This is a genomic window from Pseudactinotalea terrae (genome assembly GCF_009733845.1).
GTDB lineage: Bacteria > Actinomycetota > Actinomycetes > Actinomycetales > Beutenbergiaceae > Pseudactinotalea > Pseudactinotalea terrae.
In genome coordinates this window covers 114,054-171,724 of sequence record NZ_WNXZ01000004.1, presented here as the reverse complement: position 1 = coordinate 171,724, position 57,671 = coordinate 114,054, and the positions used below count along the sequence as shown (strand labels likewise).

At 71.8% G+C, this 57,671-nt stretch carries 49 protein-coding genes (1 of these 49 only partly in view); 34 read left to right on the top strand and 15 right to left on the bottom strand.

Annotated features, from left to right (window positions below; translation table 11 throughout):
* Window positions 1-43: 43 nt before the first annotated feature.
* From GPA03_RS14640 to GPA03_RS14625, 4 genes are read left to right on the top strand one after another with little or no spacing between them, the layout of a single operon-like run.
* Window positions 44-1,186 carry a CE1758 family FMN-dependent luciferase-like monooxygenase gene (locus GPA03_RS14640; protein WP_156252927.1) on the top strand — a complete coding sequence of 381 codons (1,143 nt, stop codon included), beginning with the start codon at window positions 44-46 and terminating at the stop codon, window positions 1,184-1,186.
* Complete coding sequence (locus tag GPA03_RS14635; protein ID WP_206673579.1) at window positions 1,186-1,791, top strand: FMN reductase; 606 nt, start codon at window positions 1,186-1,188, stop codon at window positions 1,789-1,791. The genes GPA03_RS14640 and GPA03_RS14635 overlap by 1 nt, the downstream gene beginning before the upstream one ends.
* On the top strand, window positions 1,788-2,255 hold the full coding sequence (locus GPA03_RS14630) for a MarR family winged helix-turn-helix transcriptional regulator (RefSeq protein WP_156252772.1): 468 nt from the start codon (window positions 1,788-1,790) through the stop codon (window positions 2,253-2,255). The genes GPA03_RS14635 and GPA03_RS14630 overlap by 4 nt, the downstream gene beginning before the upstream one ends.
* Window positions 2,256-2,301: 46 nt before the next feature.
* A complete protein-coding gene (locus GPA03_RS14625; RefSeq protein ID WP_156252771.1) occupies window positions 2,302-3,168 on the top strand; it encodes a 3-methyladenine DNA glycosylase in 867 nt (288 codons plus the stop codon).
* Between the two features lie 76 nt (window positions 3,169-3,244).
* Here the strand turns inward: GPA03_RS14625 and GPA03_RS14620 are convergent, their stop codons facing one another.
* Complete coding sequence (locus GPA03_RS14620) at window positions 3,245-3,811, bottom strand: ArsR/SmtB family transcription factor (RefSeq protein WP_162458384.1); 567 nt, start codon at window positions 3,809-3,811, stop codon at window positions 3,245-3,247.
* Between the two features lie 25 nt (window positions 3,812-3,836).
* Between GPA03_RS14620 and GPA03_RS14615 the strand changes: the two genes are divergently transcribed.
* On the top strand, window positions 3,837-5,093 hold the full coding sequence (locus GPA03_RS14615) for an MFS transporter (protein WP_156252769.1): 1,257 nt from the start codon (window positions 3,837-3,839) through the stop codon (window positions 5,091-5,093).
* 28 nt (window positions 5,094-5,121) lie between these two features.
* On the opposite strand, the gene GPA03_RS14610 is transcribed toward GPA03_RS14615, so the two are convergent.
* A complete protein-coding gene (locus tag GPA03_RS14610) occupies window positions 5,122-5,676 on the bottom strand; it encodes a nitroreductase family protein (protein ID WP_156252768.1) in 555 nt (184 codons plus the stop codon).
* Window positions 5,677-5,734: 58 nt separating this feature from the next.
* On the opposite strand from GPA03_RS14610, the gene GPA03_RS14605 reads away from it, so the two are divergent.
* From GPA03_RS14605 to GPA03_RS14570, 8 genes are all read left to right on the top strand, one after another.
* Entirely contained in the window at window positions 5,735-6,295 is a 561-nt protein-coding gene (locus tag GPA03_RS14605; RefSeq protein WP_156252767.1) for a DNA-3-methyladenine glycosylase I, read from the top strand.
* A gap of 92 nt (window positions 6,296-6,387) precedes the next feature.
* Window positions 6,388-6,858 (top strand): hypothetical protein, encoded by a 471-nt coding sequence (locus tag GPA03_RS14600; RefSeq protein WP_156252766.1) that lies wholly within the window; start codon window positions 6,388-6,390, stop codon window positions 6,856-6,858.
* 80 nt (window positions 6,859-6,938) lie between these two features.
* A complete protein-coding gene (locus GPA03_RS14595) occupies window positions 6,939-7,844 on the top strand; it encodes a hypothetical protein (protein WP_156252765.1) in 906 nt (301 codons plus the stop codon).
* A gap of 206 nt (window positions 7,845-8,050) precedes the next feature.
* Complete coding sequence (locus GPA03_RS14590; protein WP_156252926.1) at window positions 8,051-8,512, top strand: HNH endonuclease; 462 nt, start codon at window positions 8,051-8,053, stop codon at window positions 8,510-8,512.
* A gap of 119 nt (window positions 8,513-8,631) precedes the next feature.
* Entirely contained in the window at window positions 8,632-9,468 is an 837-nt protein-coding gene (locus GPA03_RS14585; protein ID WP_241681314.1) for a hypothetical protein, read from the top strand.
* Window positions 9,469-9,560: 92 nt separating this feature from the next.
* Complete coding sequence (locus tag GPA03_RS14580) at window positions 9,561-9,842, top strand: hypothetical protein (protein ID WP_156225165.1); 282 nt, start codon at window positions 9,561-9,563, stop codon at window positions 9,840-9,842.
* A 110-nt stretch (window positions 9,843-9,952) separates the two neighbouring features.
* On the top strand, window positions 9,953-11,032 hold the full coding sequence (locus tag GPA03_RS14575; protein WP_156252764.1) for a hypothetical protein: 1,080 nt from the start codon (window positions 9,953-9,955) through the stop codon (window positions 11,030-11,032).
* A 96-nt stretch (window positions 11,033-11,128) separates the two neighbouring features.
* The gene (locus tag GPA03_RS14570; protein ID WP_156252763.1) at window positions 11,129-11,401 is read left to right on the top strand and encodes a hypothetical protein; all 273 of its coding nucleotides are present in this window, start codon (window positions 11,129-11,131) and stop codon (window positions 11,399-11,401) included.
* Window positions 11,402-11,506: 105 nt separating this feature from the next.
* On the opposite strand, the gene GPA03_RS14565 is transcribed toward GPA03_RS14570, so the two are convergent.
* Window positions 11,507-11,797: a hypothetical protein gene (locus tag GPA03_RS14565; RefSeq protein ID WP_156252762.1), complete on the bottom strand. Its 291-nt coding sequence runs from the start codon at window positions 11,795-11,797 to the stop codon at window positions 11,507-11,509.
* A gap of 87 nt (window positions 11,798-11,884) precedes the next feature.
* On the opposite strand from GPA03_RS14565, the gene GPA03_RS14560 reads away from it, so the two are divergent.
* From GPA03_RS14560 to GPA03_RS14535, 6 genes are all read left to right on the top strand, one after another.
* A complete protein-coding gene (locus tag GPA03_RS14560; RefSeq protein WP_206673578.1) occupies window positions 11,885-12,883 on the top strand; it encodes a helix-turn-helix transcriptional regulator in 999 nt (332 codons plus the stop codon).
* A 137-nt stretch (window positions 12,884-13,020) separates the two neighbouring features.
* Window positions 13,021-17,421: an FtsK/SpoIIIE domain-containing protein gene (locus GPA03_RS14555; RefSeq protein WP_156252761.1), complete on the top strand. Its 4,401-nt coding sequence runs from the start codon at window positions 13,021-13,023 to the stop codon at window positions 17,419-17,421.
* Window positions 17,418-20,762: a hypothetical protein gene (locus GPA03_RS14550; RefSeq protein ID WP_156252760.1), complete on the top strand. Its 3,345-nt coding sequence runs from the start codon at window positions 17,418-17,420 to the stop codon at window positions 20,760-20,762. The genes GPA03_RS14555 and GPA03_RS14550 overlap by 4 nt, the downstream gene beginning before the upstream one ends.
* Entirely contained in the window at window positions 20,759-21,730 is a 972-nt protein-coding gene (locus GPA03_RS14545) for an AAA family ATPase (protein ID WP_156252759.1), read from the top strand. The genes GPA03_RS14550 and GPA03_RS14545 overlap by 4 nt, the downstream gene beginning before the upstream one ends.
* A 110-nt stretch (window positions 21,731-21,840) precedes the next feature.
* Complete coding sequence (locus GPA03_RS14540) at window positions 21,841-23,046, top strand: DUF58 domain-containing protein (protein ID WP_156252758.1); 1,206 nt, start codon at window positions 21,841-21,843, stop codon at window positions 23,044-23,046.
* 94 nt (window positions 23,047-23,140) lie between these two features.
* The gene (locus GPA03_RS14535; RefSeq protein WP_156252757.1) at window positions 23,141-25,312 is read left to right on the top strand and encodes a transglutaminase TgpA family protein; all 2,172 of its coding nucleotides are present in this window, start codon (window positions 23,141-23,143) and stop codon (window positions 25,310-25,312) included.
* A 31-nt stretch (window positions 25,313-25,343) separates the two neighbouring features.
* Here GPA03_RS14535 and GPA03_RS14530 read toward each other — a convergent pair whose 3' ends face one another.
* Window positions 25,344-27,002, bottom strand: coding sequence for a serine/threonine-protein kinase (locus tag GPA03_RS14530; protein ID WP_162458383.1), 1,659 nt, complete (start codon window positions 27,000-27,002; stop codon window positions 25,344-25,346).
* 173 nt (window positions 27,003-27,175) lie between these two features.
* On the opposite strand from GPA03_RS14530, the gene GPA03_RS14525 reads away from it, so the two are divergent.
* Genes GPA03_RS14525 through GPA03_RS14480 form a run of 10 tightly spaced genes read left to right on the top strand, consistent with a single transcriptional unit; the run spans window position 27,176 to window position 38,359 of the window.
* A complete protein-coding gene (locus tag GPA03_RS14525; RefSeq protein ID WP_162458382.1) occupies window positions 27,176-28,321 on the top strand; it encodes an ROK family protein in 1,146 nt (381 codons plus the stop codon).
* A 27-nt stretch (window positions 28,322-28,348) separates the two neighbouring features.
* Window positions 28,349-29,827 (top strand): sulfatase family protein, encoded by a 1,479-nt coding sequence (locus GPA03_RS14520; RefSeq protein ID WP_156252754.1) that lies wholly within the window; start codon window positions 28,349-28,351, stop codon window positions 29,825-29,827.
* On the top strand, window positions 29,824-31,143 hold the full coding sequence (locus tag GPA03_RS14515; protein ID WP_156252753.1) for an extracellular solute-binding protein: 1,320 nt from the start codon (window positions 29,824-29,826) through the stop codon (window positions 31,141-31,143). Before GPA03_RS14520 ends, GPA03_RS14515 begins: the two co-directional genes overlap by 4 nt.
* Before the next feature lie 28 nt (window positions 31,144-31,171).
* The gene (locus GPA03_RS14510; RefSeq protein WP_156252752.1) at window positions 31,172-32,107 is read left to right on the top strand and encodes a carbohydrate ABC transporter permease; all 936 of its coding nucleotides are present in this window, start codon (window positions 31,172-31,174) and stop codon (window positions 32,105-32,107) included.
* Window positions 32,104-32,985, top strand: a complete 882-nt coding sequence (locus tag GPA03_RS14505; protein WP_156252751.1) for a carbohydrate ABC transporter permease — start codon at window positions 32,104-32,106, stop codon at window positions 32,983-32,985. The genes GPA03_RS14510 and GPA03_RS14505 overlap by 4 nt, the downstream gene beginning before the upstream one ends.
* A 23-nt stretch (window positions 32,986-33,008) precedes the next feature.
* Window positions 33,009-34,649, top strand: coding sequence for an alpha-L-arabinofuranosidase C-terminal domain-containing protein (locus GPA03_RS14500; protein WP_241681313.1), 1,641 nt, complete (start codon window positions 33,009-33,011; stop codon window positions 34,647-34,649).
* 56 nt (window positions 34,650-34,705) lie between these two features.
* On the top strand, window positions 34,706-35,683 hold the full coding sequence (locus tag GPA03_RS14495; protein WP_156252750.1) for a ribose-phosphate diphosphokinase: 978 nt from the start codon (window positions 34,706-34,708) through the stop codon (window positions 35,681-35,683).
* 42 nt (window positions 35,684-35,725) lie between these two features.
* Entirely contained in the window at window positions 35,726-36,691 is a 966-nt protein-coding gene (locus GPA03_RS14490) for an ABC transporter ATP-binding protein (protein ID WP_156252749.1), read from the top strand.
* Window positions 36,691-37,506, top strand: coding sequence for an ABC transporter permease (locus tag GPA03_RS14485; RefSeq protein WP_156252748.1), 816 nt, complete (start codon window positions 36,691-36,693; stop codon window positions 37,504-37,506). The genes GPA03_RS14490 and GPA03_RS14485 overlap by 1 nt, the downstream gene beginning before the upstream one ends.
* Window positions 37,499-38,359, top strand: a complete 861-nt coding sequence (locus tag GPA03_RS14480; RefSeq protein ID WP_156252747.1) for an ABC transporter permease — start codon at window positions 37,499-37,501, stop codon at window positions 38,357-38,359. Before GPA03_RS14485 ends, GPA03_RS14480 begins: the two co-directional genes overlap by 8 nt.
* Before the next feature lie 300 nt (window positions 38,360-38,659).
* Here GPA03_RS14480 and GPA03_RS14475 read toward each other — a convergent pair whose 3' ends face one another.
* Both GPA03_RS14475 and GPA03_RS14470 read right to left on the bottom strand, forming a co-directional pair.
* A complete protein-coding gene (locus tag GPA03_RS14475; protein ID WP_156252746.1) occupies window positions 38,660-39,259 on the bottom strand; it encodes a GNAT family N-acetyltransferase in 600 nt (199 codons plus the stop codon).
* Window positions 39,256-39,849, bottom strand: coding sequence for a TetR/AcrR family transcriptional regulator (locus GPA03_RS14470; RefSeq protein WP_241681312.1), 594 nt, complete (start codon window positions 39,847-39,849; stop codon window positions 39,256-39,258). Before GPA03_RS14470 ends, GPA03_RS14475 begins: the two co-directional genes overlap by 4 nt.
* Before the next feature lie 71 nt (window positions 39,850-39,920).
* Here GPA03_RS14470 and GPA03_RS14465 point away from each other — a divergent pair, with 71 nt between their 5' ends.
* From GPA03_RS14465 to GPA03_RS14455, 3 genes are all read left to right on the top strand, one after another.
* Entirely contained in the window at window positions 39,921-40,841 is a 921-nt protein-coding gene (locus tag GPA03_RS14465; RefSeq protein WP_156252745.1) for an LLM class F420-dependent oxidoreductase, read from the top strand.
* 55 nt (window positions 40,842-40,896) lie between these two features.
* Entirely contained in the window at window positions 40,897-41,919 is a 1,023-nt protein-coding gene (locus tag GPA03_RS14460; RefSeq protein ID WP_156252744.1) for an LLM class F420-dependent oxidoreductase, read from the top strand.
* Window positions 41,920-42,060: 141 nt separating this feature from the next.
* Window positions 42,061-43,455: an MFS transporter gene (locus tag GPA03_RS14455; RefSeq protein ID WP_156252743.1), complete on the top strand. Its 1,395-nt coding sequence runs from the start codon at window positions 42,061-42,063 to the stop codon at window positions 43,453-43,455.
* Here the strand turns inward: GPA03_RS14455 and GPA03_RS14450 are convergent.
* Window positions 43,436-44,815 (bottom strand): Gfo/Idh/MocA family protein, encoded by a 1,380-nt coding sequence (locus tag GPA03_RS14450; RefSeq protein WP_156252742.1) that lies wholly within the window; start codon window positions 44,813-44,815, stop codon window positions 43,436-43,438. The genes GPA03_RS14455 and GPA03_RS14450 overlap by 20 nt on opposite strands.
* A gap of 92 nt (window positions 44,816-44,907) precedes the next feature.
* On the opposite strand from GPA03_RS14450, the gene GPA03_RS14445 reads away from it, so the two are divergent.
* On the top strand, window positions 44,908-46,857 hold the full coding sequence (locus GPA03_RS14445; protein ID WP_156252741.1) for an alpha/beta hydrolase family protein: 1,950 nt from the start codon (window positions 44,908-44,910) through the stop codon (window positions 46,855-46,857).
* Between the two features lie 13 nt (window positions 46,858-46,870).
* On the opposite strand, the gene GPA03_RS14440 is transcribed toward GPA03_RS14445, so the two are convergent.
* The 5 genes from GPA03_RS14440 to GPA03_RS14420 form a co-directional block, all read right to left on the bottom strand.
* Window positions 46,871-48,742, bottom strand: coding sequence for an ABC transporter ATP-binding protein (locus tag GPA03_RS14440; protein ID WP_241681311.1), 1,872 nt, complete (start codon window positions 48,740-48,742; stop codon window positions 46,871-46,873).
* On the bottom strand, window positions 48,742-49,911 hold the full coding sequence (locus GPA03_RS14435; protein WP_156252740.1) for an ABC transporter permease: 1,170 nt from the start codon (window positions 49,909-49,911) through the stop codon (window positions 48,742-48,744). Before GPA03_RS14435 ends, GPA03_RS14440 begins: the two co-directional genes overlap by 1 nt.
* Before the next feature lie 3 nt (window positions 49,912-49,914).
* Window positions 49,915-50,907 carry an ABC transporter permease gene (locus GPA03_RS14430; RefSeq protein ID WP_156252739.1) on the bottom strand — a complete coding sequence of 331 codons (993 nt, stop codon included), beginning with the start codon at window positions 50,905-50,907 and terminating at the stop codon, window positions 49,915-49,917.
* Window positions 50,908-50,950: 43 nt separating this feature from the next.
* Entirely contained in the window at window positions 50,951-52,891 is a 1,941-nt protein-coding gene (locus tag GPA03_RS14425) for an ABC transporter substrate-binding protein (protein ID WP_156252738.1), read from the bottom strand.
* A gap of 95 nt (window positions 52,892-52,986) precedes the next feature.
* Window positions 52,987-54,213: a Gfo/Idh/MocA family protein gene (locus GPA03_RS14420; protein ID WP_241681310.1), complete on the bottom strand. Its 1,227-nt coding sequence runs from the start codon at window positions 54,211-54,213 to the stop codon at window positions 52,987-52,989.
* A gap of 170 nt (window positions 54,214-54,383) precedes the next feature.
* On the opposite strand from GPA03_RS14420, the gene GPA03_RS14415 reads away from it, so the two are divergent.
* Window positions 54,384-55,376 (top strand): LacI family DNA-binding transcriptional regulator, encoded by a 993-nt coding sequence (locus tag GPA03_RS14415; RefSeq protein ID WP_156252737.1) that lies wholly within the window; start codon window positions 54,384-54,386, stop codon window positions 55,374-55,376.
* A gap of 159 nt (window positions 55,377-55,535) precedes the next feature.
* On the opposite strand, the gene GPA03_RS14410 is transcribed toward GPA03_RS14415, so the two are convergent.
* The 3 genes from GPA03_RS14410 to arcA form a co-directional block, all read right to left on the bottom strand.
* On the bottom strand, window positions 55,536-56,744 hold the full coding sequence (locus tag GPA03_RS14410; RefSeq protein WP_156252736.1) for an N-acetylglucosamine-6-phosphate deacetylase: 1,209 nt from the start codon (window positions 56,742-56,744) through the stop codon (window positions 55,536-55,538).
* 20 nt (window positions 56,745-56,764) lie between these two features.
* Window positions 56,765-57,544, bottom strand: a complete 780-nt coding sequence (locus tag GPA03_RS14405) for a 6-phosphogluconolactonase (RefSeq protein ID WP_156252735.1) — start codon at window positions 57,542-57,544, stop codon at window positions 56,765-56,767.
* A gap of 104 nt (window positions 57,545-57,648) precedes the next feature.
* Window positions 57,649-57,671: the 3' portion of an arginine deiminase gene (arcA, locus tag GPA03_RS14400; protein ID WP_156252734.1), read on the bottom strand. Its footprint extends 1,222 nt past the window's final position; only the last 23 of its 1,245 coding nucleotides appear in the window; its start codon lies beyond the right edge, outside the window; its stop codon occupies window positions 57,649-57,651.

The window sequence follows — 57,671 nt, the reverse complement described above, 5'->3', positions numbered from 1 at the left end:
TTCAGATTTGAACCACTTGTGAGAGGATGAGCCCATGACCAGCATGCAGTTCGGGATCTTCACCGTCGGTGATGTCACGCCCGACCCGACGACCGGCACGACTCCCACCGAGGGCGAGCGCATCCAGGCGATGCTCTCGTATGCGCTCAAGGCGGAGGAGGTCGGCCTCGACGTCTTCGCCACCGGCGAGCACCACAACCCGCCGTTCGTGCCCTCGAGCCCCACCACGATGCTCGGCTGGATCGCCGCCAAGACCAAGCGGCTGCTGCTGACCACGACCACCACCCTGATCACTACGAACGACCCGGTGAAGATCGCCGAGGACTTCGCGATGCTGCAGCACGTCTCCGGCGGTCGCGTGGATCTGACGCTCGGGCGCGGCAACACCGGCCCGGTCTACCCCTGGTTCGGCAAGGACATCCGCGACGGCATCGAGCTCGCCGTCGAGAACTACGCGCTGCTGCGCCAGCTGTGGCGCGAGCCGGTCGTCAACTGGTCGGGCAAGCACCGCACCCCGTTGCAGGGCTACACCTCGACCCCGGCACCGCTCGACGGCGTACCCCCCTTCGTCTGGCACGGCTCCATCCGCTCGCCCCAGATCGCGGAGCAGGCCGCCTACTACGGCGACGGCTTCTTCCACAACAACATCTTCTGGAACAAGGAGCACACCGAGCAGATGGTGAAGCTCTACCGCCAGCGATTCGCCCACTACGGGCACGGCACCCCGGAGCAGGCGATCGTCGGGCTCGGCGGACAGGTGTACATGGCTGAGACGAAGGCGCAGGCGATGAAGGAGTTCCGCCCGTACTTCGACGTCGCCCCGGTGTACGGGCACGGCCCCAGCCTCGAGGACTTCTCGGAGATGACGCCACTGACCGTGGGCACCCCGGAGGAAGTCATCGAGCGCACCCTCGGCTTCCGCGACTACGCCGGTGACTATCAGCGCCAGCTGTTCCTCATCGACCACGCCGGGCTGCCGCAGGAGGCGGTGCTCGAGCAGATCGAGATCCTCGGCACCGAGGTGGTCCCGGTGCTCCGCCAGGAGTTCGACCGCCTGCGCGCGCCGGGCGTCCCCGACGCGCCCACGCACGCCGCGCTGCTCGCAGCCGCTGGTGCCACGCACGCCGAGACTCACGTCGAGCGAGATGATGTGGATACCGCAGCCGCCATCGCGAAGGACTTCTGATGAGGATCGCCGTCATCACCGCCGGGCTCAGCGAGCCGTCGTCGACCCGGCTGCTGGCCGACCGGCTCGAGAAGGCGACCACCGAGGCGCTGCACGAACGCGGCGCCGCGGTGGAGACCACCACGATCGAGGTGCGCACGCTCGCGCACGATGTCGTGGACCTGCTGCTCACCCGGGTCGCCAGCCCCGAGCTCTCGCTCGCGCGCACGAACGTGCAGGATGCGGACGCGCTGATCATCGTCACACCCACGTTCTCGATGTCCTACTCGGGGCTGTTCAAGTCCTTCATCGACGTGCTCGAGGAGGGCTCACTCGCCGGCATGCCGGTGCTGCTCGCCGCCACCGGCGGGACAGCCCGTCACTCGATGGTGCTCGACACCTCGCTGCGGCCGTTGCTGTCGTACCTGAAGGCGCTGACCCTGCCCACCGCGGTCTACGCCTCGGCCGAGGACTGGGGCAGCCCTGGCCTCGATGTCCGGATCGAGCGCGCGGGCCGTGAGCTCGCCGACCTGTTGATCGCCCTGCCCAGCCGGCACCGCAGCGACCCCTTCGACACCACCAGCTCGGGCTTCGTCGACTTCGAGTCGCTGCTCGGGGAATCATGACGACGACGGCGGAGCACGCCTCACGCGCATCCGGCACCCACGCACGTGCCTGGCGGGCCTACTTCGAGACCACGGCGCTGCTCACCGCTGAGCTCGAGCGGCGCATGAAGGCCGACTCGGGCATCGACTTCGGTGACTTCAACCTGCTGCTGGTGCTGAGCGAGGCTCCGGCTGGCCGGCTGCGGCTCGGGGAGCTCGCCAAGGCCGTGGCCTTCGGGCCTGGCCGGCTGACGTACCGGATCGACCAGCTGGTGAAGCGGGGTCTGGTGCAGCGCGCCCCGTGTCCCGAGGACAGGCGCGGCTACGAGGCGGTGCTCACCGCCGAGGGGCGCCGCACGCTGCGTGCGGCCCGACCGGCGCACGCCCGTCATGTCAACGAGCTGTTCCTCGATGAGCTGACCGAGGAGCAGGCGCACACGCTGCTCGAGGTGTTCACGCCGCTGCGAGCGCGCCTGACCGACTGATGCTCCGAGGGCCAGCGTGAGCCTGAGGCGGGCTACCGTGCTCTGCGTGGAGGTTCTCGAGGAGCAGGTCTGGCGTGAGCGTGCCCGCGCACACGCCCAGCGCGTGGACGCGCTGGTCGCCGACCACCTCGCCCGCAAGCGCGACGGGGCCCCGCACCCGGTCCACGACTTCCTCTTCTCCTACTACTCCTACCGACCGAGCCAGCTCCGGCGCTGGCACCCGGGCTACGGCGTCGGGCTGGAGAACGCGCATGAGTACGCCGACCGGCGCGGCTACGAGATCGTCGATGACGTCGCTCGTGTCTCGCCGACGATGCTCGCCGAGCGGCACGACCTGATCGCGGGGACGCACGCACTGCTGGCCGCGACCGCGTCACGTCCCGCGAACACCGGCTGCTTCGGGATGCACGAGTGGGCGATGGTGTACCGGAGCGAGGGCACGCGGCACCCGCACCCGCTGCGGCTCGGCGCCGAGGGCACCGACAAGGTCGTCGAGTCGCATCGCATCACGTGCAGCCACTTCGACGCCTACCGCTTCTTCACCCCCGCCGCACGTGACCGCAACACGCTGCGCCCGCGCTCCGAGGACCGCCCCGCGTTCGAGCAGCCCGGCTGCCTGCACGCGGGGATGGACCTGTACAAGCACGCCTTCCGGCTCGCGCCGCTGATCGGTTCGGAGCTGATCGCCGACTGCTTCGCACTCGCGCGGGACATCCGCGTCCTCGACATGCGCGCAGCGCCCTACGACCTCGCCGACCTCGGCTTCCAGCCGGTACGGGTCGAGACCGCCGAGGGAAAGCGGACGTACGCGGCGGCTCAGGCCGGGTTCGCCGAGCGCGGCGCTCCGTTGCGTGCCCGCCTCATCGAGGCGTGCGAGATGCTGCTCGCGTGCAACGAAGTCGTGGCCAGATGAGCGATTCCGACGATCTCGGTGCGGATCGCGGCATCTGGCCACGAGTTTGTGTCATCGCCGGCAGCGACGGTCCGCCCTAGCGCGGCTCGCGCACCCGCGGCAGGTGGGCCCAGTACGTCTCCCACTCACCGATGTCCGGGTCGTTGGCCTCCGACACCTCGTCGTACTCCTCGAACAGGGCGTTCATCCGCTCCACCAGCTCAGCGCTCTGCTCGGCCGTGAGCCGCAGCACCTGGGTCTGGATCGCCCCTGTGCCCTGTGCGCCGGCTCCGAGCCAGCGCTCGATCGCGCGCGTCTGCGTGTCGATCCAGATCCCGATCGTCGACCGCAGCTGCACGCCTGCGCCGCCGCCTCGGTCACCGCCGCGCACCTGGAACGAGCGGGCGGCGCGCCTGTAGCGGCGCTCCCGACCGTCGCTGCCCTCTGCCACGAGCAGCACTCCGGCCCTCTCGAGCATCCGCAGGTGGTAGCTCATGGCCGAGGGCGTGAGCCCGCACAGCTCCGCAGCCTCGGTCGCGGTCAGCTCGTTCCCCTCGTAGACCACGGAGATCACGTGCTGCCGAGCCTCGTGCGCGAGCAGCTTCAGACCCTGCGCACCCTCGACCACGAACGTCTTCGGAAGCCCTGCCTCTTGACTCGCCATGTTATGAAGCATACCTTTCAGGTTTATGAAGCGTTCCTTTCAGATCGACACCGGCGTGTGGTCGCACCGTGACGTCCGGCTGATCCTCCCCGCGCGCACCCTCTCGCTCGCCGGGCACTCGACGGCACTGGTCACGTTGCTGCTCCAGGCCCACGACCGCGGCGTCGGCACGATGGGCGTCGCTGCGCTCCTCATCGCGCTCGCGCTGCCGGCGATCGCCACCATGGGCATCGCCGGCCGCCTCGCCGACACCCTCGACTCCCGCCACCTGCTCACCGCAGGGATCACGCTCCAGGTCCTCGCCCTCGCCTTCCTCGCCTGGAGCCCGACGGCGGCGCTCACCCTGGTCGGCGTCGTGCTGCTCGAGCTCGGGCAGGCGGTGATCGGCCCGGTCTGGAGCGGGCTGCTCCCCCGCGTCGTGGGCCAGGACGGCATCGGCAGCGTCATCGCGTGGCAGCAGGGACTCGGTGCGGTCGCGGCACCTCTCGGCGCGGCGCTCGGCGGCGTCCTCTACGGGAGCGTCGGCGCGGGGCCGGCGCTCCTGGTCGCCGCCGCGGCGTTCGCCGTGCTCCTGCTGGCGGTCCAGCTCATCCGCACCCGCCGCCACCTCAGCGCTGAGGCGCGTTCGACCGCGGGCTCGACGGCGGTGCCCACCTCGTCCGGCATCCTCGCCGGGGTCGCGGTGCTCCGGGCGGACAAGGTCGTGTGGCCGGTGTTCCTCGCCCTGCTCCCGATGGTGGTCATGGTCGAGGGCGTCAACGCCGTGGAGGTGTTCCTCGCCCGCGACACGCTCGGCGCCAGCCCGGAGCAGTACGGCCTGGGCGAGCTCGCGGCGGGCGTGGGCGGCGTGCTCGGCGCCGCGCTGGCGGCGCGGCGGCTGGCTGGCGATCGGGCGTGGGTGAGAGCCGTCATCGCGGGCTTCGCCGCCGCCTGCGCGGGCCTGGCCGTGGCGGGCGGTGCGCCGTCGTTCTGGGTCTATCTCGGCCTCATGGTGGTGGTGGCCGCTGCCGCCGGGATCGGGAACGCCGCCAACGGCGCACTCGTGATGACGCGGACGCCCGATGCCCAGCGCGGCACGGTCGGTGCCGCGCTCAACGGCATCGCGCGAACCGGCTCGGTGCTCGCCCTCGGGCTCGGCGGCCTGGTGGGCGCGCTCGCCTCACCGCGCGCGGTCTTCATCGGGGGCGGGCTGCTCGGCATGGCCGCGGTGCTCCTCTGCGGCTGGCCGAGCCTGCGCGCATCCAGGCGGGAGGTTCGCGCCGCGAGTGCCGCGGCGGCGTGAGTGCCGCCACGCGGCGTGGCTGCGGCGGTCAGGCCGAGGGCTGGGCCCCGTAACGGCCCCAGCTGACGATCTCCGCCAGCGGCTTGCGACCCGACAGCTGCGGCGATGCCTGCTCCTGGGACGTGTCGGTGTAGCCGAGCCCGATCGCTGACCACGGCTCGAGGTCGGCGGGCATACCGAGCAGGTCACGTACCTGCTGTCGGTTCTCGGCGGTGCTGAACCAGGCGGTCCCGCTGCCGATCCCGAGGTGGCTCGCCGCGAGCATGACGCGTTCTTGGAGCCGGCCGTCGTCGTAGGCCACCGAGCGGCCGTCACCGCGCACGGCCACCACGATCGAAGCCGCGACCCCGGCCAGGAACCCGGCGAACGCACCCATGCCGGCGAGCGCACCGTTGGTCTCCTGATCTGTGACGACCACGAGGTGCCAGGGCTGGGTGTTCTTGGCGCTGCCGGTCCATCGCGCCACCTCGAGCAGCTTCTCGAGATCGTCACGCGCGATCGGGTCGGGCAGGAACCGCCGCGACTGCCGGAGGCTGCGCAGGGATGCGAGGGCGGTCTCGGACGGCGACGATGGGGTGCTCATGCCTCATTCTCCCCTCTGCGGCCCGGCGGTGTCGGCCCACGCGCCTACCATCGCGCTCATGGAGACGTTCCGCTGCTTCGGGTCCGGTGATCCGCTCTACGAGGCGTACCACGACACCGAGTGGGGAGTGCCGCCGTCGAGCAGCCCGGATGAGCGCGAGCTGTTCGAGCGGATGAGCCTCGAGGCGTTCCAGTCGGGGCTGGCGTGGATCACGATCCTGCGCAAGCGCGAGGGGTTCCGCGCCGCCTTCGCCGGCTTCGACCCCGCGGCCGTCGCGGCGTTCGACGACGGCGATGTCGCTCGGCTCATGTCCGATGCCGGCATCGTGCGGAACCGGGCGAAGGTCGACGCCACGATCGCCAACGCACGGGCACTGCTGGCGCTGCACGAGAACGGTGAGCGGCTGGCCGATGTCTTCGAGGCGCACCGCCCGCCGGCGCGGGCCGCCCGCCTCTCGCGTCTCGACCAGATCCCGGCGAGCACACCGGAGTCGGCTGCACTCGCGACGATGCTGAAGAAGCGAGGTTTCCGCTTCGTGGGAGCCACCACGGCCTACGCCGCGATGCAGGCCCTCGGGTATGTCGACGACCACGTGCAGGGGTGCATCAGCGCGCGCTAGCGGACACCTCTACCCCTGCGCACCGCGGGTCGGTGCCGGGCGAGCGTGCTACTACTGACGCGGCCACGCCGTACCCGAGATCAGGAGCATCGATGAACACCCCGGTTCGTGTGACCGCCCAGACGATGGGCGCGACCGTCTTCAACACCAAGAACGCCACCCTCGAGTGGACCCCGGATGGTCGTATCCGCATCGTCGAGGTCGAGCCCGGGCAGCAGCCGGCGGTGCTGCTCGACACACCCCCGCCGGGGCTGCGGCAGGTCTCGAACCACACCGTCAACCAGTCGATGCTCGTGTTCAAGCCGCAGGCGGGACCAACGATCAAGCTGTCGCTGCTGGGCAGCATGATCGCCCCGGAGCCGAACGAGTCGGCCGACTCCTATGCGCGCCGCACCGCCATGAGCGGGGTGCCCCCGCAGTCGTGGTGGGTGCAGACGTTGCGCGCCAGCGGCGTCAAGGTCGTCGACTGGGGTTGGGGCAAGAGCTTCGCGATCGCCGGCGGGATCGTCGGCGCCGTTATCGTGATCTCGCTCCTCGTCGCGGCCCTGTCCGGGGCGTTCTGACCGGAACCTTCCACCCCGTCACGGCTGTCCCTTCCCGCCGGTGTCGTCGACGATGACGGCATCGGACCACGAGGAGACCCATGACCGCGGTGACGCACGGCGCCGACCCCGAAGCCCTGCAGCGACTCGCTGAAGACATGCTCAACCACGCCGAGCACACGCTCGGCGTGGGCATCCGCACCCAGAACGAGCTCGCGACGCTGCGGTGGTCCGGGCCGGACGCCGAGCGCGCCCGGCGGCACTGGGAGAGCGTGGAGCTGCCGCGGATCCGGAACGTCTCGAAGGCGCTCGCCGAGGCAGCGGGGGTCGTGCTCGAGGAGGCGCGGCAGCAGCGGCAGGTGAGCGAGCAGGCCAACGGCGCCGCTGCGCCGTCGGGCACGCCTGTCTCGGGCGTGCCCGACCCCAGCGGGACCGGAACCACCGCAGGTACGAGCACCACGTTGCTGGAACGCGCTCGCACCCTCGCTGACGCCCTCACCACCGGGCCGGAGCTGGCGCAGGTCGCCGCGGTCGTGGCGGCTGGCGGGCGCGGCGCGCTGGCGATGACGAGGGACCAGTACGCCCTGATCAGCTCGCTGATCGGCGCGAGCAAGCCCGCGGTCGGGGCCACGCTGCGCGCCGCGGGTCACGTGGGCAACGTCCTCAACGTGTACGACGCGGGCGCCGGGCTGGTCAGGGGCGACGCCGTCCAAGCCACGAGCGGCATCGGTGGCCTCGCAGCCGGTGCGGCCGGCGGGCCGGCGGTCGGCGCGGCCTGGGGAGCGGGCTGGTTCGTCGGCACGCAGATCAACGAGGGGATCCAGGGCACCAGCTACGGCGACGCCTTCGAGCGCCGCAACGAGGCCGCCTTCGACACCCTGGGCGCCGGGGGGATGTTCATCGTGCCCGGCAACCTCGCCGTGGCGGCCTGGGACGTGCTCACCGACGGCGGCGGTACCTCGAGCGAAGCCGACGACGAGGCAGGCGGCAGCTCGGGCGGCCGCTGACGCTTCCGCGGAAGCACCTGTCGACCAGTCGTGGGCGGGAGCGCCGCCGTTCGCGCTCGGCGTGGGGTGCTCACCGGAAATCCGGTGGCGAAGAGGCGGTTCGTGGTCGACGATCACGAAGGCGCTCGGGCGCGGCGGATGGCCGTGCGCAAGCGGGAGTGCTGTCATACCGTTAGCGAGCGTGAAGGAGGTGCAGCGTGGCTGCGATGGTCCTGATCTACAACGCCGGTGGCGTCGAGGTGCACGACGTCAAGCCGCTGCGCCACGTCGTCACGATGCTGCACCGCGGGGTCGCACGGGTGCTCGATGCCTCTGACGGTGAGGCGTTCGGGCCGTACGAGCGGCCGGTCTCGGTCGAGCTGGTCCGCTACGTCTACGCGCGCTGGCGCTACGAGCGCACGGTGCCGGCCACCTACTCGTTCAAGGCCGTGCTGCAGCGCGACCGCCACACCTGCGCGTACTGCGGGCGGTCGGCCACCACGGTCGACCACGTGGTGCCCCGCTGCCAGGACGGCCCCTCGACGTGGCAGAACTCGGTGGCTGCGTGCCGCACCTGCAACGAGCGCAAGGGTGGCCGCACGCCGCAGCAGGCGGGCATGACGCTGATGTGGGAGCCGGTGCAGCCCGGCGCCAACGCGGTGGCCCGCAAGCGCCACGCGATGATCTGACGCACGCGCGCCACCGGCGCACGCCCCGTGGGCAGGTCTGCACTGGTGGCGCGCGTGCGCACCTCGATAGCCTGCTGAGGGTTCAGGACGCGATCGAGGGGGAACCACACGTGCTCAGGGTGACGCTGCGAGGCCGTGGTGTCCCGAACGTGGTGCTCGGCAGCGGGGAGTCCTTGATGTTCGGCCGCGCGCCGGATGTCGCCCTCCCCGAGGGTGACGTCGACGCCCAGCTCCGGACCACCGCGCTCGCGCTGCCGCGGGCGGCCGCCCACGTCTCGCGCGTCGTCGGCGAGCTTGCGGTCGGTGAGGAGGTGGCGCGGCTGCGCTGGCACGGGTCGACCGGCGCTCAGCTCTCCAGCCTGTTCGACGCCCCGGGCGGCGCTCGCCGCGTCGCGCTCGGTACCGGCATGGCCGCCCTCCTCGACGAGGGCGAGAACCACGTGCTGCTGCTCCGTGGCCGCGAGGACTCGAAGGGCTTCACCGACCTCGTGCTGGTCGTCGACGTCGCCGAGGTACGTGAAGGGTCCGAGCCGGAGGCCTCGCCGTTCGTGCCCGAGCACGATCCCGACGGCGCAGCCACCGCCGATGCGCCGCACCTCGAGCGGTGGTCACGTGAGTGGTACGTCGCCCTCGCCCTCGCCGAACCCTGGCTCACCGGCGCCGACGACTATCCCCGGCCACCGTCGAACCGCGAGATCTACGAGCGTGTCCTGTCCTGGCGTGGCCACGCCTGGAACCTGGAGCGCGCTCAGCGTGTCGACGACGCCATCCGCTCGATCGCCCGCCTCGCCTTCGGCCCCGCGGACGACCCCTTCACCGTGACGCTGGGCCGCGTGCAGAACGTGCGCTTTGCCGTCGGCCGTCGAGCGGCCGAGACCGCCCTCGTGACGACGGACGACCTCGAAGCCGTCCTCGACGCCCAGTCCCGCGGCGCCGGCCTCAACCCCACCGCCTGACCCCACGGCGGAAGTTTCCACCCCCGCGGCGCTGGTGCCGGGTGCTGCGTGCTGCCTAGCGTCGCTGCCATCGCACCGACGAGGGAGACACGATGACCAGCTACGACCGCAGCACCTTCTACGGCCTCGACACCACCGAGACCCGCAGCCAGGCCCAGCAGATGGATGCCAACGCCGAGAACCTCGGTGCCATGGTCAACGACATCGGCGCGCTGATGGAGTCGGTGCTGTGGCTGGGGCCGGGCGCGCAACGCTTCAAGTCGGACTGGGACGGCTCGATGAAGCCGCAGATGCAGGAAGCTGCCGAGACGCTTCGCGGCAACGCAGCCGAGATGAAGCGGCGCGCCGACCTGCAGGACCAGGCCTCCGCGTAGCAGCCCCGGGGCGGAAGCTTCCACCCCACCGACGCTGGATCGCACACACCGATCTGCCTAGCGTCGAGCACACGACATCACCACGAACGAACCAGAAGGAGGTGGAGCAGGTGTCATTCCAAGGAGCAGACGTCGACGGCCTCGACCGTACTGCGAACCGCTGCATGGAGGGTGCGGACTTCGCTGACACCGTTGCGAGGGCCCTCGAGATCCTGGTCGCGGCTCTCGAGGCCATGAGCTGGACTGGCTTTGCTGCGGCGCTCGCGGCCTACTTGAAGGCTGTCGTGATCCCGTGGGTGAAGTACATCGCCAGGTGCCTGCGGGTCTTCGGCGGACTCCTTCAGCTCGCCTCGAGCAAGCAGAAGGACGCCTCGGAGGACGCCCCGCCGGTAAGCATCCCCGCCACCGCGTGGAACCCGCCGCCGGCCCCGGTCACCCCCGGTGTGAACCCGCCCGTGCTGGCCAGCCCGGAGCCCGCCATCCAGCAGACCGCCCCCGGCACCGGCGCCCAGACCGGCGGCGGGACCTCCGTCACGCCGACCACCCCGATCGGGAGCACGGACGCCGGCGCCACGACCGGCAACGTCAGGGGCGGCGGGACGATCACGACAACCACCGGGATCACCTCCGATGGCGAGCTCTGGACCCGCACGACCGTCAGCGGCAGCGTCACCCCCGCCACCCTGACCGCCCCGGCGACGATCGCTGCGGCCGGTTCGACCGGTGGGCTGGGTGCGGGGCCTGGCGGACACGCCACCCCCGCACCTGTCACATCCGGCGCCGACCTCGGCATCGGCGGCGGCACCACGATCGGTGGCAGCGGGCCAGCAGGCTCCGGTGCCACCGGCGGCCCGCCGACCGGTGCGATCGGCAGCGGCTCGAGCGGGAACGGCGGATCCAGTGGTGCCGGCGACGGCACGACCGGCGCGCCGGCATCCGATCCGCCGGTGCAGAGCTCGCCGCTCGCCTCGCGCGCGGTCCTTGGGAGCACACCTGCAGGGGCCACGGCCACCGGGACCGGCGCCGGCTCCCTCGACGTGGCTGCCCCGGTGGCCGGCGGTGGCGCGTCTGCGGCTCTCGCGGCGGCCCCGCTCGGCCTCGCGGGCGTCGGCGGTGCTGCTCTCGCAGCGCTGCGCGCCAAGGGCCTTCATGACGGCGCTGACGACGACGGGGAGGACGAGGCCCTCTGAACCCACCGATCACCATCGGGTGATCACCCGCACCACACCTTCAGGACACCACCCTCGCGCTGCACCTGAGCAGCGCTCATTCGAAAGGAACACACCATGACCACTGCCAACGTGTACGGGATGGACATCCAGGCCGGCCGCGACCTCGCGACCCGGATGGACGCGGACGCCACGGAGATCGAGACGCTGACCACGCGCCTGACGGGGATGCTGGAGAGCACTCCCTGGTACGGCCCCGATGCCACCCGCTTCAAGGGTGACTGGTCCGGCCAGTACGTGCCGGCCCTGAGCTCGGTCGTGCAGGCGCTGCGCGAGAACAGCCAGCAGATCTACGCCCAGGCGCAGTCGCAGGAGGACGCCTCCAGCTGACGCCCGGCCCCACGGTGGCCCGGTCCCTCTGCCCAGGGGCCGGGCCATCGCCGTGCCACCGCCGCTCCCGCTGTCACGCCGACCGCGAGCACGAGCACGAGCTGCTCATGGTCGGGCGTCGGGGTCGACCAGAAGCCGCGTCGTCGGCGTGCCCGCCAACGCGGGGGCACGGCCCGTCCCCCAGACCCGCTCGTGGAGGAATGTCGCGAAGGCCGACGCCGGTTCGCGCCCCTCGAAGTCCAGGTCGATGACGATGTGATGCGGGTCGTCGTCGGCGAGCCGCACCCGCGCGGCCGTGACGCCGCCCTGCGTGCGGGCATCGGAGAAGCGATCGAAGGCAGCCCGCCACGTCGGGTAGTCGGTGATGTCGTGCTCGATGTGCAGTGTTGTGCTCATGTGGTCGATGGTGCGCGGCCCCGCTGCCCGGCGGAATCCCAGGTTTGTGGGGTTCTGAACCGGCGGCACGGTCCCTAGGCTGGTGGGGTGTCCGCTGACACCTTCCTGGCGGGTGTACGAGGTTCACTCGCAGCTGTCGACGATGACCGCACGTTGCGCCGCGCGATCATCGAGCAGGTGCGCCGCAGCATCCCGTTCGACGCCTTCGCGTGGCTGCTCACCGATCCGGACACGACGGTGGGAACGGCGCCCCTCGCCGAGGTGCCCTGCCTCGATCAGCTGCCTCGCCTGATCGCGCTCAGGTACACCGCGGCTCGGCGCTGGACCTCGGCCGATGACGGCGTCCCGTACCGTCCCGTCCCTGCCGGGTCCGAGCTGGAGAGGTTCCTCGCGGGCTACGGCGTCAGCGACGTCGTCTCGGTCGTGTTCAAGGACCGGTTCGGCTGGTGGGGATTCCTCGACCTCTGGCGGATCGGAGCTCGATTCACGGCCGAGGAGATCAGCCTTCTCGGCCTCCTCACGGACCCGGTCACGGCCGCCCTCCGGCGTTGCCGGTCAGTCATGTTCGGCCCGGTCGCTGGGGCTGACCGAACATCGGGCCATGCCGTGCTGCTGCTCGCACCGGATCTGACGGTGCGGACCCAGACAGCTGAGGCCGAGGCCGAGCTCCGGGCCTTGCTACCGACCGCAGCCACCCGCCGCCCGGTGCCGGCGGCGGCGTACAACGTCGCCGCCCAGCTCCTCGCGCTGGAGGCAGGCGTCGACACCCACCGGCCCGTCGCGCTGACCGCCGTGGCGCCCGGTGAGTGGATCTGCGTCCAGGCAGAACGGCTCGGCGAGGACATCGCGGTCACCATCGGACCGGTCGAGCAACGGCAGCGCTGGGACCTGTTCTGCCGCACCAACGGCCTGACCGCCCGCGAGCGCGACGTCCTCGTCTACCTGGCAGAGGGTGACGACACCCGCACCCTGGCTTCTCGGCTCTACCTGTCCGAGCACACCATCCAGGACCACCTGAAGTCCATCTTCACCAAGACGCACGTGCGAAGCCGCCGCGAGCTGCTCGCACTCGCGAGAGGCGGCTGACGGACCCGGCCCGCCCTGGGCGAGGAGCCGGGACCAGGCGCCGCACGGCGGAAGTTTCCACCCCAGCCGCACTGGCCCCCGCGGGTATGTCTCCCTAGCGTCGTCAGCACCGACGAGCGAGCAGGAGAACGAACCGCATGTGGCGACTGAGCGTGCTGCCGACACCGGAGAGCAAGCTGGCTCCGGTGGACGTCGTCGTCGACGCCGGCGAGGGGTCGACCGTCGCTGATCTCGCAGCCGGCCTGGGCGAGCACCTCGGCGGCCGGGGCATGCTGCTGGCTCCCACCAGCGAGGGGCGCACGTGGCCGGCCGACACCCCTCTCGCCGAGGCCGGGCTGCGCGATGGCGACGTCCTCGAGGTCAGCTCGGTGCCGACCGACTGGCGCACCCGCCCGGGCCCTCGCCGCGCCCCCCGTGCCACGGTCCACGTCGTCGCAGGCCCGGACGTCGGCCTGGTCGCGGACATCACGGGCGACACCCTCGTCGTGGGTCGCGCCGCCACCGCCGGCCTGCGGCTGCGAGACCCGCTGGTGAGCCGGGTGCACGCCCGGATCCTGCTCGCCGAGACCCCGGTGGTGCTCGACCAGGGGTCGGCGCACGGCACCATCGTCGGCGGCCGCACCATCACCCGCTCGACCCCGGTCGGCTACGGGGAACGCATCACGTTCGGCGACACCGTCGTCGTCATCCACCCCGGCGACGGCGAGGCCGCCCGCGAGCGCGGTGTGCTCCGCTCTCCCCGGTTCGGTGACTCCGTGGCCGAGGCCGAGCTCGACACCCCAGCGCCGCCTTCCTCGGTGCGCAAGACCCCGCTGTCCTGGCCGATGATGCTGATGCCGGTGCTCATGGGTGGCGTGATGTTCAGCGTCAGCCGCAGCCCGCTGTCGCTGGTGTTCATGTTCGGGTTCCCGAGCATGATGCTGCTGACCTGGCTCATGCAGCGCCGGGCGGCTCGGCGGGAGTTCGCGGCCGAGTCCGCGATCTGGCGCGAGGACATGCGCGGGGTGCTCGGGGCGCTCGACGCCGCTGCCACCACCCAGCGCGAGAACGCCGACGACGACGAGCCCGAGCTCGAGGTCGTGCTCGCCCGCGCGGTGGCCCGCGACCACCGGCTCTGGGTGCGCCGGCCCGACAGCGACGACTTCCTCGCGGTCCGCGCCGGCCGCGGTCCACGCCCCGCGCTGCTGACCGCCAAGAAGATCACCAACGGCGACCGTGGCCTGCGCGCCGAGGGCAGCCGCGCGATCGCCGAGCGGGCCACGCTCGCCGACCTGCCGGTGCCGCTGGAGCTGGCCGAGGCCGGGCTGGCCGCCGTGACCGGTACCGCGGCCGAGGTCGACGCCTGGGTGCGCGCCAGCGTGCTCCGCCTCGCCGTCACCCACTCCCCCACCGATCTGCAGGTCGCTGCGGCACTCGGCCCGAACCGGGCACACATCGAGTCCTGGCTGCGGTGGCTGCCGCACGCGGCGCCCCGCAACGGCGGCATGGCGTGCGTGGGCATCGGCGCCACCGAGGGGCAGGCGCTGCTCGAGGAGCTCGCGAGCGCCGACGGCGGTACCGCTCACACGCTGGTGCTCGTCGACGAGGCAGCGGGCCTGCCCCGTCGCCTGGTCGAGGCGGTGGCCGCGGACGCCGTCGAGCGCCGCCTGCACCTGCTGTGGCTCGGCTCCAGCAAGGAGAGCGTCCCGGCCACCACGGCCACGGTGGTGGATCTGGGAGCTGCGGAGCAGGCGGGCCGCGTGCTGTACCGGGACCGGGGCGGCGTGGAGCCGCTGACCCGCGTGGAGGCGCTGGGGCTCACCGAGGTGTGGCGCGCTGCGCGAGCGCTGTCGGGCTACCGCGACGAGGCCGCGGTGCTCGCGGCCGAGTCGATGCTCCCCCCGCAGGTACGGCTGCCGGGGCTCTCGGGCGATCTCCAGAACCCCGACGACGTCGAGCGGCTCATCGAGCGGTGGGCCACCTCGACCGGGCTGCGGGCACAGCTGGGCACCGGCGGCGAGGGAGTCGTCACGATCGACCTGCGCGAGGACGGCCCGCACGGCCTCGTGGCCGGCACCACCGGCGCCGGCAAGTCCGAGCTGCTGCAGTCGCTGCTGTGCTCGCTGGCGATGAACAACCCGCCCTCGCGCATCACGTTCCTGCTGGTCGACTACAAGGGTGGCGCCGCCTTCCGGGAGGTCGCCGAGCTCCCCCACAGCGTCGGCTACATCACCGACCTCACCCCTGCGCTGGTGCAGCGCTGCCTGACCTCGCTGCACGCCGAGCTCACCTCCCGCGAGCACCTGCTGGCGCAGTACGGCGCCAAGGACCTGCAGGCCCTCGAGCGCAGCAACCCCGAGGCCGCTCCCCCGAGCATGCTCATCTGCGTCGACGAGTTCGCGGCGCTGCTGGCCGAGGTGCCCGAGTTCGTCGAGGGCATGGTCTCGATCGCGCAGCGGGGCCGCTCCCTCGGCATGCACATGCTGCTCGCGACCCAGCGCCCGGCCGGGGTCGTGACGCCCCAGATCAAGGCCAACACCGACCTGCGGATCGCGCTGCGCGTGGCCGCCCCGGATGACTCGATGGACGTCATCGACGCGCCCGACGCCGCCCACATCTCCCGCCGCACCCCCGGCCGGGCGTGGCTGCGGCGCACCGGCCACGGCACCCGCGAGCTCGTGCAGGTCGCCTGGGTCGGCGCCCACGAGGAGATCCACACCGACGGCGGCAAGGTCCGCATCAGCCCGTTCACCGCTCGCGAGCTCACCGGCCGCGCCGGTGGCCGCACCACCGTGCACCCGAGGTCGGATCTCGACCGGATCGTCACCGCCACCGGCACCGCGTTCCTGCGCACCGGCCGCCCCACCCCGAAGAAGCCGTGGCTGCCGCCGCTGCCCGAGGAGGTCCCGCTCGTGTGCACCGCCCCGGGTCGGCTCGTGCTCGGCGAGGGCGCGCACGACGAAGCGCTCGTGGCCGGCACCCACGCCGAGACCCACACGCTCGTGCAGGGTCCGGGCCAAGCGGTCCTCGGCCTCATCGACCGCCCTGCCGAGCAGACCCAGCTGCCGTTCGTGATCGACTACGCCCGCGCCGGTCACCTGCTGGTGTTCGGCGCCTCGGGCGCCGGCAAGTCCGAGCTGCTGCGCACCGTCGCCGCCGCCGTCACCGCGGGCTCGGCCGCCGAGACCCCCGCCTGCGTCTACGGCATCGATGCCGGCGGCGGCGCGCTCACGGTGCTCGAGCGGATGGCCTCGGTCGGCTCGATCGTGCTCGAGCAGCAGCAGGAGCGGATGCTGCGGCTCGTCCGCATGCTGGCGAAGTCGATCGAGGAGCGGAACGCGCTGCTCGCCGCGCACGGCGCAGCCGATGTCGCCGCGCTCGCCGCCCTCGGCATCCCGCTGCAGCGGATCCATCTGCTGATCGACAACCTGCCGGCCGTGCTCGACTCGCTCGACGGCGGTGGTCCGGTCCGCCGTCAGCACGCCGAGCACCTCATCACCATCCTTCAGGAAGGTCGCCGCTGCGGCGTGCACGTGACCGCCACGACCCCGCAGCGCACCGGCCTCACCTCGCCCGTGCAGGCCACCTTCGGTCAGCGCATGGTGCTGCGGATGACCGTGGCCGACGACTACGCGATGCTCGGTGTCCCCGGCAACGTCCTCGACGGCGACTCCGCCCCCGGCCGCGGGCTCGTGGGCAAGGACGAGGTGCAGATCGCCACTGTCGGCGGCGCCGGCACCCCGCTGCAGGCCGAGCGCCTCGACGAGCTGTGCGCGATCGTCGCCGATCGCTATGCCGAGCCGCTGGGGGCACCCGCGACCGCGGTGCCGGCGATGCCCAGTCGCGTCCCGGCCCACCTCGCCCCGGCACCTGCTCGCGACGACGTCTGCCTCGGCGTCGAGGACGGCTACGTCAGCGCCGTCACGCTCTCGCTGCTGGAGGCGCCGCTGCTGATCGCTGGTCGCAGCCGCAGCGGTCGCACCTCGGCCCTGCTCGGCCTCGGCCAGGTCGCACGCCGGTCCGCGGAACCACCTGCTCGTGTCACGCTGATCGGCCCGCGCGCTGCGGGCGGGGTCCTCACGCCCGACGGCGTGGTCGAGTCGGCCGAGCTCGCCGACGAGGTCCTCACCGATCCCGCGGCTGTCACCGCCTGGGCCGCCGAGCTCGCCAGCCCCGCCGACGGCGACTGGCACCTGGTGCTGATCGACGACCTGCACGAGTGGGAACGAGCGTGGGAGAAGAACGGCACCGAGCGGGCCGCCGTCGAAGCGCTCGTGGAGAGCCTGCCGAGCCGGTCGGGCATCGCCGTCGTCGCTGTCTCCGACTCCGACGACGCCCGGTCGCGCCAGCACGTCCCCGGCCTGACCCAGGCGCTGCGCCGGCACCGCCGGATCGCGCTGATCTCGCCCGAGATGTCCGACGGGTCGCTCGCCTCGGTGACGATCCCGATGCACTCCGCCGAGCCGCTGTCCGGCATGGGCAGAGCTCTCCTCGTCGCCGGAGGCGGCACGCACGTGGTCCAACTACTATCGGCGAGTCACAGTGGGGGTGTCCGATGAGCGCGCAGAAGATGTCGTGGTGGCGCCGCCGGCTCAGCAGCGCGGGCCGCGAGCGCGGCATGGTCGAGGCGGGGATCGCCGCGGCCGGTGGCCTGCTCGTGGTGGGCGCGGTCGTCGGGAACGGTGTGGCCGCCGCGGCGATGGACATGTCCGACGGGCAGACCTGGCTCGGCAGCGACGACGGCTCCGTCGTGCAGATCAACCCTGCGACCGGGCAGCCCGAGTACCGGATCGTGATCGGCGGCGACGGCGAGCGCATGGAGGTCACGCAGGACGACGGCCTGCTCGTGGTCACCAATCTCGAGACCGGGGTGGTCACCTCGATCGACCTCGCCGGTCTGGTCGCCGGCCAGGGCCGCCAGACCGACGGCGAGACCACCGTGCTCATCGGCGGCGGCGTGGTGATGCTGGCCGAGATGGAGCCGGGGTTCGTGCAGGTCGTGGACCCGGTGTCCATGCAGAGCGTCGGCGCGCCCTACCGCGCAGGTGCGGACCTGAGCGACGTCGTGATCGACGACGAGGGCACGGTCTGGATGATGACGACCTCCGGTGAGCTCCGGGAGCTCGACTGGATCGCGGAGTCGGGCGAGTTCTCCGTCTCGCTGGAGCGCCCGGTCGCCGGTGCGGGGCCCGGCACCCGGCTCGTGCCGCACTCCTCCGGGGTCACGGTGTTCGCGCCCGACGGCGGTGCGGTGCTGCAGATCGGTGTGGGCGCGGACTACGTGCAGCAGGTCCCCGCGCTGCAGGGCGAGGTCCAGGCGGCCAGCACGTCGCCGGCGGATCTCTCGCCGGCGTCGGCGACGGACGAGAGCCTCGTGTTCATGATCAGCGGCCGGCAGCTGCTCACGGTCGACATGGCCAGCATCGAGTGCGAGTCCCCGCTGCGGCCCGCGGTGTTCGAGCGGCGCGTGTACGTGCCGTGCGGCGGTGCGGGGCGGGTCGTCGTGCTCGACGCGGCCGGCCTCAGCGCCGGGCCGGACATCGTGGTACCGGGCGGCGGCGACCCGGCGTTGATCGTCGACGACGGCCGGCTCGTGGTCCACGACCCTGACGACGGGCGCATCGTCGTCGTGCAGCAGGACGGCAGCACCACCGTGACCGACCTCAACGGTGCCGAGGTGCCGATCGCCGAGGCGGAGGAGACCGAGCCGCTGCCGCCGGTCACGACGGGCACCACGACCCCGCCCGAGGGCGGGTCAACGACACCGCCGGTCCACATCGAGCCCCCGAGCACGACCAGCCCCACCGGCGAGCCGCCGTCGGGCGGGGACGACGCCACCGATCAGAGCACGGGCGATCCCGCCGACGGCTCGACCGACGCACCGACCAGCGGTGGTGGTGGGGACGGCCCGACCACCGACGGGGGCAGCGACGTCGATCCGGACCTGGCACCGACAGGGGTGAGCGCCGCCGTCGAGCCCGACGACTCGGTCGTGGTGACCTGGACGCCCGCGGTGACCGAGCCCGACGCCTACCTGATCGTGAGCTCCGACGGGGCGGTCACGCAGACCGTGGCAGCCGACCGGACGAGCGCGACGCTCACGACACTCACCTGTGGCACCACGGTGCGGCTGACCGTCTACGCCCAGCACGGTGAGCAGATGGTCGGGGCGGCCACCGACGTCGACACCTCCGCGTGCGTGGACCCGCCCGCGCCCTCGCAGCTCACGCCCGACGGGGTGGTGGCCGAGCGCGCCGGTGAGGACATCGTGGTGGGCTGGACGGCGCCGGAGATCGCGCCCGAGCGGTACGTCGTGACCGGGATGGGCGAGTCGGTGACGGTCGACGGCGCCGAGACGAGCGTCGTGATCCCCGGCGTCGCGTGCGGTGACCCGATCGAGTTCGAGGTCACGGCGGTGCACCCGGACGCCGGTGAGTACTCGGCCGGCTCCGCCAGCACCACCGAGACCTGTGCCGTGGACCCCGCCGACCAGCGGCCCCGCGACGTCACGCTGACCCGGATCTCCGGCAACGACTACCGGCTGACGTGGACCGCCCCGGTGATCGCACCGACCGGCTTCACCGTGACCGGCAACGGGGTCGACGAGACGCTCGGCGCGGGCGCCACCAGCCTCGACGTCGCGATCCCGTGCGTGGCCACCGTCCGGTTGACCGTGACCGCGAACCACGCCGACGGCACCGCGAGCCCGGTGCAGTCCAACCAGCTGAGCAACACCTGCACGACCACCACGACGCCGCCGACGCTGACCGCCCCCACCGGCGTCACCGCCACCCATCTCGGTGGCGACCAGGTGGAGGTCGAGTGGAGCGGCTCCAGCCCTGCCGCCGCCGAGTACGTGGTGTTCCCCAGCAGCGGCGGATCGGTCTCGGCCGGCACCGCGACCTCGGCGACGCTGACCGTGGCGCGGGGTGCGACGTACACGTTCACGGTGGAGGCGCGCTGGCAGGGCCAGACCGCCACCTCGGCCGCGAGCAACAGCGTCACCGTGCCCGCACCGGCCACCGCGCCGGGGGCACCGACGAACGTGCAGGCGTCCACGAACCAGTCGCCGCCGTTCGTCACCAACACGGTGACCTGGACCGCACCGAGCGACGGCGGATCACCGCTGACCGGCTACACGCTCGTGTGGGACGGCCGCACGATCGATCTCGGCCCGGGGCAGACGTCGTGGTCGGAGCAGGTCAGCTGCGACCCCTGCTCGGAGGTCATCGAGGCTCCCGACTTCGAGGTGAGGCTCAGCGCCTCGAACGCCATCGGCGCCGGTCCCGCCGCGGTGGCCTCGGTCACCGCGGGCGGCACACCCGCCCCGCCCACACCGAAGGACGGGGACGGGGTGCTCGACGCCGTCGAGGACCGCAGCGATGCGGAGCAGGGCCAGTTCCACGGCTCGATCAGCTACGTCCCGATCCCGAGCTGGGCGAGCTCCGGCGGTTCCTGCACGGCGTCGGTGAACGGCGGACCGCCTGAGGCGTTCAGCTGTGGCCAGTCGGCCGTGCTGTGGTCGGGCACGGGCCAGCGGCACATCGGCCTCGACGGCTGGGTCAGCGTGACCATCACCTGGCCGGGTGGTAGCGCGACGTCCTCGACGGGCGTGACCATGCCAGGCGAGGCGTGGTGCGAATACATCAGCGGCGAGGGCGAGCGGTGCCACCAGGTGGCCTCGCTCGATCCCGACGACCCCGATGTCGAGATCGACCCCCTCCCCTGGACACCACCGGAGCCGCCGAACCCGCCGGTCCTGATCGCCGGCGTCGGCCTGCTCTTCGGAGCGGGGACGATGCGCACCCTGCGTGCGCTGCGCCGTCGGGGCCTTCTCGAGACGCCGGCCGAGGCGATGGCGACCACCGAGACCACACGAGACAAGGACGCCCACAGATGAGCACCCCCTCCGCGCAGCAGGTCGCCGACTTCCGGCTGCTGCACACCGACATCGTCGACGCGGTGAGCGGGGCGATCCAGGGCAAGCGCGCCGTCGTCGAGCTGGCCGTGACGTGCTTGTTCGCCGGCGGGCACGTGCTGCTCGAGGACGTGCCCGGCACCGGGAAGACCACGCTGGCGCGGTCGATCGCGGCGGCCCTCGGCGGCAGCTCGCGGCGCATCCAGTTCACCCCGGACCTGCTGCCCGCCGACATCACCGGCACCGCGGTGTTCGAGCCTGGCAGCGGCGAGATCAGCTTCCGACCCGGGCCGGTCTTCACCAACGTGCTGCTCGCGGACGAGATCAACCGAGCCGCCGCGAAGACCCAGTCGGCGCTGCTCGAGGTGATGGCGGAGCGCACGGTCACGGTCGACGGCGTGGGTCACCTCGTTCCCGACCCGTTCGTGGTCATCGCGACCCAGAACCCCGTGGACCTCGACGGCACCTACCGGCTCCCCGAGGCCCAGCTCGACCGGTTCCTCATGCGGATCACGCTCGGCTACCCCGACCCCGAGCACGAGATCGAGGTGCTGCGACCGGGCAGCGGTGCGGGCGTCGTCGAGGCGGTCACGGAGGTCACGGACCCGGATCGCGTGGCCGCCGTGGCCGCGTCGCTGCGCGGCATCCACGTGGCCGACCCGTTGCTCGGGTACGTCCGCGCGATCGGCGCCGCGACCCGCTCCGACGACCGCCTTCGCCTCGGCGCCAGCACCCGGGCGCTGCGCGGCCTCATCTCCGCGTGCCAGGCGTTCGCGGCCTCGCAAGGGCGCCACTACGTGGTCCCGAGCGATGTGCAACGCCTCGCCGAGCCGGTGCTCGCCCACCGCCTCATCCCCACGCGGGACGCGCTGCTCGCGGGCGAGGACCCGGCTGCCATCGTGGCCGACCTCGTCGCCGGCGTCGAGGCACCTCGCCCGGTTCCCGCCTGAGCGGGGACGCCACCCATGTCCCCGCACCCGCATTCGGCGCGCCGCCGTCTCCCGCTGAGTGCGCACATCCACGGTGAGACCGCACCGTGCGGTGTGCGCTCTCACCGTGGATGTGCGCACTCACGGCCGACGGCGAGCCGGAGGGCTGGGCGATGGGCGCGCTGACCGGGCTGCGGCTGACCCGCCGGGGGGCGGCGGTGCTGGCGTGCGCCTCGGTGCTGCTGGGGTTCGGGCTGTGGGCCTCCTACCCCGGGCTCGTCGGTCTGGGGCTGGCGCTGGGCGTCGCCCTGCTCGCCGCCCTGGTCGGGGTGGCGGTCCCGGTACCGGTGCGGATCTCGCGCACCGTCAAGCCCGCCCGGGTGCCGCGGCTGGCGGACTGCGCCGCCACCGTGGTGGTCCGCAACGCCTCGACGTGGCTGCCGATCACCGCCTCCGGTCACGACCGCGTGGGCGGCCTGGACCTCCCCTTCGACCTCCCCCGGCTGGCCCCCGGGGCCCAGGAGCACACCGACCTCCCCATCCCCACCAGCAGGCGCGGCGAGATCAGCTTCGGCCCGCTGATCCTGCACCGCTACGCCCTCGCCGACCTCGCCGAGGTCAAGCAGACCTACGGCGACCGCACCACCGTGCTCGTCGAACCCCGCGTCCTCGACGCCCTGTCGCTGCCGGCCGGCACCCGCCGCGGCCACATCGGCGCCGACGAGCGCATCGCCCACGGCGGCACCGACCTCACCGGGCTGCGCGAGTACCTTCCCGGCGACGACCTGCGCCGACTCCACTGGGCCACCTCCGCCCGGCGCGGCTCGCTCATGATCCGCGAGGACGCCGACCCCTCCGCACCGCACCTGACGGTGCTCCTCGACGACCGCGCCACCAGCTACGACGGCGAGGGCTTCGAGGAGGCGGTCGACGTCGCCGCCTCGCTGCTCGCCACCGCGGCCGCCTCGCGCAGCCCCAGCCGCGTGGTGACCTTCAGCGGCAGCATCGACGTCACCACGACGAGCCCGCCGACCGCCGTCGCCACCGGTCTCGAGCCCGAGCTGCTGGGCCGGCTCGCGACCGTGCAGGCCACGGCCGAGGGCGGCACCGGCGCCCACCAGCTCAGCGGGTCGCCCGACATCTTCGTGATCGTCACCGGCGCCCAGGCCGCCCTCGCGCCGCTGCTCTCCGACGCAGCCGCCGCCCCGGTGGGCATCATCGCGATCGTCGACCACGAGCCGGAGCACCTCGTCAGCGCCAGCCGCGGCATCACCGTGCTGCGCGGCCCCCGCGCCGAGGAGCTCGTGCACGCCTGGCGATCGGCGGTCGCGCGGTGATCGGCCCGCGCGAGTGCGCACATCCACCGCGAGATCGCACCGTGCAGAGTGCGAGTTCACCGTGGATGTGCGCACTCGGCGATGGGGGGCCGCGATGAAGAAACTCGCCCCCGTCATCTGGGCGGCGGTCGTGCTGCTGACCGCGCTGCCACCGCTCGCCGCCGGCTACGCGGCCGGCTGGGCGTTCGCCGTGCTCGCCGCCTGCGCGGTGCTGCCGTTCGGGCTCGCCGCCCTCGGGCGTCTCGCGCGGGTGCCGCGATGGACGTCGGCGACGGCGGGGCTGATCGTCGGCGTGGTGGTCGCGCTGGTCTTCGCCGACCGCGTGGACCCCTCGAGCGGGATGCTGCCCGCCTGGCGCGGCAGTCCCGGCCTCAGTGCGCTCGGCCCGCTGATCGACGCGGTGCCACGGCTGCTGACCGCACCCCGGCCCGCACCGCCCGACCCCTCGCTGCTGGTGCCGGCGGCGCTGCTGGTCTGGATCGTCGGGCTCGGGGTCGCGCTCGCGGCGGTCGGGGGCAGGCGCGCCGGGGTGGCGCCGCTGATCGGTGCCGCGACCCTGCACATCGCCGGCGCTCTGCTCACGGCGGGGCGCGGTGACGTGATCGGCACCTCCGCGCTCGCGACCGCGCTGGCGCTGCTGGTGGGCTGGGTGCTGCTGCCCGCGACCGAACGACCGACCGTCGGCAGCTCCACGCGCGCCAGGTCGACCGAGCTGCGCCGCCGCCGCGGGGTGCTGCTGCCGGCGCTCGTGGCGACCGTGGTGGCGACGTTCGCGCTGACCGCCGTCGCGGTCCCGACCGCCTCCTCGTTCGAGCCGCGCACCCTCGTCCCACCACCCCAGCTGCCCACCGACGCCGCGAACCCGGTCCCGCAGGCAGCGGTGTGGGCCCAGTCGCCCGACACCGAGCTGTTCTCGGTCACCCAGGTCGAGGGCGCGCTGCCCACGCTGCTGTCCGCGGTCGTGCTGCCCGACTACACCGGCGTCGCGTGGACCCTCGATGCCCGGCTCCGCCCGGTCGGCGTCGTCGCCGAGCCCGACACCGCGCCAGCGGCACGGACCCGCACCGCGACCTACACGATCATGGCCGGCCAGTACGCCGAGGCGTGGCTCCCGGCGGCCGGGACCGCGACCGACGTCACCGGCGTCTCGACCCTCCTCGACCTCGACACCGGCACGCTGGTCATCCCCGGCGGCTGGCCGAGCGCGGACACCGCCGCCACGATCACCAGCACGATCGGCGCCTCCACCCCGGCAGAGATCGGCACCGCCAGCGTCCCGCAGGCCGCCGACATCGAGCGGTACCTCGAGCTCCCGCGTGTACCGCCGGTCTTCGGTGAGGTCGCCCGCCAGATCACCGGTGGTGTCTCGAGCCGCTGGGAGCAGGTGTCGCTGCTGGCCGACGCCGTGCGGAACGACACGCTGCGCACCGATGCCACCGGCCAGGAGCGCGTGCTCGACCACGGCGCCCGGTCGGGATCCTCCTACGCGCGGCTGTGGCAGTTCCTGTCCGCAAGCCCGGAGGAGGGCGGCCAGGTCGGCACCAGCGAGCAGTTCGCCGCGTCGTTCGCGATGCTCGCCCGCACCCTCGGGATCCCCACCCGGCTGGTCGTCGGGTTCCAGGTCCCGCCCGCCGACGCCGCCGGGACCGCCGTGGTGCACGGCGAGGATGCTCGGGTCTGGGCCGAGGTGTACCTCTCGCGGGTCGGATGGGTCGCCGTCGACCCCAGCCCGGACTCGGCGATCTCGACGGAGCTGCCCACGCCCGAGGCCGAGGGTGAGGGCGGTGACGACCCTGAGCCCGACCCCACCGAGGCCGGCACCGACCACCAGGTCATCGACGGCGAGGAGGGCGAGGAGCGGAGCTCGCTGCCGCTCGTGCTCGCCGTGATCCCGCTCGTCCTCGCACTGCTCGGCGTGCTCGGGCTGGCGATCGCGCGCACGGTCCGTACCTCCCGCTGGCGTCGCGCGGGCGAGCCCGGTGCCTGGGCGCACGTCGAGGACGCGATGCGGCTGGCCGGTGCGCCACCCCCACGCGGTGCGACGGCGCCGGATCTCGCCGCGTCGCTCCCTGCCCCGGTGGCACCGGCCGCGCTCGCGCTCGCGGAGCGCGCCGAGGCCCAGGCGTTCGCGCCGGCGCAGGCCCAGCCCGCTGATCAGTCCGCCGCGTGGGCGCTCAGCCGTGAGGTCGTCTCAGGTCTGCGACGTCGCTCGGCCTGGTGGCGGCGCGCCCTCTGGTGGTTCTCGCCGCGGGTCTGGCGCCGCTGAGGAACGCGGCGCCTGTCCGCCGTCGAACCCGTCAGCGGCACACGATCTCGGACATCCCCGCCTCCTGGGTCGCGCTGATCAGCCCGACGACGGCGAAGCACTCGGTGCCGTCGGGGTCGCGCCCCTCGATCGTGGTCTGGAACAGCGGCGGCGCCAGCGAGTCCAGCGCGATCGGGTCCTCGAGGTCGTCACGGTCCGCCATCTCGATCACCGTGTAGAGATCCACGGGCTGCTCGGGAGCCGTCCAGCTCAGCTGGACCGAGGTGCCGTTGTCCTGGTCGATCGTCAGCTGCCGTGGCGAGAGCGCCGGGTCGAGCACCTGGATGTTGACGGTGCCGCCCGACTGCCCCTCGGTCGGTACCGGGTCGCTGCTGGTCACGTCGTCCGTGGGCTGCTCGCCGGCCGCCCGCATGTTCTGGATGATCGCCGAGCCCACGCCGATCGCCGCCCCGACGAGCAGCGCCCCGCCGATGAAGGCCGCGACCCGCCGCCACGTCCCGCCGCCGGCGTCACTGCTCTCGGGGTCCTCCTCGGGAGGCTGCGGCGCGAGGCCGGTGTGCTCGGCGTCGGGTTCCGCAGCAGGCCGGGAGGGTTGCTGCACCACGTGCGCGAGCACCGAGGGTGCCACCGGGGAGGGTTCGTCACCCTCGGACCGCTCGGCTCCCCCGGTCGCGGGAGCCCACGCGACGGACTCCGGCTCGGCAGCGACCTGCTCGAGCTCGCCATCGTGCTCGTGCTCGGTCCGGGGGCTGGTGGCGACGTCCGCCTCCTCCAGCCCCGCAGGCGCCGGGTTCCAGGAGCGGTCCTCGGTGCGTATGCGGCGGAGGCGGCGCAGTGCCTGGGCGGCGGTGCCGAGCCGCTGGTCGCGGTCCGCCACGAGGCAGTCGTCGATGAAGGAGACGAGCTCGGGCGGGACGTCGTCGCGGGAGAGCGTGCGGCGCTCGCCCGTGCGGACGCGGCGAAGATAGGACAGCGCGGTGTCCTCGCCGGGCTCGAGGGAGGCGAACGGGGCGCGGCCGTCGAGGAGCGTGAACAGCGTGGAGCCGAGGGACCAGACGTCGTCGGCCTCCGTCGGCGGCAGACCGTCGAGGACCTGCGGGCTCGCGTGCCGGTAGCTGAAGCGTTCGAGGGTCGCGGTGTGACCGGCGTCGGCCATGCGGGCAATACCGAAGTCCGAGAGCACGTACGAGGTGGGCAGCACGAGGATGTTCTGTGGCTTCACGTCGCGGTGCAGCACCCCGTGCGCATGCGCGAACGCGAGCGCGTCAGCCACCGCGGTGCCGGCGGTCACCACGTCCGAGGTGGGCAGCGGACCGGTGTCGCGAAGCCGGTCGTGCAACGAGCCGAGGTCGTGGAACTCCATGATCAGGCAGGGCTCGCCGCCGGCGGCGGTGGTGGTGTCGAGGACCGTGACGATGTGGGGGTGCTGCCGGCCGAGCCGCAGCGTGATCGCGAGCTCGCGCTCGAAACGGGTCGCGGCCCCGGGGTCGGTCACCTGGATGACCTTGATCGCGACGTCGCGGTCGACGCTGAGCTGCCGTGCCCGATAGACGATCGAGTCGCCGCCGCGGGCGACCTCGCGAAGGTCGGTGTAGCCGGGGACCTCGATGCTCCGACTCGGCTCCGAGCCGGTCCCGGCGACCTCCTCGAGCGCGCTGCCGGCGGCAGGTGCCCAGTCGTCGTCTGCCACGTGCGCCCTCCCTCGCCGTCCACCCTTGCCCCGAGGGTATTCCGTTCCCGCCACGCAGGGGTCCTCGGGCACCGACAAGCGCAGTCGGGCCTGTTCTGTCGACCTGACGGCTCACCCCGACAGAAGTTCTGTCACATGTTGACGCATTAGCGCCGGGCATCCGACCATGCGGTGTGCATCAACGACGCGAGCACCCGAGCCGAGGCCGCCGCGAGGCCCACGAGGCCCAGCTGCTGGACCACCTGCGGGCCCACGGAGCGACCGATCGCGCCGCGCTCGCGCAGGCGCTCGGGCTGTCCAGGGCCACGGTCTCCACGCTCACCCGTGACCTGCTCGCCTCCGGCGCCCTGGGCGTGACCACCGGCAGCGCACCGCGTCGACGCACCGGGCGCCGGCCCGAGCTGGTCACCCTGAACCCGAACGTCGGGCTGATCGTCGGCGTCGATCTGGGGCACACGCACGTCACGGTGGCCGCCGCCGATGCCGCCCACGTGGTGGTCGGCACGAGGACGATGCGGTGCGACGCCGCCACCCCCTGGCCCGACCGCACCCGCACCGCTGCCGCGATGGTCCGATCGCTGCTCGCCACCCGCGGCACGCCGCGGCTGCTCGGGATCGGGGTCGGGGTCGCCGGGTCGATCGCCCACCGCGAGACGGTCGTGGCCGACACCCGTGACGAGCTGCAGCGCAGCTTCGGGGTGCCGATCCACCTCGAGAACAACACCCGGCTCGCCGGGCTCGCCGAGCACGTCTGGGGTGTCGCACGGGGCCTGCGCGACGTCGTCTACCTGCGCTTGGCCGCCGGGGTCGGCGGAGCCGTGATCCTCGACGGCGTGATGCGCCTGGGAGCGCGGAACCTCGCCGGCGAGCTGGGCCACGTGAACGTCACCGACGAGCAGCTCCCCTGCCGCTGCGGCAAGGTCGGCTGCCTGGAGGCGGTCGCGGGGCGACAGGCTCTGCTCGACGCCGCCGGCGTGACCGACCTCGATCTGCTGGTCGCAGCCCTGGCCGCCGGCGACCGGCGCGCCGAGACGGCCGTGGTCCGCGCCGCGGAGGCGGCGGGCCGGGTGCTGGCGGGCGCCTGCACCACTCTCGACGTCGCCGACACCGTGATCGCCGGCGAGCTGACGACGCTCGGCGAGCAGCTACTCGCACCGCTGCGGTCCTCGCTCGCCCGCCACACGCTGCCCAGCGGCGCCGAACCACCGCGGCTGCACCTGGCTCAGCTCGGCCAGCCGGCAGGTGCGCTGGGCGGCATCGGCGCCCTGCTGCGCGACCCGAACCTCCCGCTACCACTGACCACCACAGCCGCGTCCTGACCGCGACGCACCCACCCGAGAGGCCTCATGGCACGCAACGTCCTGTTCTTCCTCACCGACCAGCACCGGACCGACACCCTCGGCTGCTACGGCAACGCCGCGGTTCGGACGCCGAACCTCGACGCGCTCGCTGCCGGCGGGACGAGGTTCGACCGCTGCTACACGCCGTCAGCGATCTGCACCCCGGCGCGCGCGAGCCTGCTGACCGGCGAGGCACCGTTCCGGCACAAGCTGCTGGCCAACTACGAGCGCAATGTCGGCTACCTCGAGGACCTGCCCGATGACCAGTACACGTTCAGCGAGGACCTCGCGGCCGCCGGGTACCAGCTGGGGCTGATCGGGAAGTGGCACGTCGGGACGCACCGCAAGGCCTCCGACTTCGGCTTCGACGGGCCGGACCTGCCGGGCTGGCACAACCCTGTCGATCACCCCGACTACCTGCGCTATCTCGACGAGCGCGGGCTGCCGCCCTACCGGATCAGCGACGAGGTCCGCGGCACCTTCCCCAACGGCGAGCCGGGCAACCTGCTCGCGGCGACGCTGCACCAGCCGCTGGAGGCCACGTTCGAGCACTACCTCGCCGACCGGAGCATCGAGCTGCTGCGCTCCTACGCCGAGGATCGCTCTCGGCCGTTCTTCCTCGCCACCCACTTCTTCGGCCCGCACCTGCCGTACGTGCTGCCGCAGGAGTACCGGGAGATGTACGACCCGGACGACATCGAGCTGCCGGCCTCGATCGCGGAGACCTTCGAGGGCAAGCCGCCGGTGCAGCGCAACTACAGCGCGCACTGGACGTTCGACACCCTCTCGGAGCAGACCTCCCGCGAGCTGATCGCCGCGTACTGGGGGTACGTCACCCTGGTCGACTCCCAGATCGGCCGCGTGCTCGACGCCGCTCGCGAGCTCGAGCTCCTCGACGACGCCGCCGTGTTCTTCTCCGCCGACCACGGCGAGTTCACCGGTGCGCACCGGCTGCACGACAAGGGGCCGGCCATGTACGAGGACATCTATCGCATCCCCGGCATCGTCAGCATCCCGGACTGCGTCGCGGGGCAGTCCTCGGACGCGCTGGTCCACCTGATCGACATGACCGCCACGGTGCTCGAGCTGGCCGACCTCGACCCGGCCCGCGCCGTCGACGGAACCTCGCTGATGCCCCTGCTGCGCGGTGAGGACACCCGCTGGCGAGAGGACCTGCTGGCCGAGTTCCACGGCCACCACTTCCCCTACCCGCAGCGCATGCTCGTGACCGACCGGTACAAGGTCGTGGTCAACCCGGACTCCGTCAACGAGCTCTACGACCTGCAGGCCGACCCCCACGAGCTCCGCAACGCCTACGACGACCCGGCGCTGCGCGACATCCGTGACGACCTCCTCGGGCGCCTGTACCGGCAGCTCCGCGATCGCGGCGACAACTTCTACCACTGGATGACCTCGATGTACCCGGTCGGTGACAAGAGCTACGACACCTCGCTCAGCTCGTTCGAGGGCGGGACCCAGCTGTGAGTGCCCGACGGCGGCCGGCCACCCCGGCCTCGCGACGCACCTTCCTCGGCCTGCTCGGCAGCTCAGCCCTGCTCGCAGCGTGCGCACCGTCGATCGGTGCGGGCACCGCCCAGGAGCCCGCCCGGTACCGGGAGGGCGAGTACACCGGGCCACGGCAGCGCCTGCAGTTCTGGAACCCCTTCACCGGTGGTGACGGCCCGGCGATGGCGGCGATGGTCGACGCGTTCAACGCCGCCCACCCGGACATCGAGGTCGTGATGACCTCCCTGGTCGCCGACGACATGTACACCAAGGTGATGCCCGCGGTGGGTGCCGGTGTCGGGCCCGACATCGCGATCATGCACCTGGACCAGCTCGCCACCTTCGCGGCACGCAACACCCTGGTGCCGCTCGATGAGGTGGTCGAGGGCCTGGGCGTCGACGGCGAGGACTTCGTCCCGGCGGCCTGGGACAACGGCGTCTACCGCGGCGCGCGGTACGGGATCCCCCTGGACCTGTTCACGATGGCGCAGTACTGGAGCACCGACGCCCTCGCCTCCGCCGGCACCCCCGGGCCGGTCCTGGACGCACGTGGATACACCGAGACGGTGGCCGCGCTGCAGTCGAACGGTCTCGCGCAACCGTTCTGGGTGCCGCCCTCGTGGCAGCTGTTCGTGACGTTGCTCGCCCAGTTCGGCGGTCGTCTGTACAACCCCGAGGGCACCGTCGCGGAGATGGGCTCCGAGGCCGGGGTGCAGGCGCTCAGCTGGATGGTCGAGCAGATCGACCGGGGTGTCAGCCCCGGCGGGGTGACGGATCCACGAACCCCGTTCAAGAACGGCACGGCCGCGTTGCTGGCCGACCTGCCCGCCGCGATCCCGGACCTGCAGCTGACCGCGCCCGACCTGGAGTGGAGGGTCGCGCCGTTCCCGCAGATCGGACCGCAGCCGGGGGTGTTCGCGAACTCGCACAACTTCGTGCTCACCGGGCAGTCGCAGCGGGACGCCGACGCCGCGCACGCCTCGCAGACGTTCGTCGACTGGGTCAGTCGCAACTCCGCCCCCTGGATCGCCGGCGGCAACACCCCGGCGCGCGCCTCTGTGCGCGAGACCGAGGAGTTCCGGTCCTCGCCGCAGGCCGCGCTCGCCACCGAGGGCGTGTTCGAGGTCGCGGCCTTCCTGCCGCAGATCCCCGGGTCGCGAGAGATCGCCGGCAACAGCTTCCAGCGGGCGGTCGGCGAGGCGGTGCTCGGTGGGGTCGATCCGGCCGCAGCGCTCGCCTTCGCGCAGGAGACCGCCCAGGCCGAGCTCGACGACGTGAACGAGCTGCTCGGATGAACCCGACCCGACGAACGAGGAGTTTCCTATGACCGCCGTCAGCTCCACCGAGCTCTCGAGGTCCCGACGAGACTCGAAGCCGCGGCTGCGCCGGAGCTCGCCGTGGACCGCGCTGGCGTTCCTCGCACCGTTCCTCGTGATCTTCACGGTCTTCGTGATCGTGCCGGTCGCCTCGGCGGTGTGGGCGAGCCTGCACCGCTGGTCGTTGGGTCTGCCCGGCACCCCGTGGGTAGGCGGAGCCAACTACGCCGAGCTGTTCGCCGGCAGCACCGTGATGAGCGTCGAGTTCTGGAAGGGCATGAAGGCCACCGGCATCTTCACGGCGCTGAGCGCGCCGCTGCTGATCACGCTGCCGCTGGGACTGGCCATGCTGCTGCACCGGCGCTTTCCCGGGCGCACGTTCTTCCGGGCCCTCTACTTCGCCCCGTACGTGCTGGGGGTGGCGGTCATCGGGCTGCTCTGGCGCTACCTGCTGGACCGCCAGCTCGGACCGGTGAACCAGATCCTCGGGATCGACGTCGCCTGGACCACCACGCTGCCGGCCGGGTGGGTCTCGCTGGTCGTGGCGACGCTGTGGTGGACGATCGGCTTCAACTCGGTGATCTACCTCGCAGCGCTGCAGGACGTGCCGAAGGAGCTCTACGAGGCCGCCACGGTCGACGGCGCAGGCCCGCTGCGGCGCTTCACCGCCATCACCGTGCCCGGCATCACCCGGGTGCTGCAGTTCGTCGTCGCCATCACGATCATCGCCTCGGCGAACATGTACGGCCAGTCCGCACTCATCACCCAGGAGCAGCCGGGCAGCGACACCCGGACCGCGATCGGCTACATCGCGGAGACCGGCATCCAGGGCTTCGACATCGGGGCCTCGTCCGCGATGAGCATGATCTTGGCGGTCACGCTGATGCTCCTCAGCGGGATCGTCGTGCTCGGGTTCCGCAAGCTCGGAGGAAACGACCGATGACCGCGACCACGCTCGATCGTCCCGCTGCGCCGGTGGCAGAGAAGCCGGCCACCCGGCGCCCTCCTCGGCGGATCGCGCTGGGGATCACCCTCGTGCTGCTCTCCGTGGTGTTCGTGCTGCCGCTGGTCCTCATGGTCTCGACGTCGTTCAAGTCCGTGCAGGAGGCCAACTCCCTCACCTTCACCCTGCTGCCGCAGCAGCCGACCACGGCCGCCTACACCGAGATCCTCGGCAACGACCGCCTGCCGGTGCTGCGCTGGCTGGGCAACAGCCTGCTGACCGCGGTGCTGCACAGCGCGCTCGTGGTCGTGGTGGCGACCACCGCGGCCTACGCCCTCGCCCGGCTGCACCTGCCGTTCCGCAACGCTCTGCTCGGCGTCGTGCTCGCGACGATGTTCGTACCCGGCGTGATCTTCCTGATCCCGCACTTCCTCATCGTCAACCAGCTCGGCTGGCTGAACAGCTACGCCTCGCTCGTGGTGCCATCCGCTGCCGGCGCGTTCGGGGTGGTGCTGGTGCGGCAGTTCTTCGCCGGCATCGACCCCGCGTTCGAGGAGGCGGCCCGCATCGACGGCGCCAACGCCTGGCAGGTGTTCCGCCGGATCATGGTGCCGCTCGCGATGCCCGCGATCGCCACCCTCGCCGTCCTTGCCTTCCTGTCCAGCTGGAACGACTTCCTGTGGCCGGTGTTCGTGCTGTTCAGCACCGACATGCTGACGCTGCCGGCCGGGCTCGCGCAGCTGCAGGGCGAGTACGCCTCCCGCTACGACCTGCTGATGGCGGGCGCGGTGATCGCCAGCGTCCCCGTGCTCGCCGTGTTCGTGTTCGCCCAGCGATACGTCATCGAAGGCGTGTCGCAGGGCGGCGTCAAGGGCTGACCCCACCTACCCAAGGAGCCACGTTGCCCAGCACCACCACCGCCCATCCCACCGCCACGATCACGATCGACGGGACTCCGTCGAGCACGATCGACCCCCAGATCTACGGCCACTTCCTGGAGTCGGCGTTCTTCGGCAACATCGAGGGCGGCGTGTTCGACGAGGGCTCGCCGCTCTCGATCACCGACCCGGGTCCGCTGCAGGGCTGCCGCACCGACGTCATCGAGGCGTGCCGCGAGCTGGGCCTGCCGATCGTGAGGTGGCCGGGCGGCAACTTCACCTCCCCGTACCGCTGGGAGGACGGCACCGGTCCGCGCGACCGACGCCCCCGCACGCTCGAGCTCGCCTGGGGCTCGGAGGAGAGCAACCGGTTCGGGACCCCGGAGTTCCTGGCCTGGTGCCGCGAGGTCGGCACCACCCCGTACCTGGCCCACAGCGCCCGCTCGGTCGACGACGCCGTCCGCTGGGTCGAGTACACCAACTACGGCGGTGACACCACGATGACCCGGCGCCGCGCCGCCGACGGCCTGGCCGACCCGCAGGACGTGCGCATCTGGGGCATCGGCAACGAGGTCTACGGACGCTGGCAGATGGGGCACCGCCCGGTCGAGGCGTACATCTACGACGCCCGCGAGCACGCGCGGTTCATGCGCGCGGTGGACCCGGCGCTGCGGTTCGTGGCGGTCGGCGACGAGCACCGCGAGTGGACCCGCGAGGTGGTGGCCGAGCTCGGCGACGTCGTCGACTGGGTATCGCTGCACCTGTACGGCGCGAGCCGGCACCTCGTGGACCCGAGCGTGGCCGAGTACGAGGCGGTGGTCGCCCAGGCCCGGTACTTCGAGCAGGCCATCGCGGATCAGGCCGAGCTGATCGCGGCCACGGCCACCCGCCGCGGCGAGCGCCGACCGCTGGGGATCGCCATGGACGAGTGGAACATCCGGCACATGGAGCCCGGGACCTGGCCGCAGCCCCAGCCGGGTGCCCGCGGCGGGATCGCACCGCGCGAGCTGCCCGAGCCCGAGTCGCTCGAGGGACCCGCGCTGCGACGCGTCAACCGCTCCTCCCCCCGCACGCTCGCCGACGCCCTGTTCTACGCCGGCGTCTTCCACGCCATGCACCGCGCGAGCGTCCTCGAGGTGCCGGTGACGATGGCGAACACCGTCAACCTGGTCAACGCCAACGGCTTGCTGGAGGTCCGCCCGGAGGGCGTGGTGCGCGCCGCCACCTTCCACGTCTGGGACCTCTACCAGAGCCACACCGGCCCGGTGCACGTGCCGGCCCGCGTCGACGGGCCCTCGTGGACCCAGCCCGTGCGCCAGGGTGACGACCGCCGCGCCGGCGGTGACTTCCGCACCACCCCCGCCGTCATCGGTCACCTCGACGCCTCCGCGTCGCACTCGGCCGACGGCTCGACGGCGTATCTCGCCGTGATCAACCGGTCCGCGTCCGAGGACGTCCGGGCCAGGCTCGTGGTGCCCGGTGGCCTGCCCAGCCGGGTGAGCGCCCGCACGCTCGGGGTCGGCGAGAGCGACCTGTTCGCCGTCAACACCCTCGACCAGCCGGACCGGCTGTCGCTGAGCGGACCCACCGCCGTCGAGCTCGAGGATGGCTGCCACACCTTCCCGGCGCACTCGATCACGGTGCTGAGCTGGAGGAGCATGTGAGGCACTCGAGCGCCGGTTAGTGTGAGCACGACCCAGCCCACCCACCACGGAGCAACGTGCGCGAGATCGTCGTCTTCTCCGGAAGCGCCCACCGACCACTCGCCACCTCGATCTGTGCGCACCTCGGGGTGCGGCTCGCCGGCGTCGAGATCACGCGGTTCGCGAACGACTGCCTGCAGGCGCAGCTCCAGGTGAACTGCCGGCAGCGTGACGTCTACATCGTGCAGCCGCTGGTGCCGCCCACGCAGGAGCACCTCATGGAGCTGCTGCTCATGATCGACGCCGCCCGGGGCGCCTCGGCGTCGTCGGTCACCGCCGTCATCCCTCACTACGCCTACGCGCGCTCGGACAAGAAGGATGCGTCGCGGATCTCGATCGGGGGCCGGCTGGTCGCGGACATGCTGCAGACGGCGGGCGTGGACCGGGTGCTCACGATGACGCTGCACGCCCCCCAGGTCCACGGCTTCTTCAAGGTCCCGCTCGACCACCTGACCGCGCTCGGTGTGCTCTCGGAGCACTTCCTGGAGCAGGACCGCAGCAACAGCGTCGTCGTGTCTCCCGACCTCGGCAACGCGAAGACCGCCACGCAGTTCGCGCGGCTTCTCGGGCTGCCGGTCGCGGCGGGCAACAAGCAGCGGCTCGCGGACGACCGGGTGGTGATCGACTCGATCGTCGGCGACGTCTCCGGCAAGCGGGCGATCGTGCTCGACGACGAGATCGCCACCGGTGGCTCGATCGTCGAGCTGCTGGAGCGCCTGGCCGAGCAGGGCTGCACCGAGGCTGCGGTCGCCTGCACGCACGGGCTCTTCGCCGGCAAGGCGGTCGACCGGCTGCGCGGCCACCCGATGATCACCGAGGTCGTCACCACCGACACCGTGCCCGCGCCGCGCGGCTGGCCCGAGCTGACCATCCGATCTGTCGCCGGGCTGTTCGCCGAGGCGATCGGACGCATCCACGCCGGCGAGTCGGTCGCGAGCCTCTTCGACGGCGTGGACCCCACGCTCGGGCCGCCGCAACCCAAGCTCTTTGCCTGACCGTGTTTCTTTGATGACCTGACCGTGCAGTAACGTCAGCACGTGGGATCCGCTGTCGCAGTGACTGGGCTGCGTCGCGAGTTCGGGGGCCGCAGGGGGCAACGACTCGTGACGGCGCTCCGTGACGTCGACCTCGAGATCCCCGAGGGCGAGATCCACGGGCTTCTCGGACCCAATGGCGCCGGCAAGACCACCCTGTGCAAGATCCTGTCCACGGTGCTGCTGCCCACCAGCGGCCGGGCCGAGATCTGCGGGTACGACGTCGTGGCCGACACCGCCGCGGTGCGGCGCCTCATCGGCATCGTGTTCGGAGGCGAGCGAGGCCTGTACACGCGGCTCACCGCGCGCGGGAACCTCCAGTTCTGGGCCTCGCTCTACGGCCTGTCCGGCGCACAGGCCCAGCTGCGCGTGACCACGTTGCTCGAGCGCCTCGGCCTCGAGCAGCGTGCCGACGTGCGCGTCGAGACCTTCAGCCGCGGCATGAAGCAGCGCCTGCACCTCGCCCGCGGGCTCATCGGCGACCCGCAGGTGCTCATCCTCGACGAGCCCACCACCGGCATGGACCCGGTGGCCGCCCAGGAGTTCCGCCACCTCGTCCGCGGCCTGCGAGCGGAGGGCCGCACGGTCCTCATCACCACCCACGACATGGCCGAGGCGGAGGCGATCTGCGACCGCGTCACGCTGATCGACAACGGCTCGATCCTGGCGACCGAGCGCCCCAGCACCCTGGGCACGTGGATCACCCGGTACGCGCGGGTGCGCGCCGACGGCGTGCCTCCCGAGCGGGTCTCGTCGGTCACCGCCGCCCTCGAGGCGCTCTCCGGTGTCGCCGCGGTCCGCGAGTCCGCACCCGGCACGCTGGTGGTCGACACCGCCGCCGACGGCGCCGCCCCGGAGGTGCTGCGCCTGCTGCTCGAGCTGGGCATCACCGACGTCGCGACCACTCGGCCCGACCTCGCCGAGGTGTACCTGCAGGTCATCGGCAAGCGCGGGATGCGGGTCGACTGATGACCGCGGCGACCGTCGAGAGCCACGGCTACGGGGCGCTCGCGTACCTCAACGGCTTCCTCGCTGGTCTGGAGCGCGAGCTCCGGGAGCTGCGGCGCTCCCCCGACCGGCTGATGGCGCTGGTGACAGCACCGATGCTGACGCTGGTGTTCCTGGCGATCATGCTCCATGCCGGGCGTGACGACCTGGCCTCGTTCGCGGTGCTCGCCCCCGCGCTGCTAGTGCTGTGGCAGATGGCGCTGCAGACCTCGGGTGACACCGTCGAGAGCGAGCGCGAGAACGGGTCGCTGGAGGCACTGGTGGTCGCGCCCGCGCCGTTCCCCGCCGTCATCACCGGCCGGATCACGGCCGTGACCGCGGTGTCGCTGCTGGGCTTCGTGGAGTCCTGGGTGGTGGCCTGGCTGGTGTTCGGGGTCCACGTCGAGATCCACCACCCCTCGGTGTTCCTGGGGGCGGTGCTCACCACCGGCTACGCCACGGCGGGCAGCGCGATGGCGCTCGCCGCACTGTTCGTCCGCACCCGAGCCGCCCGCGCCTTCCAGAACTCGCTGACCTACCCGTTCTACGTGCTCGGCGGCGTCATGGTGCCGGTCAGCTACCTGCCGGACTGGTTGGAGCCGTTGACCCGGCTGGTGTTCCTGTCCTGGTCCTCCGACCTCATGCGCGCCGCGGTCGGCCCCGAACCGGTCCCGGACGTGGCCCTGCACCTCGTGATGATCGTGCTGCTCGGCACGGTCGGCGCGATCATCGGCGGGGTGCTGGTCCGGCGCGCGCTCGCCGAGATCCGCCGCACCGGGACCATCGGCCATGCCTGACTCCAGGACCGGCACCCGCCGCCCCCGCCCCGAGGTCGCCACCAAGCTCCCCCGCGGCACCACCGCGCGCGTCGTGCTCGCCTCGACCCGCAACGCCTGGGCCGACCTCACCGCCACCTTCACCATCACGTCCTGGACCCTCGGCTGGCTCGGCAGGATCATCGCGCAGGTCGTCTTCTACGCCCTCATCGGCTCGCTGCTCGGCAGCCCCGATCGGATCCGGTACCTGTTCATCGGCTCCGCCGTGCTGGCGACGGCGATGGAGGCGCTGCTGGTCGTCTCGACCACCACGCGAGAGCGCTACTCGGGCACGCTCCCGTTGCTCGTCGCCGCACCCACCCGGTTGTGGCCGGTTCTCCTGGGACGCAGCGTCCAGTGGTTGCCGAGCGGCGTGGCCACGGCCACGGTGGCGCTGTTCGTGGTCGGGCACGCGTTCGGGGTCTCGTTCACGCTGGGCGACGGGTTCGCCGCCTTCGGCGTGCTGCTGCTGGTGGCGGTCACGACCTACGGCTACGGTCTCGCCCTCGCTGCCGTGGTGCTGCGCTTCATGCGGCTGCGGAACTGGGCCACCAACCTGTCCTACACGGTGATGATGCTGGTCTGCGGCGTCATGGTCCCGCTGACCTTCTGGCCGCCGTGGGTGCAGTGGTTCGCGCAGATCTTCCCGCTCACCCACGACCTGCAGGTGATCCGCCTCCTCGAGAGCGGCACGTACACCGCCCGCGAGGTGCTCCTCCATCTCGGGCTCTCCGTGCTGGTCGCCCTGGGCTGGTACACGATCGGCGCGCTCCTGCTCGAGCGCCTCGTCACCACCGGCCGCCGCGACGGCACCATCGAGTTCGCCGAGGCCTGACGGTGTCACCACCGCCCCGGGGCGGTCGTGCGCTCGCCGTGAGTGCGGCGAAAATGCTTGGCAGGCCTCCGCCGTCAGGCATAGCGTGGCGGTACACGCGAAAGGAGGTGGTCCAAGCAATGAAGATTCTTGGGACTCGTGAGGTGACTGCCCTCTAGGGCTCTCCCGCCGACGGACGGCGTCTGCCCCTCCGATGCGCGTGAGCGCTGGGGAGTACACGGCAGTCACCCGAAGGCCCGCGGAGCCGCGCACTCGTCCAGCGCGGTGCCCCGACACCATGTCGGGAGACGCGGGCCTTCGTCATGCCCGGGTGCCGGGGCGTCGCATCGAGACGTACTCGGAGAACCCGGCGCGCGCCGGCGACCGCATCGGCCGGCTCGCGGACTGCTCGAAGCCGAGCTTGCGGTACAGCGCCAGCGCGGCCGCGTTGGTGTCCTTGATGTCCCGCAGCAGGAACTCGTCGTAGCCGGGCAGCGCCAGCAGGTGCCGCATCAGGGCGGTCGCCACCCCGCGCCCCTGGTGGTCGGGCGCGGTCGTCACGAACCCGATCTCGGCCAGACCGGGCCGCGCGTCGGGCGGTGCGCCGAGGAACTGACTCCGCACCACGGCGTAGGTGATCGTGCCGTGGATCGGACCCAGGTGCCGGCGGATCGGCCCGCAGCGTGGCGCGAAGCACTCCTGCGCCCCCTCGGTGAACGAGGCGATCGCTGCCGGCCGTTCCTCGACGAGCGCGACGTAGAAGCGCTCGAGCAGGATCATGTGCTCGAAGGCGTCCGCGAGCCGTTCGGGATCGGTGGAGAAGTAGGCGAAGTCCTCGGCGAAGCCGCGCACCAGCACCTCGGCGATCCCGCGCCGGTGCGGCTCTCCGAGCGTGTCGGCTCGGTGGATCTCCGGGTTCATGCTCGGTCCCCCAGCAGCGGTCGGGTCAGCAGCTCGGCGCTGGGCATCGCCAAGGCGGGGCCGAGGGCTGCGCGGAGGGTGACCAGACCCGAGAGCGTCGCGAAGTAGCACGTGGTGAGCTCGGCGGCGTCGGCGGTCGTGTGCTGCCCGCGGCCGACCAGCGCGGTCATGGCGTCCCACAGCTCGGTGTGCTCGCGGGTCAGCCTGGCAGCGGTCCCGGGCGGGTCGTCGGTCGCGAAACCCTGGTTCATCACCAGGAAGAACTCAGCTGCGCCGTCGTCGGCACGGAGACCGTCGAGGATCGATCGGGTGACCGAGGTCAGGGTCTGCGCGGGATCATCCGCCTCGCGCAGCGTGGCAGCCATCGCACCCAGGCCCGTGACCGCCTGCGAGAGCAGCTCCTCGAAGAGGATCTCCTTGCTGGCGTAGTGGCGGTAGATCAGGCCTGCGCTGATCTGCGCAGCAGCCGCGATCTGCCGCATCGTCGTGGCCGCGAAGCCGTGGCGGGCGAAGAGCCGGACGGCCGCGGTCTGGATGTTCTCGCGCGTGACGTCGCGCATCTTCTCGAGCTGCTCGGGTCGACGTGGCACATGCCCTCCGGTTGAATGAACGTTTGTTTACTCTAACAGAACCGGTCGCGAGACCTGGCAGGCTGTGTGCCGTGACTGACTACCGCATCTTCACCGAGCCCCAGCAGGGCGCCACCTACGACGACCAGCTCCGTGTGGCCCAGGCCGCCGAGACCCTCGGCTTCGACGCGTTCTTCCGCTCGGACCACTACCTGGCGATGGGCGGCGGCGACGGCCTGCCTGGGCCCACCGACTCGTGGGTGACGCTCGCCGGGCTGGCGCGCGAGACCAGCACCATCCGGCTCGGCACGCTCGTCACCTCGGCGACGTTCCGCTGGCCCGGGCTGCTCGCGATCCAGGTGGCGCAGGTCGACCAGATGTCGGGCGGGCGTGTCGAGCTCGGGCTCGGGACCGGCTGGTTCGCGGCCGAGCACGCGGCCTACGGGGTGCCGTTCCCGGCGAAGCGGTTCGGTCCCTTCGCCGAGCAGCTCGAGATCGTCACCGGCCTATGGGGCACGCCGACGGGCGAGACCTACAGTTTCGAGGGCGACCACTACCAGCTCGCCGAGTCCCCCGCGCTGCCCAAGCCGGCACACGACATCCCGATCATCATCGGCGGTTCCGGCGCGAGGCGGACGCCGGCGCTCGCCGCCCGCTTCGCCGCCGAGTACAACGCGAACTTCTGTTCCGCCGCGGACGCAGCGCACAACTTCGAGCGGGTGCGCGCAGCCTGCGAGAAGGCCGGGCGCGACCGCGCCTCGCTCATCACCTCGATAGCGCACGCCACGGTGGTCGGCAAGGACGAGGCCGAGTACCGCCGTCGCGCCGAAGCGATCGGTCGCGACCCCGAGGAGCTGCGCACCCAGGGCTTCGCGGGCACGGTCTCGGAGGTCGTCGACACGCTGGGCGCCTACCGCGAGGCCGGTGCCGAGCGGTTCTACCTGCAGGTCATGGACCTCGACGACCTCGACCACCTCGAGCTGATCGCCCGCGAGGTCGTGACCCAGCTCTGAGAAGAAGGGGGCGGGCAGGCGGACTGGGGTAGCGTCGCGGGGTGGTGACGCAGCGATGAGGCTCGGGTTTCACACCGGCTACTGGTCCTCCGGCCCCCCTCCAGGTGCGGCGGAGGCGGTCGCCGGTGCCGACGCTCTCAGCCTCGACTCGGTGTGGACCGCCGAGGCCTACGGCTCTGACGCGCTGACCCCGCTCGCGTGGTGGGGCGCTGCGACGTCGCGGGTGCGGCTCGGCACCGGCATCGCGCAGATGTCCGCCCGCACCCCGACCGCCACCGCGATGGCGGCGCTGACGCTCGACCATCTCTCCGGCGGCCGGTTCGTGCTGGGGCTCGGCGCCTCCGGCCCGCAGGTGGTCGAGGGCTGGTACGGGCAGTCCTACGCCAAGCCGCTCGCCCGCACCCGCGAGTACCTCGCGATCGTCCGGGGCGTGCTGCGCCGCGAAGAGCCCGTCACGGCACCGGGGCCCGCCTACCCGCTGCCGCTGCCGGGCCGCGAGGGCAAGGCGCTGCGTTCTACCGTGCACCCGCTGCGCGCCGATCTCCCGATCCACCTCGCTGCACAGGGTCCCAGGAACACGGCGCTCGCCGCCGAGATCGCCGACGGCTGGCTCCCCGCCTTCTTCTCCCCCCGGCTCGACGGCGCAGCCCGGGGACACCTCGAGGAGGGCTTCGCGCGCCGCTCGGGTGACCTCCGCCCGGCTGCGGAGTTCGAGGTGTGCGCCAGCGTGCCGGTGGCCGTGGGTGCGGACGTCGAGAGCGCGGCGGCGCTGCTCAAGCCGCACATCGCTCTCTACGTGGGCGGCATGGGCTCGGAGGCCACGAACTTCCATCGCGAGGCGGTCCTGCGCCTCGGCTACGACGACGCCTGCGCCGAGGTGACCGAGCGCTACCTGGCCGGCGACAAGGCGGGTGCCGCCGCGGCGGTCCCCACCGAGCTCGTGCTCGACGTCGCCCTGGCAGGTTCGCCGTCGGACCTCGCCTCGCAGGTGCGCACGTGGGAGGCCACCTGCGTGACCACGCTCATCATCCAGACCGACCCGCGGGCCCTGCCCACGATCGCCGCCGCCCTCACCTGAGTGGCCGGCCGGGCGTGGCGACCCGGGTGTTGGACCGCCGAGTTCGTCCCTGATCGTCCAGTTCGTGCGGTACTCCCAGCGAACTCGACGACCCGCCACGAACTCGGCGACATGGCCTCGGCGGTGAGACCAGGGCCGGAGATGTCGCCAACACGCACCGGGTGTGGGAGGTTCGTCTCCGTGCCAGACAAGTCCGCCGCACCCACGCCTACCCAGCCGGCGTCGCTGACGCGCACCGAGCGCCTCGACCGGCTGCCGTTCAGCCGGCAGCACGGCAAGCTCCTCGGCGGCTCGGGCACGGGCTGGGCGCTCGACGCGATGGACGTCGGGCTCATCTCGTTCATCATCGCCTCGCTCGCCCAGGAGTGGTCGCTGAGCGGCACCCAGGTGTCGTGGATCGTCTCGATCGGGTTCGCGGGCATGGCGGTGGGCGCCAGCGTCGGCGGGCTGCTGGCGGACCGGATCGGGCGCCGGCAGGTGTTCGCGCTGACCCTGCTGGTCTACGGGCTGGCCACCGGTGCGACCGCGCTGGTGGGGAGCGTCGGGGCGCTGCTCGTGCTGCGCTTCGTCACCGGGCTGGGTCTCGGCGCCGAGCTGCCGGTCGCCTCGACGCTGGTCAGCGAGTTCGCACCCAAGAAGATCCGGGGCCGGGTGGTCGTGCTGCTCGAGGCGTTCTGGGCGGTCGGCTGGATCGCCGCGGCCACGATCGGCTACCTCGTGGTGCCGCTCGAGAACGGCTGGCGCTGGGCCTTCGTCATCGGGGTGATCCCGGCGCTGTTCGCTGTCGTGGTCCGGCGGGGCCTGCCCGAGTCGGTGCGGTTCCTCGAGCGCAAGGGCCGCGTGGACGAGGCCGAAGCCGCGGTCCGCAGGTTCGAGGTGTCCGCGGGCGTCCCGCACGTACCCTCCGAGCCCATCCCCGCCGAGCCCACGCCCCCGCGGTGGCGAGAGCTCTGGCGACCGGACCTGCGCCGTCGGACGGCGGCCCTGTGGATCGTCTGGTTCGGGATCAACTTCGCGTACTACGGGGCCTTCCTGTGGCTCCCCTCGATCCTCGTGGAGTCCGGCTTCACGATCGTGAAGTCCTTCGAGTACACGCTCTACATCACGCTCGCGCAGCTCCCCGGCTACGCGCTGGCGGCCTACCTGATCGAGCGCTGGGGTCGTCGCCCCACGCTCATCACCTTCCTCGCGGTCTCCGCCGTCGCGGCGTTCGCCTTCGGGCAGGCGAACAGCATCGCGACGATCCTCATCGCGGGCATCGTGCTGTCCGCGTTCAACCTCGGGGCATGGGGCGCGCTCTACGCGATCACGCCGGAGATCTACCCGACGTCGATGCGCGGCAGCGGAGCCGGTGCCGCCGCGGCCTTCGGCCGGCTCGCCTCGATCATCGCCCCGCTCCTGGTGCCACCGCTGCTGGCGGCCGGGGGCACGACGCTCACCTTCGGGGTCTTCGCGGCGGCGTTCGGGATCGCGATGCTCGCTACCGTGTTCCTGCCCGAGCTGCGCAACCAGGCCCTCACCGAGACGCTGAGCTGAGCAGCTCGCTGATCTCGATCGCGCGTCCCTCCTGGGCGGACCGCCACATCGCCTCACCTGTGGCGACCGCGAGCGCACCCTGGCGGGCATCCGCCATCAAGCCCAGCGCGATCGACTCCTCGTCCGGGCCCACGAACAGGTCGCGGCGCATCAGCGGGTCGGCGCCCTCGTGACCGCCGAGCACCACGGGCACCTCGATCGGCTCCGGCTCCTCGAACAGCCGCCGCAGCACGATCTCGCCGGAGCCGGGCAGCTGCTCGTTCTCGGGGGTGCGCCCCACGTACGCCACGATCGAGCCGTGCGTACCGGTGATCGTGAGCCGGTACCCCTCCCAGGGTGCCGAGAACTGCACCGAGTACGCGGCCGTGGCGCCGTTCGCGTACGAGATCAGGCTGGCGAGGTGATCCTCGATGTCGATCTCGTCGTCGTACAGCGTCATGTCCTGCGAGGCCGGGTACTGCACCTCGTACGGCAGGTCGAACAGCCCCACCCGGGCCTTCCCGGTCGGCTCGGGGAACGTCCCGCTGCCCTGCTGCGCCCGGTGGTAGGGGTCGCGCGCGCGCACCTCGTCCGCGGTGCTCGCACCGGCAGGGCGGTGCGGGCTGTCCGGCCCGTAGTAGTCGCGCCCGCCGACCGCGTAGACGCGCGTGGGGTCCGCGCCCAGCCACCACGCGATCAGGTCGAGGTGGTGCGTGCTCTTGTGGATCGTGAGCCCACCCGAGGCCGCGCGCGTGCGGTTCCATCGCAGGAAGTAGCTCGCGCCGTGCCGGGTGTCCACGTAGTACGAGAGGTCCACGTGCAGCGGCCGCCCGATCGCGCCCTCGGTCAGCAGCCGCTTGATGTGCCGGTGCCGTGCCGGGTAGCGGAAGTTGTGGGTCACGTGCACCGTGGCAGCGCTTGCCCGCTCGGCCTCGACCACGCGCGCCGCTTCCGCTGCGGTCGCCACCATCGGCTTCTCCGAGATCACATCGATCCCTGCCTCGAGGGCCGCGAGGATGTAGTGCCCGTGCGTGTGGTCGGGCGAGGCGACCACGACGGCGTCCGGCCTCGCCTCGCGGAACATCTCGCCGAGGCGCTCGGGCTCGTAGACCCGGACCTGCGGATAGCCCGCCGGCACGTGCTCGGCCACGAACCGCTCCGCGCGCACCCGATCGACGTCGACCACCGCCACGAGCACGCCCGCACCCGAGAGGTCGTCGGCGTTCGCGCCGTAGCCGTGTGCGCTCTCGACGCCGCCGACCGATCCGATCAGCGGCTTCGCGAAGCTCGCCACGCCGCGGTTCGAGACCCCGACGAGGGCGTACCGCCGTCGCTCCTCACGAGAGGCGTCGCTCGAGGGTGTGGGTGGCGTCTCAGTCATCGGGAATCTCCGGAGGTGTCAGGACCGCAATTGCAGCAACCGCATGCAAGCGCCTAGCCTAACCATCGAACGCATCCGACGGAGGGATCAGCATGGCGACGGCGCTGGGGTGGAACCGGAATCTCGACGGTCACCACGACGTCTCGCTCGATCTGCTGCTGCACGTCAACCGGCGGACCGAGCAGGTGCTGGCGCAGACCGCCGTCGGGCTTGACGAGGCGCACGACGCCGAGGCGATCCGGGCGCGCCAACGGGCCACGCGCGAGGCTGTGCTGGCCGGGATCGGCGGGCTGCCCGAGCGCCCCGACGGTCCGCCGCGGACCACCTGGCGAGGACCGCAGCGGATGCTGGGCTGCGTCGTCGAGAACCTGGTCTTCGACTCCCTGCCAGGCGTGCCGGTCACGGCCACGCTGTACCGCCCGACTTCGGGCGACGGCCCCCGACCGGCGCTGCTGTTCGTGTGCGGCCACACGCCGGACGGCCGCGCCAACCCCGGCTACCAGCAGGTGTGTGCGCGCCTCGCGCAGGCGGGCATGGTGGTGCTGGCCATCGACCCGTTCGGGCAGGGCGAGCGGCTCGGCTACCTCGACGCCGAGGGCACCCCGCAGGTCCCGGTCGGGACTGCCGAGCACACCTACGCCGGCATCCCGGCCTGGCTGCTCGGGCAGAGCATCACGCGCTGGTTCGTGCACGACGCCCGCCGCGCCGTCGACCTGCTGCAGACGCTGCCCGACGTCGACGCCGATCGCATCGGCGTGACCGGCAACAGCGGCGGCGGCACGCTGACCACGTGGCTGCTGCCGCTGGAGGACCGGTTCGCGGCAGCCGCGCCCGGCACGTTCGTGACCAGCCGCGGCGTGTACCTGTGGTCCGGTCAGAGCCAGGATGCCGAGCAGATCCTGCCCGGCGGCACGGCGAACGGCGTGGATCACGCCGACCTGCTCGTCTCGTTCGCCCCGCGGCCGCTCGCGGTGCTGGCGGTGGACTTCGACTTCTTCCCGATGGAGGGCACGCTCGAGTCGTTCGAGCGCGCGCGGAGGGCCTACGCGGTTCTCGACGCCGAGCAGGCGATCTCGCTGCACAGCGCAGCCTCGACGCACGCCTACCCACCGCCGCTCGCGCACGACGCAGCCACGTTCTTCTGCCAGGCGTTCGGGCTTCCCGCACCTGCGCTCGCGCCCACCGAGGAGCCCGCGCCTGCCGACCGGATGCGGGCGATGCCGAGCGGCCAGGTCGCGATCGACCGGCCGGGGTCGCAGTTCGTGCACGACCTCGTGCGGGCCGAGGCCGATGCGCTCACGAGGCCGGCGCCGGAGGCCGCACGCGCCTGGCTGACCGAACGCGTGCGCGCGCACCGCGCCATGCCACGCGCGCCGTTCGCGCGCTGGCTCCCGCGCCCGCAGGAGTCGCTGCACGGCATGTGGCGCAGCGAGCGCGACGTCTGGGGGGCCGGCGTGCTGCTGGCTGCCGACCCGGCCCCGACGGTGGGTCCCCGCCCGCTCCGCCTGCTCCTGCTGGACTCCGGCACCGACGGCCTGACCACCGATCACCCGGCCGCGCGGGGCGGCACCGAGGCCGTTCTGGCCATCGACGTCCGCGGCCGCGGCGCGCTCGCACCCCACGACAAGGATGGCAACGACGCCCGCGATCACAGGTCCGCCGTGTTCAAGCTTCTCTGCGACCTGCTCTGGCTCGACGACTCCCTCGCCGCCGGGCAGGCGTTCGACATCACCCGAGCGATCGACGTGGCCCTCCACGACCCGCACCTCGCGACCCTGCTGCCCGGGCTGGGTACCGACAGCCCCGTGCACATCGAGGCCGACGGCGTGCCCGCGTTCGTCGCGAAGCTCGCCGCAGTGGTCGACGACAGGATCGCGACGCTGACGGTGACCGACGACGTCGTCGACCCCGAGCGGATGCTCACCGAACGCCTCTACGACCAGGGCCGTGGCGAGTGGCAGAGCACGATCGTCGGTCTCGCTCGCCACGCTCCCCTGCGGGTGGTGCACGAGATCCTGGGCGACCGGCTCCAACTCTCCTGATCGCGAGGTCTACCTACGCCGCCTCCTCCGGGCGGTAGACGATCCGGGGGCGGCTGCCCCGCAGGCGCGGGTCGGGGATCGGCACGGCCGACAGCAGCGCCTGGGTGTACCCGTGCTGCGGATTCTCGAACACCGACTGCGCCGGTCCTTCCTCGACCAGGTTGCCGTAGTACATGACCGCCACCCGGTCGCAGACTCGCTCCACCACCGACAGGTCGTGCGAGATGAACAGGTAGGTCAGGCCCAGCTCCTGCTGCAGCTCGGCGAGGAGCTCAAGGATCTGGGTGCGCACGGACACGTCGAGCGCGGACACCGCCTCGTCGGCGACCACGAGCGTCGGGTCGGTGATCAGCGCGCGGGCGATCCCGATCCGCTGCCGCTCGCCTCCGGAGAACGCGTGCGGGTAGCGGCTCCCCATCGCGCGCCGCAGCCCCACCCGCTCGAGCATCGCCTCGACCCGGTCGTCGAGCTCCGACCCCTGCGCCAGCCCGGCTGCCCGCAGCGGCTCCCCGATCACCTCGCGCACCGTCATGCGCGGGTTGAGCGAGCCGTACGGGTCCTGGAACACCATCCGGATCAGCCGGCGGTACGGCCGCAGCTCCTTCTTGCTCAGGGTGGCGAGATCGACGGCGTGCCCGCCGTCGTCGTAGTGGATCTGCCCTGCGGTGGGTCGGTAGGCGCGCATGACGCACCGCCCGAGCGTCGTCTTGCCGCAGCCCGACTCGCCCACGAGGCCAAGCGTGCTGCCCGGCGCGATCTGCAGGCTGACATCGTTGACGGCGACGATCCTCTTCTTCTGCCCCCGGCTGAACATCGACCCCGAGACGCTGTCGAACTCCATCCGCAGTCCCTCGATCCGCAGCAGCGGCTCGACGTCGGGCTCGTCGTGCCGCACGGACATCTCGACGGCGTCGCTCACCTCGACCCGTGGGGGCACCTCGCGCACGGGCTCGGTCGCACCCGTGCCGCTCTCCCGCTGCGGCAGGCTCGCGAGCAGCTCCTTGGTGTAAGGGTGCTGCGGGGCGTGAAAGATCTGCTCGACCGGTCCTGTCTCCAGCACCTTGCCGTGCCGCATCACGACGACGTCGTCGGCGATCTCCGCGACGACCCCGAGGTCGTGGGTGATGAAGATCATCGTCATCGACAGGTCACGCTTCAGGTCGGCCAGCAGGTCGAGGATCTGGGCCTGGGTGGTGACGTCGAGCGCCGTCGTGGGCTCGTCCGCGATCAGCAGGGAGGGCCGTGCGATCAGCGCCATCGCGATCATGGCGCGTTGCCGCATGCCGCCGGAGAGCTGGAACGTGTAGGCGTCGATCCGCTCCTCGGGATCCGGGATCCCGACAGCGGTGAGCTCGGCGATGACCCGCTCCCGGATCTGCGTCTCGTCGAGGTCGGTGTGGAGCTCGAGGACCTCGGCGATCTGGTTCCCGATCGTGTGGACCGGGCTGAGCGATGACATCGGCTCCTGGAAGATCAGGCCGATCTGGCTGCCACGGATCGATCGGATGCCATCGCCCGTCTCTGACAGCGCCGCGATGTCGTGGACCGGCCCCTCGGGCTCGGCCCGGAACAGGATCCGACCGCTCTCCACCATGCCCGGGTTGTCGACGACCTGGATGATCGACCGTGCTGTCGCCGACTTGCCGGACCCGGACTCGCCCACGATGCAGGTAGTGCGGCCGCGCTGCACCACCAGGCTGATGTCGTTGACGGCGTTGACCTCGCCCTCGTCGGTCCGGAACGTGGTGCGCAGGTTCTGGATGTCCAGGATCGCTCCCGGGTCGGACATCTCCTCGGGCTCGACCGCCACGGCGGCCAGCTCGCGGGGCGCCTTCACCGGTGCCATCTTCCGACGGCGGCGGGCACGCAGGAACGAGACAGCCATCAGGACCTCTTCCCGTAGGGGTCGGCGGAGTCGCGAAGACCGTCACCGACGAAGTTGAAGGCCACCACCGCGAGCACCACGGCAAGACCGGGGATCAGCAGCCACGGAGCGGTCGCGATCACGTTGACGCTCTGCGCGTCCTGCAGCAGCACGCCCCACGACACGGCCGGCGCACGAAGCCCCAGCCCGAGGAAGGACAACGCCGTCTCGGACAGGATCATCGCCGGAACGGCGAGCGAGACCGTCGCGATGATGTGCGAGGTGAAGGCGGGCACCATGTGCCGGAAGATGATGCGGCCGGTGGAGACGCCGTCGAGATTCGCCGCAAGGACGTAGTCCTCGTCGCGGATCTGCAGGAGCCGCCCACGGATCACACGGGCCAGGCTCGTCCATCCCAGCAGCGACAGGATGACCGTGATCATCAGGTAGGTCGGCACCGCCCCCCACTGCGGTGGCACCGAGGCCGCGAGGCCCAGCCACAACGGCAGCGTCGGGATCGACATGAAGAGCTCGATGACGCGCTGCAGGATCGTGTCGACGGTGCCACCGAAGTAGCCGGAGATGCCGCCGAGCAGCAGTCCGAGGAGCAACGACACCGCCACGCCGACCAGACCGATCGAGAGCGAGATCTGCGACCCGTAGATGATCTTCGAGAGCAGGTCGGCTCCGGTGCGGTCGGCGCCGAGCGCGTACCAGCGCTCACCCGGTTCGCTCGGGCCGAACAGGTGGATGTCCGTCTCGATCAGGCCGAGCAGCTTGTACTCGTCACCGTGCACGAAGAACCGCAGGTGGATGAACTCCTCGGTGTTCTCCTCGAACACGGGGGCGAGGGTCTCGAGGTCGGTGTGCCCGGTCGTCGGGTGGACGTAGAGACCTTCCGCGAACGAGAACTGCGGCACCTGTGGTGGGTGATAGGCGTGCTGGCCCTCGTAGCTGCTGGTGCTGAAGGGAGCGAAGAAGCCGGCGAAGGCGGCGACCGTGTACATGATCACCAGCAGCCACATCCCGATCATGGCGAGGCGGTGCTTGCGGAACCGCCACCAGATCAGCCGTCGCTGCGAGGCGGACGCGACCGCTCCGCTGCTGCGGCCCGTCTCGGCCGAGAGGTCCTCCGTGGTGCCGGTCTCGTCGGGCTCGGGGTCGGCGACCGGTAGCTGGGGCTGGCTCATCGCTCAGGCCTTTCCGAATCGCACGCGAGGGTCGACGGCGGCCAGCAGCAGGTCGGAGATGAAGGTTCCGATGACCGTGAGGACGGCGATGATGAGGATGATCCCTCCCGCGAGATACATGTCTTGGGACCGCAGCGAACCCAGCAGCAGCGGACCGGTGGTGCCCAGCGCGAGCACGGTCGCGACGATCACCTCGCCGTCGAAGATCGAGGGGATGTTCCAGCCCGCCGTGGACACGAACGGGTTCAGCGCGATCCGCAACGGGTACTTCCGGATGGTGCGGCCTTCGGGGAGTCCCTTCGCCCGCGCCGTGGTGACGTAGGGCTTGTGCAGCTCGTCCAGCATGTTCGCGCGGGTCGTGCGGATGATGCCGGCGGTGCCGGCGAGCGCGATGACGACCACCGGGATCCAGAGGTGCTCCAGCAGGTCGAGCACCCTCCCGAAGCTCCAGGGCGCGTTGACGTACTCGGCCGAGAACAAGCCACCGACGCTCTGCCCGAAGAACCGGAACCCGATGTAGGCCAGTGCGAGCGCCGCCAGGAAGTTCGGCACCGCGAGCGCGACGAAGCCGAGCACCGAGATGATGTAGTCCGCCGCCTTGTGCTGCCTGATCGCCGAGATCACACCCGCCGGCAGGGCGATCACCCAGGTGAGGATCAGCGTCGCCAGCCCCAGCAGCACGGTCAGGCCGAGCCGCTCGGAGATCAGGTCGGCCACCGGCCGCTGGTACTGGAACGACAACCCGAAGTCACCGTGGAGCACGATGTTGCTGATCCACTTCCAGTACTGCACCCAGAACGGCTCCCCGATCCCGTACCGGATCCTCAGCGCCTCGAGCTGTGCGGGGTCGAGACTCTCGCCCTGCGCCTCCAGCGCGGCGATCTGCGTGGTGAGGAAGTCACCGGGAGGCAGCTGGATGATGAAGAACGAGATGATCGAGATGATGATCAGCGTCGGGATGACGTGCAGGACTCGGTACAGGGTGAACCGGAGCACGCAACCTCCTCACGTGAGCGCCGTGGCGACGCGGGGTTGACGGTCAGGATGCTGCGGTGAAGGAGATCTGCTCCGGCTTCGTGATCCCTTCCCGGCCGTAGTAGAACGACAGCTTGGGCTCGTCGTCGCGGACCCCGCGCATGTCGTCGGTCACCACCACGGGCTGGAACGGCAGCGCCAGCAGACCGATCGCGTACATCTTCTCGTCGTGCTGGGTCACGATGGCGTGGCCGGCCTCGAGGCGCGCCTCGTCGGTCTCGGCGGAGCGCAGCGCGTCCCAGCTGCCGATGAGCTCCTTGATCTCTGCTGGCGGCTCCATGCCCTCGGCGCCGCCGGTGGCGTACCACTGGCCGTAGCCGGGCGCGCTGTGGCTGTTCGACCCGGTCGGGATCAGCCAGACGGGCTCCATGTCGAAGTCATCGCTGGGCATGGTGGTGCCGTCGAGGTCGAAGTCGTTCGCGCTGCGCAGCTCGGTGTACAGGGTCGGGTCGACCGGGCGCAGGCTCAGCCCGATGCCGATCTCCTGCCAGTACCGCTGCACCATCGTGAACGCGTCACCGGTGGGCACGCCGGCGGTGCTGTCCACGTAGGCGAGCACGAGCTCGAGCGGCTGACCGTCGGGGCGCTGGCGCTTGCCGTCGGAGCCGAGGGCGAGCCCGAGCCCGTCCAGCAGGGCGTTGGCCTGGTCCACGTCGTGCTCGAGATTGCGCTGCCCGGTGCCCTCGAGGTAGTACTCCGAGGCGTCGGTGGGAACGGGCTGCCGGATCTCACCGAGACCGCCGAGCATCGTGGTGTTCATGTCGTCGCGGTCGATGCCGAGCGAGAGCGCGGCACGGAAGTCGGGCTCGAGGAAGAGGGTGCGCAGCACCTCGTCCTGGTGCGAGAGGTTCGGGCAGATCGACAGCAGCGTGGCGTCGTTGCGCCAGCGCAGCATCCGGAACGCGTTGGTCTCCTCGTTCTGCAGGAACACCTGGGCCGAGCCGTAACCGAGGTTGTGTCCCTGGAAGTTGAGGTCGCCGTTGGCGGCCCGCAGGTCGATCGCGTCCTGGGTGAGGACCTGCACCTGGATACCGTCCAGGTAGGGCAGCTGGCGGCCCTCGCCGTCGACCTTCCAGTAGTAGGGGTTGCGCTCCAGCGAGGCCGTGCCGCTCTGCGCGTTCGCGGGGCTGGTCACCATGAAGGCTCCGAGGACGGGCCGCTCGGGGTTGGTCCACCAGTTGTCGCGGTCGGCGAAGTACTGGTCCCAGGAGTCGAAGCCTGCCGCGGCGGTGGCGGCATCGACCTCGGCCGGATCGGTGTGATCCGGGTGGAACTGCTTCAGGTAGTGCGCCGGCTTGAGGAACTGGTGGCTCACCGCAGGGTGGCACATGTACTTCTCGAAAAGCGCGAACGGGTTGTTGTAGCGGAAGATGATCGTCAGCTCGTCGGGCGTCTCGATCGTGGGGCGGTCCTCGCCGTCGCTGAACCAGAACGGCGCCGACGGGATGGTCGTCGTGTTGCGGAGCACGTCGTTGACCGTGAAGGCCAGGTCGGCGGAGGTGAACGGCTCGCCGTCGGACCACTTCAGGCCCTCACGCAGCACGAAGGTGAACTCCGTGTTGGTGTCGTTCTTGCTGAACTCGGCGGCCAGGCTCGGCTCGGCGCCGTCGGCCTCCCAGGTCCACTCGAGCAGGCCGACGGCGGCGAACGCCGTCAGCGCGCCGGCGTCACCGACATCGAGCTGGGCACGCTGCAGGGTGCCGCCGAAGGTGCCCGGACCCTCGTGGACCTCGACCACCTTGGGCTCCGCGGGTAGCCGCTCGGCCAGCTCGGGCAGCTCGCCGGCCTCGACCTTCTGGGCCAGCATGGGCGACTCGAGTGCGCCCTCGGCACCGTCGAACGGATTGGGCGGCTCCTCGCTCGAGCAGGCCGTCAGGATCGCTGCGGCTGCGCCACCGCCCATCACCAGCAGCGTGCGTCGGGTCATCATCGGGGACTGGGACATCGGCTCTCCTTCAGGTCACGGCGTCGGTGCTACGTTCCCTCGCTCGGCGTCGACCATAGCACCGCAAGCGGTTGCGGCAATGTCAAATGTTTGTGTCAGCGTGGTTGCCCGGCGTCGAAGTAGCGTCGGAGGGCGGGATCGAGCGGCGGCACGTCGAGGGCCGCGGAATCGGTGCGCATCGACGTCGTGGCGGTCGCTGCGGTCGCCACCGCCTCCCGTGCCGCGACCACCGAGGTGCGGGTCGGCGCGCCGGTGCGCACGAACGCCAAGAACTCGCGCAGCAGCGAGGGATCTGCCCCGTGATGACCGCCCGGCGCGTCCGGGATCGGGAACTCCTCGTGGCCGTGCTCCAGGTACTCGCCGGAGCGCCGGTTCCACAGCCTGACGACACCCTCTGCGCCGAGACCGAAGTTCTCGATCCTGCCCTCGGTCCCGATCACCGTGTAGTTGCGCCAGTAGTCAGGGGTGTAGTGGCACTCCGAGTACGTCGCATACACGCCGTTGTCGAGCTGCATCGTCATCATCGAGAGGTCCTCGACGTCCACGACCGGGTTGAGCCCTCGCTGCGCGAGCGGTGGCCAGTTCCTCTCGCGGTCGAGCCACTCGCTGACCATCTGGCCGCTGCGATCCTCGCGATCGGTCACTTCGCCATAGACCGTGAGACCGCCCATCGCGCTGACGCGGGTGCTGTAGCCGCCCGCGATCCAGTGGATGACATCGATGTCGTGGGCGCCCTTCTGCAGCAGCAGCGAGTTCACGTTGGCCCGCTCGGCGTGCCAGTCCTTGAAGAACCGGTCCCCGCCGTCGCCCACGAAGTAGCGGCACCAGACCGCCTTGACCCGCCCGATCCGCCCCTGCGCCACCAGCTGCTGCATCAGCGAGATCACCGGCATGTGCCGCATGTTGTGGCCCACGTAGAGCCGACTGCGCGTCTCGTACGCGGTGCGCAGCATGCGGTCCGCGTCCTCGACGGTGGTGGCCATCGGCTTGTCCACGAACACGTCCACACCCGCTTGCAGCAGCGTGACCACGTGGTCGGCGTGCTGGTGGTCGAGCGAGGTGACGAACGCGGCGTCCAGCCCGTGCTCGAGGAGCCCGGTCACGTCGTCGTGCACCGCGACCTCCGGCCCGAACCGCTCCACGGCGCGCGCCTGCGCGCGAGGATGCGGGTCTGCCACGGCCACCACGGCGGCGGCGGGATCGCCCGCGACGGCGGTGCGTGCGATGACCCCGCGGTTGCCGTTGCCCACGAGTCCGAGCCGTAACGGCCGCACCTCCGCGGGACTGGTGCCGGCAGGGTCAGGACTCACGTTCGTCGCCATGGTTGGCTACGCTACGGAATGCAAGCGCTTGCGGCAAGGCTTTCCTCCGCTTGCTCCCACACCGTCGGAAGTCCGCAGATGTCCGCGGGGCTGCGATAGCCTCATGCGCACGTTGCTGCACGAAAGGCACGGCCGTCGGGCTCGTGCAGTCGCCTCAGTAAGGGGGTTCGATGGCGGTCACCCTCGCCGACGTCGCGCGCGCTGTCGGCATGTCCGCATCCACGGTCTCGCGGGCCCTGTCCGGGACCGAGAAGGTCAACGAGGCCACTCGAGCGCGCATCCACAAGGTCGCGCGCGAGATGGGCTACGAGCCCAACCAGGTGGCGCGCTCGCTCACCTCGGGGCGCAGCGACATCCTCGGGCTGATCGTCCCTGACATCGCGAACCCGTTCTTCCCGCCGATCATCAAGGCCGTGCAGGCGCGCGCCGCGAGCCGGGGCAAGACCGTGCTGATCGCCGATGTCGACGAGCACCCCGCCGACGAGATCAAGCGCGCCAGGATCATGCGCAAGCGCGTGGACGGCCTCATCGTCGTGTCGCCGCGCACGCCGGCGGAGTCGATGTCGCAGCTGGTCGAGCTGGCGCCGATCGTGTTCGTCAACCGCGAGGTCCCGGGTGCCACCAGCGTGCTGGTCGATGCCTCCGAGGGCGTGCAGGAGGCCGTCGAGCACCTCGCCTCGCTCGGCCACGGCCGCATCGGCTACCTCAACGGCCCGCGCCGGTCCTGGTCGAACGAGCAGCGACGCACCGCCGTCCGCGCGGCGTGCACCGAGCTGGGCATCGAGCTGGTCGAGCTCGGCCCGTTCGAGCCCCAGATCCAGGCTGGTGTGCGCGCGGCCGATCTCGTGCACAGCAAGGCGCTGACGGCCGTCATCGCCTACGACGACCTGATCGCGCTCGGCCTCATGGCGCGGATGACCGAGCGCGGCGTCAAGGTCGGGCCGGACATCTCCGTGATCGGCATCGACGACAGCCCGATGTCCGGCATGGCGTACCCCACGCTGACCTCGATCCACGTGCCGGGCAGCCGGAGCGGCATGACCGCCGTCGACCTGGTCCTGGACATGGCCGACCACCCGGGCGAAGAGATCACGCCCCAGGTCGTGCAGCTCGAGACGCGCCTCATCATTCGCGGCAGCACCGCACCCGCTCCTACGTCCTAGCGGATCTGCTCCGCAGCTGCCCTCACCGCCCGGCCCGAGACGGTACGCAGCCGGTACGCAGCCGGGTTCCCAGCTCCTGAATGCGCACATGGCCGGTGAGTGCGCACAGTGTGCAGTGCGCTCTCACCGGGAATGTGCGCACTCGACGGCGAAGGCCGGCTAGGGCTGCAGGGCAGGGGTGCCGCGCACCCAGGTACGCCACGGCCGGAGGTGCTCGTCGAGCACCAGCACGTCGGCGTCGTAGCCCGCGGCAAGGCGGCCCTTGCGGTCCCCGACGCCCGCGATCATCGCCGGGCGTGCGCTGAGCATCTGCAACGCCTCCGGCACCGGCCAGCCCAGCTCCAGGCACAGGTGGGCGAGCATGCCGTCGAGCGTGGTGGTGCTGCCGCCGAACGCCGGCTGCCCGATCACCATCCCGACGCCGTTGCGCACCTCGCAGCGCACGGTCGCCAGCCCGTAGGTGAACCCGTCGGGCATCCCGGCACCCTCGGTCGCGTCCGAGACCGCGATCAGCGACTCACCCAGGCAGCGCCTGGCGATCTCGAGCAGCTCCGGCGGCAGGTGCTTGCCGTCGGCGATCACCTCAGCGGTCAGACCCGTGCTCGAGAGCGACGCCTCGAGCAGCCCAGGCATGCGCCAGGGACCGGAGCGGGTCGTGGTCGACTGCCCGCTCCACAGGTGCGTCAGGTGCGAGGCGCCGGCCTCGACGGCGGCGCTCACCTCGGCGGGGCCGGCCTCGCTGTGGCCGATCGCCACGATCGTGCCCGCGGCCGCGAACGCACGCACGGCGTCGATCCCGCCGGGCAGCTCGGGCGCGAGCGTGATCATGGCGGGGCGGGTCTCGACGAGGCGCGCGACGGCGTCGGGCGCCGGCTCCACGAGCAGGGCCGGGTCGTGCGCGCCGCCCTGGGCAGAGGCGAGGAACGGGCCCTCGAGATGGGTGCCGAGGAGCTCGGCGCCGTCCGGCAGCGGGTGGTCCCGCCAGCCTGTCAGCGCACGGGCGCGTCCGGCCATGGTCTCGACGGCGTCGCTCGCCACGGAGGCGAACGTCGCCGTGACCCCCGCGCGGGCGAGGTGCCGCAGCACACGTGGCACCGCGGACTCACGCGCCGCGTCCGTACCGGGGTCGACGACCGACTCCCACGACGCACCTCCCGCACCGTGCAGGTGCAGGTCGACCAGACCGGGCACGACCAGCCGACCCTCGGCGTCGATCACGTTCGCGCCGCGGCCGCGCACCGGCCGGGTCGTGACCTCGGCGATCGAGCTGCCGTCGATCACGACCGAGCCGGGCTGCACGCGGCCGTCGGCCATGAGCACCGCGGCGCCCGTGATGACCGTCGGGCGGCCGCTGTCGGGATGTGTCACCGTGCTCCGTTCCGGGCCGGTCAGCTGGTGGCGGGCAGCAGCCCGGCCGAGGACGGCTCCAGGAACAGTGTGGCGTGCGGTGCCTCACGGAGCTTGGTCGACGGGACGGCGGGGCTGATGTCCTGCGTCACGGTCGCCGCCACGGCTGCTGCCTTGCGGCTCTCCGGGGCGCACACCTGCACCGACGCGCCGCTCAGCAGCGCCGGGATCGTCAGCGAGATCGCCGTTCGGGGCGTCGAGGCCTCGTCGGGGAAGTGCCCCTCGCCCACCTGCTGCTTCACCGACTCGTCGGTGAGCGTGATGATGCGCGCCCAGCGCTCGTCGTCGAAATCGGCCTCGTACGGCTCGTTGAACGCGAGGTGGCCGTTCTCGCCGATCCCCATGCAGACCAGGTCGAGCGGCGCCTCGCGCAGCAACGCCTCGTAGCGATCGGCCTCAGCCTGCGCGTCGGGGGCGTCGCCCTCGATGTAGTGCACGGCTGCGGGGCGGAAGGGCTCCTCGATGCGCTCCCGGATCCAGCGGCGGAAGGCGGCGCTGTGATCGGCCGCGATACCCACGTACTCGTCCATGTGGAACACGGTCACCTGCGACCACGGCACGTCCTGGTCGCGAAGCGCCTCGACGAACGCGAACTGCGAGTTGCCGGTCGCTATCACGACCCGCGCCTGGCCGTGGCGTGCGACCGCGTCACGGATGGAGGCGCCCGCACGCTCGGCGGCGGCGATCCCCATCTCGCGCTCCGTGGCGTACACCTCGACGGGGAGCTCTCCCGCGGTGAACGTGGTGGTGGGCTCCGGCATCGGACATCCTCCTGTGCATCGATTGCGTGGCTGGGTGCGACTCGCGCACCTGATGCAACCGTACCGCAACCGCTTGCGGGCCGGTTGCGGCCTGGAGCGGGAGGTCAGTAGTCGACGGCGTCCCGGA

What these genes read in the sequence shown, in the direction of transcription:
- GPA03_RS14520 (WP_156252754.1), top strand. Translation starts at nt 28,349, where the DNA reads ATGGCACGCAACGTCCTGTTCTTCCTCACCGACCAGCACCGGACCGAC.
- GPA03_RS14480 (WP_156252747.1), top strand. Translation starts at nt 37,499, where the DNA reads ATGCCTGACTCCAGGACCGGCACCCGCCGCCCCCGCCCCGAGGTCGCC.
- GPA03_RS14550 (WP_156252760.1), top strand. Translation starts at nt 17,418, where the DNA reads ATGAGCGCGCAGAAGATGTCGTGGTGGCGCCGCCGGCTCAGCAGCGCG.
- GPA03_RS14450 (WP_156252742.1), bottom strand. Translation starts at nt 44,815, where the DNA reads ATGACTGAGACGCCACCCACACCCTCGAGCGACGCCTCTCGTGAGGAG.
- GPA03_RS14545 (WP_156252759.1), top strand. Translation starts at nt 20,759, where the DNA reads ATGAGCACCCCCTCCGCGCAGCAGGTCGCCGACTTCCGGCTGCTGCAC.
- GPA03_RS14460 (WP_156252744.1), top strand. Translation starts at nt 40,897, where the DNA reads ATGAGGCTCGGGTTTCACACCGGCTACTGGTCCTCCGGCCCCCCTCCA.
- GPA03_RS14485 (WP_156252748.1), top strand. Translation starts at nt 36,691, where the DNA reads ATGACCGCGGCGACCGTCGAGAGCCACGGCTACGGGGCGCTCGCGTAC.
- GPA03_RS14565 (WP_156252762.1), bottom strand. Translation starts at nt 11,797, where the DNA reads ATGAGCACAACACTGCACATCGAGCACGACATCACCGACTACCCGACG.
- GPA03_RS14555 (WP_156252761.1), top strand. Translation starts at nt 13,021, where the DNA reads ATGTGGCGACTGAGCGTGCTGCCGACACCGGAGAGCAAGCTGGCTCCG.
- GPA03_RS14630 (WP_156252772.1), top strand. Translation starts at nt 1,788, where the DNA reads ATGACGACGACGGCGGAGCACGCCTCACGCGCATCCGGCACCCACGCA.
- GPA03_RS14595 (WP_156252765.1), top strand. Translation starts at nt 6,939, where the DNA reads ATGACCGCGGTGACGCACGGCGCCGACCCCGAAGCCCTGCAGCGACTC.
- GPA03_RS14475 (WP_156252746.1), bottom strand. Translation starts at nt 39,259, where the DNA reads ATGAACCCGGAGATCCACCGAGCCGACACGCTCGGAGAGCCGCACCGG.
- GPA03_RS14640 (WP_156252927.1), top strand. Translation starts at nt 44, where the DNA reads ATGCAGTTCGGGATCTTCACCGTCGGTGATGTCACGCCCGACCCGACG.
- GPA03_RS14510 (WP_156252752.1), top strand. Translation starts at nt 31,172, where the DNA reads ATGACCGCCGTCAGCTCCACCGAGCTCTCGAGGTCCCGACGAGACTCG.
- GPA03_RS14540 (WP_156252758.1), top strand. Translation starts at nt 21,841, where the DNA reads ATGTGCGCACTCACGGCCGACGGCGAGCCGGAGGGCTGGGCGATGGGC.
- GPA03_RS14425 (WP_156252738.1), bottom strand. Translation starts at nt 52,891, where the DNA reads ATGTCCCAGTCCCCGATGATGACCCGACGCACGCTGCTGGTGATGGGC.
- GPA03_RS14635 (WP_206673579.1), top strand. Translation starts at nt 1,186, where the DNA reads ATGAGGATCGCCGTCATCACCGCCGGGCTCAGCGAGCCGTCGTCGACC.
- GPA03_RS14535 (WP_156252757.1), top strand. Translation starts at nt 23,141, where the DNA reads ATGAAGAAACTCGCCCCCGTCATCTGGGCGGCGGTCGTGCTGCTGACC.
- GPA03_RS14590 (WP_156252926.1), top strand. Translation starts at nt 8,051, where the DNA reads ATGGTCCTGATCTACAACGCCGGTGGCGTCGAGGTGCACGACGTCAAG.
- GPA03_RS14455 (WP_156252743.1), top strand. Translation starts at nt 42,061, where the DNA reads ATGTCGCCAACACGCACCGGGTGTGGGAGGTTCGTCTCCGTGCCAGAC.
- GPA03_RS14440 (WP_241681311.1), bottom strand. Translation starts at nt 48,742, where the DNA reads ATGGCTGTCTCGTTCCTGCGTGCCCGCCGCCGTCGGAAGATGGCACCG.
- GPA03_RS14445 (WP_156252741.1), top strand. Translation starts at nt 44,908, where the DNA reads ATGGCGACGGCGCTGGGGTGGAACCGGAATCTCGACGGTCACCACGAC.
- GPA03_RS14580 (WP_156225165.1), top strand. Translation starts at nt 9,561, where the DNA reads ATGACCAGCTACGACCGCAGCACCTTCTACGGCCTCGACACCACCGAG.
- GPA03_RS14605 (WP_156252767.1), top strand. Translation starts at nt 5,735, where the DNA reads ATGGAGACGTTCCGCTGCTTCGGGTCCGGTGATCCGCTCTACGAGGCG.
- GPA03_RS14620 (WP_162458384.1), bottom strand. Translation starts at nt 3,811, where the DNA reads ATGGCGAGTCAAGAGGCAGGGCTTCCGAAGACGTTCGTGGTCGAGGGT.
- GPA03_RS14420 (WP_241681310.1), bottom strand. Translation starts at nt 54,213, where the DNA reads ATGGCGACGAACGTGAGTCCTGACCCTGCCGGCACCAGTCCCGCGGAG.
- GPA03_RS14415 (WP_156252737.1), top strand. Translation starts at nt 54,384, where the DNA reads ATGGCGGTCACCCTCGCCGACGTCGCGCGCGCTGTCGGCATGTCCGCA.
- GPA03_RS14405 (WP_156252735.1), bottom strand. Translation starts at nt 57,544, where the DNA reads ATGCCGGAGCCCACCACCACGTTCACCGCGGGAGAGCTCCCCGTCGAG.
- GPA03_RS14570 (WP_156252763.1), top strand. Translation starts at nt 11,129, where the DNA reads ATGACCACTGCCAACGTGTACGGGATGGACATCCAGGCCGGCCGCGAC.
- GPA03_RS14610 (WP_156252768.1), bottom strand. Translation starts at nt 5,676, where the DNA reads ATGAGCACCCCATCGTCGCCGTCCGAGACCGCCCTCGCATCCCTGCGC.
- GPA03_RS14435 (WP_156252740.1), bottom strand. Translation starts at nt 49,911, where the DNA reads ATGAGCCAGCCCCAGCTACCGGTCGCCGACCCCGAGCCCGACGAGACC.
- GPA03_RS14505 (WP_156252751.1), top strand. Translation starts at nt 32,104, where the DNA reads ATGACCGCGACCACGCTCGATCGTCCCGCTGCGCCGGTGGCAGAGAAG.
- GPA03_RS14615 (WP_156252769.1), top strand. Translation starts at nt 3,837, where the DNA reads ATGAAGCGTTCCTTTCAGATCGACACCGGCGTGTGGTCGCACCGTGAC.
- GPA03_RS14600 (WP_156252766.1), top strand. Translation starts at nt 6,388, where the DNA reads ATGAACACCCCGGTTCGTGTGACCGCCCAGACGATGGGCGCGACCGTC.